Source organism: Paenibacillus terrae (assembly GCF_005217525.1).
GTDB classification, from domain to species: Bacteria; Bacillota; Bacilli; order Paenibacillales; family Paenibacillaceae; genus Paenibacillus; species Paenibacillus terrae_C.
Window position 1 is genome coordinate 103,039 of the sequence record NZ_PNXQ01000005.1, and the last position, 57,671, is coordinate 160,709.

The 57,671-nt window shown below is 44.7% G+C and carries 46 protein-coding genes; 3 read left to right on the top strand and 43 right to left on the bottom strand.

Annotated features, from left to right (window positions below; genetic code table 11):
• The 21 genes from C1I60_RS25155 to C1I60_RS03775 all read right to left on the bottom strand — a co-directional run.
• The coding region (locus C1I60_RS25155) for an SDR family NAD(P)-dependent oxidoreductase (RefSeq protein WP_252361547.1) at nt 1–234 on the bottom strand (234 nt) is incomplete at its 3' end.
• A gap of 29 nt (nt 235–263) precedes the next feature.
• Nucleotides 264–2,000, bottom strand: coding sequence for a motility associated factor glycosyltransferase family protein (locus C1I60_RS03675; RefSeq protein ID WP_252361548.1), 1,737 nt, complete (start codon nt 1,998–2,000; stop codon nt 264–266).
• 198 nt (nt 2,001–2,198) lie between these two features.
• Nucleotides 2,199–2,528: a hypothetical protein gene (locus C1I60_RS03680; protein ID WP_252361549.1), complete on the bottom strand. Its 330-nt coding sequence runs from the start codon at nt 2,526–2,528 to the stop codon at nt 2,199–2,201.
• Between the two features lie 14 nt (nt 2,529–2,542).
• Complete coding sequence (fliS, locus tag C1I60_RS03685) at nt 2,543–2,926, bottom strand: flagellar export chaperone FliS (RefSeq protein WP_053326240.1); 384 nt, start codon at nt 2,924–2,926, stop codon at nt 2,543–2,545.
• Nucleotides 2,927–2,940: 14 nt separating this feature from the next.
• Entirely contained in the window at nt 2,941–4,413 is a 1,473-nt protein-coding gene (gene fliD, locus C1I60_RS03690; RefSeq protein ID WP_137060538.1) for a flagellar filament capping protein FliD, read from the bottom strand.
• Nucleotides 4,414–4,427: 14 nt separating this feature from the next.
• A complete protein-coding gene (locus C1I60_RS03695; protein ID WP_137060539.1) occupies nt 4,428–4,811 on the bottom strand; it encodes a flagellar protein FlaG in 384 nt (127 codons plus the stop codon).
• Between the two features lie 175 nt (nt 4,812–4,986).
• Nucleotides 4,987–5,757 carry a flagellin N-terminal helical domain-containing protein gene (locus C1I60_RS03700; protein ID WP_053326243.1) on the bottom strand — a complete coding sequence of 257 codons (771 nt, stop codon included), beginning with the start codon at nt 5,755–5,757 and terminating at the stop codon, nt 4,987–4,989.
• 400 nt (nt 5,758–6,157) lie between these two features.
• The gene (csrA, locus tag C1I60_RS03705) at nt 6,158–6,391 is read right to left on the bottom strand and encodes a carbon storage regulator CsrA (protein ID WP_137060540.1); all 234 of its coding nucleotides are present in this window, start codon (nt 6,389–6,391) and stop codon (nt 6,158–6,160) included.
• A complete protein-coding gene (locus C1I60_RS03710; protein ID WP_137060541.1) occupies nt 6,391–6,837 on the bottom strand; it encodes a flagellar assembly protein FliW in 447 nt (148 codons plus the stop codon). Before C1I60_RS03710 ends, csrA begins: the two co-directional genes overlap by 1 nt.
• A gap of 82 nt (nt 6,838–6,919) precedes the next feature.
• On the bottom strand, nt 6,920–7,828 hold the full coding sequence (flgL, locus tag C1I60_RS03715) for a flagellar hook-associated protein FlgL (protein WP_137060542.1): 909 nt from the start codon (nt 7,826–7,828) through the stop codon (nt 6,920–6,922).
• 24 nt (nt 7,829–7,852) lie between these two features.
• Complete coding sequence (gene flgK / locus C1I60_RS03720; RefSeq protein ID WP_137060543.1) at nt 7,853–9,433, bottom strand: flagellar hook-associated protein FlgK; 1,581 nt, start codon at nt 9,431–9,433, stop codon at nt 7,853–7,855.
• 15 nt (nt 9,434–9,448) lie between these two features.
• On the bottom strand, nt 9,449–9,949 hold the full coding sequence (locus C1I60_RS03725; RefSeq protein WP_137060544.1) for a flagellar protein FlgN: 501 nt from the start codon (nt 9,947–9,949) through the stop codon (nt 9,449–9,451).
• A 9-nt stretch (nt 9,950–9,958) separates the two neighbouring features.
• Nucleotides 9,959–10,234: a flagellar biosynthesis anti-sigma factor FlgM gene (gene flgM / locus C1I60_RS03730; protein WP_014278436.1), complete on the bottom strand. Its 276-nt coding sequence runs from the start codon at nt 10,232–10,234 to the stop codon at nt 9,959–9,961.
• A 196-nt stretch (nt 10,235–10,430) separates the two neighbouring features.
• Nucleotides 10,431–10,841 (bottom strand): TIGR03826 family flagellar region protein, encoded by a 411-nt coding sequence (locus C1I60_RS03735; protein ID WP_137060545.1) that lies wholly within the window; start codon nt 10,839–10,841, stop codon nt 10,431–10,433.
• Between the two features lie 792 nt (nt 10,842–11,633).
• Entirely contained in the window at nt 11,634–12,089 is a 456-nt protein-coding gene (locus C1I60_RS03745; RefSeq protein ID WP_137060547.1) for a LysM peptidoglycan-binding domain-containing protein, read from the bottom strand.
• Nucleotides 12,090–12,474: 385 nt separating this feature from the next.
• A complete protein-coding gene (locus tag C1I60_RS03750; protein ID WP_252361550.1) occupies nt 12,475–13,038 on the bottom strand; it encodes a ComF family protein in 564 nt (187 codons plus the stop codon).
• A 350-nt stretch (nt 13,039–13,388) separates the two neighbouring features.
• Nucleotides 13,389–15,566, bottom strand: coding sequence for a helicase-related protein (locus tag C1I60_RS03755; protein ID WP_137060548.1), 2,178 nt, complete (start codon nt 15,564–15,566; stop codon nt 13,389–13,391).
• Nucleotides 15,567–15,770: 204 nt separating this feature from the next.
• Entirely contained in the window at nt 15,771–16,208 is a 438-nt protein-coding gene (locus C1I60_RS03760) for a hypothetical protein (RefSeq protein ID WP_252361601.1), read from the bottom strand.
• Between the two features lie 92 nt (nt 16,209–16,300).
• Nucleotides 16,301–17,023 carry a response regulator gene (locus C1I60_RS03765; protein ID WP_137060550.1) on the bottom strand — a complete coding sequence of 241 codons (723 nt, stop codon included), beginning with the start codon at nt 17,021–17,023 and terminating at the stop codon, nt 16,301–16,303.
• A 4-nt stretch (nt 17,024–17,027) separates the two neighbouring features.
• On the bottom strand, nt 17,028–18,188 hold the full coding sequence (locus tag C1I60_RS03770; RefSeq protein ID WP_137060551.1) for a sensor histidine kinase: 1,161 nt from the start codon (nt 18,186–18,188) through the stop codon (nt 17,028–17,030).
• A 47-nt stretch (nt 18,189–18,235) separates the two neighbouring features.
• The gene (locus tag C1I60_RS03775; RefSeq protein WP_137060552.1) at nt 18,236–20,953 is read right to left on the bottom strand and encodes a stalk domain-containing protein; all 2,718 of its coding nucleotides are present in this window, start codon (nt 20,951–20,953) and stop codon (nt 18,236–18,238) included.
• A 273-nt stretch (nt 20,954–21,226) separates the two neighbouring features.
• Between C1I60_RS03775 and C1I60_RS03780 the strand changes: the two genes are divergently transcribed.
• The 3 genes from C1I60_RS03780 to C1I60_RS03790 are packed head-to-tail and all read left to right on the top strand — an operon-like array spanning nt 21,227 to nt 26,701.
• Nucleotides 21,227–22,636 (top strand): efflux RND transporter periplasmic adaptor subunit, encoded by a 1,410-nt coding sequence (locus C1I60_RS03780; protein ID WP_137060553.1) that lies wholly within the window; start codon nt 21,227–21,229, stop codon nt 22,634–22,636.
• The gene (locus tag C1I60_RS03785; RefSeq protein WP_137060554.1) at nt 22,633–25,749 is read left to right on the top strand and encodes an efflux RND transporter permease subunit; all 3,117 of its coding nucleotides are present in this window, start codon (nt 22,633–22,635) and stop codon (nt 25,747–25,749) included. The genes C1I60_RS03780 and C1I60_RS03785 overlap by 4 nt, the downstream gene beginning before the upstream one ends.
• 52 nt (nt 25,750–25,801) lie before the next feature.
• A complete protein-coding gene (locus C1I60_RS03790) occupies nt 25,802–26,701 on the top strand; it encodes a TetR/AcrR family transcriptional regulator (RefSeq protein WP_137060555.1) in 900 nt (299 codons plus the stop codon).
• A 125-nt stretch (nt 26,702–26,826) separates the two neighbouring features.
• Here the strand turns inward: C1I60_RS03790 and metK are convergent, their stop codons facing one another.
• The 22 genes from metK to spoIID all read right to left on the bottom strand — a co-directional run bounded on the left by metK (nt 26,827) and on the right by spoIID (nt 57,598).
• A complete protein-coding gene (gene metK, locus C1I60_RS03795; protein ID WP_137060556.1) occupies nt 26,827–28,029 on the bottom strand; it encodes a methionine adenosyltransferase in 1,203 nt (400 codons plus the stop codon).
• A gap of 332 nt (nt 28,030–28,361) precedes the next feature.
• Complete coding sequence (locus C1I60_RS03800; RefSeq protein WP_137060557.1) at nt 28,362–28,652, bottom strand: alpha/beta-type small acid-soluble spore protein; 291 nt, start codon at nt 28,650–28,652, stop codon at nt 28,362–28,364.
• 126 nt (nt 28,653–28,778) lie between these two features.
• Nucleotides 28,779–29,360 (bottom strand): hypothetical protein, encoded by a 582-nt coding sequence (locus C1I60_RS03805; protein ID WP_137060558.1) that lies wholly within the window; start codon nt 29,358–29,360, stop codon nt 28,779–28,781.
• Between the two features lie 57 nt (nt 29,361–29,417).
• Entirely contained in the window at nt 29,418–30,956 is a 1,539-nt protein-coding gene (locus C1I60_RS03810) for a stalk domain-containing protein (protein WP_137060559.1), read from the bottom strand.
• 99 nt (nt 30,957–31,055) lie between these two features.
• Nucleotides 31,056–33,428 carry a copper amine oxidase N-terminal domain-containing protein gene (locus C1I60_RS03815; RefSeq protein WP_137060560.1) on the bottom strand — a complete coding sequence of 791 codons (2,373 nt, stop codon included), beginning with the start codon at nt 33,426–33,428 and terminating at the stop codon, nt 31,056–31,058.
• Nucleotides 33,429–33,965: 537 nt separating this feature from the next.
• Nucleotides 33,966–35,312 (bottom strand): efflux RND transporter periplasmic adaptor subunit, encoded by a 1,347-nt coding sequence (locus C1I60_RS03820; RefSeq protein ID WP_137060561.1) that lies wholly within the window; start codon nt 35,310–35,312, stop codon nt 33,966–33,968.
• Nucleotides 35,313–35,332: 20 nt separating this feature from the next.
• On the bottom strand, nt 35,333–38,467 hold the full coding sequence (locus C1I60_RS03825) for an efflux RND transporter permease subunit (RefSeq protein WP_137060562.1): 3,135 nt from the start codon (nt 38,465–38,467) through the stop codon (nt 35,333–35,335).
• A 349-nt stretch (nt 38,468–38,816) separates the two neighbouring features.
• A complete protein-coding gene (locus tag C1I60_RS03830; protein WP_137060563.1) occupies nt 38,817–42,836 on the bottom strand; it encodes an S-layer homology domain-containing protein in 4,020 nt (1,339 codons plus the stop codon).
• A 193-nt stretch (nt 42,837–43,029) separates the two neighbouring features.
• Complete coding sequence (locus tag C1I60_RS03835) at nt 43,030–44,160, bottom strand: glycosyltransferase family 4 protein (protein ID WP_044648751.1); 1,131 nt, start codon at nt 44,158–44,160, stop codon at nt 43,030–43,032.
• A 137-nt stretch (nt 44,161–44,297) separates the two neighbouring features.
• Complete coding sequence (locus C1I60_RS03840) at nt 44,298–45,059, bottom strand: WecB/TagA/CpsF family glycosyltransferase (protein WP_137060564.1); 762 nt, start codon at nt 45,057–45,059, stop codon at nt 44,298–44,300.
• 8 nt (nt 45,060–45,067) lie between these two features.
• Nucleotides 45,068–46,204 carry a polysaccharide pyruvyl transferase CsaB gene (gene csaB, locus C1I60_RS03845; protein ID WP_137060565.1) on the bottom strand — a complete coding sequence of 379 codons (1,137 nt, stop codon included), beginning with the start codon at nt 46,202–46,204 and terminating at the stop codon, nt 45,068–45,070.
• Nucleotides 46,180–48,195, bottom strand: a complete 2,016-nt coding sequence (locus tag C1I60_RS03850; RefSeq protein WP_137060566.1) for a DUF5693 family protein — start codon at nt 48,193–48,195, stop codon at nt 46,180–46,182. The genes csaB and C1I60_RS03850 overlap by 25 nt, the downstream gene beginning before the upstream one ends.
• A 261-nt stretch (nt 48,196–48,456) precedes the next feature.
• Nucleotides 48,457–50,175 (bottom strand): phospho-sugar mutase, encoded by a 1,719-nt coding sequence (locus C1I60_RS03855; RefSeq protein ID WP_137060567.1) that lies wholly within the window; start codon nt 50,173–50,175, stop codon nt 48,457–48,459.
• 96 nt (nt 50,176–50,271) lie between these two features.
• On the bottom strand, nt 50,272–50,718 hold the full coding sequence (fabZ, locus tag C1I60_RS03860; RefSeq protein ID WP_137060568.1) for a 3-hydroxyacyl-ACP dehydratase FabZ: 447 nt from the start codon (nt 50,716–50,718) through the stop codon (nt 50,272–50,274).
• Nucleotides 50,719–51,070: 352 nt separating this feature from the next.
• The gene (locus C1I60_RS24700) at nt 51,071–51,301 is read right to left on the bottom strand and encodes a hypothetical protein (protein ID WP_212734433.1); all 231 of its coding nucleotides are present in this window, start codon (nt 51,299–51,301) and stop codon (nt 51,071–51,073) included.
• Between the two features lie 317 nt (nt 51,302–51,618).
• The gene (locus C1I60_RS03865) at nt 51,619–51,831 is read right to left on the bottom strand and encodes a DNA-directed RNA polymerase subunit beta (protein ID WP_137060569.1); all 213 of its coding nucleotides are present in this window, start codon (nt 51,829–51,831) and stop codon (nt 51,619–51,621) included.
• A gap of 10 nt (nt 51,832–51,841) precedes the next feature.
• A complete protein-coding gene (locus C1I60_RS03870; protein ID WP_137060570.1) occupies nt 51,842–52,669 on the bottom strand; it encodes a flagellar hook-basal body protein in 828 nt (275 codons plus the stop codon).
• A 13-nt stretch (nt 52,670–52,682) separates the two neighbouring features.
• The gene (locus C1I60_RS03875; RefSeq protein WP_137060571.1) at nt 52,683–53,567 is read right to left on the bottom strand and encodes a flagellar hook-basal body protein; all 885 of its coding nucleotides are present in this window, start codon (nt 53,565–53,567) and stop codon (nt 52,683–52,685) included.
• 122 nt (nt 53,568–53,689) lie between these two features.
• Entirely contained in the window at nt 53,690–54,688 is a 999-nt protein-coding gene (locus C1I60_RS03880) for a rod shape-determining protein (protein WP_044646231.1), read from the bottom strand.
• Between the two features lie 172 nt (nt 54,689–54,860).
• Nucleotides 54,861–55,148, bottom strand: a complete 288-nt coding sequence (gene spoIIID, locus C1I60_RS03885; protein ID WP_007432737.1) for a sporulation transcriptional regulator SpoIIID — start codon at nt 55,146–55,148, stop codon at nt 54,861–54,863.
• Nucleotides 55,149–55,350: 202 nt separating this feature from the next.
• The gene (spoIIQ, locus tag C1I60_RS03890; RefSeq protein ID WP_137060572.1) at nt 55,351–56,091 is read right to left on the bottom strand and encodes a stage II sporulation protein SpoIIQ; all 741 of its coding nucleotides are present in this window, start codon (nt 56,089–56,091) and stop codon (nt 55,351–55,353) included.
• 70 nt (nt 56,092–56,161) lie between these two features.
• Complete coding sequence (gene spoIID, locus C1I60_RS03895) at nt 56,162–57,598, bottom strand: stage II sporulation protein D (protein WP_137060573.1); 1,437 nt, start codon at nt 57,596–57,598, stop codon at nt 56,162–56,164.
• Nucleotides 57,599–57,671 lie beyond the last annotated feature (73 nt).

Here is a 57,671-nt window from a genome sequence, read left to right on the forward strand (position 1 = left end):
AATGTAATCTACATCCTCCATGGCATAGCTGAGCCTCTGCTTGTCCCTGATATCACCGATCAGATAACGTACATTCGTATATTCTTTTAATTCCTGCTGCAGATCAAACTGCTTGCTCTCATCCCGGCTAAAAATCCGCAGAGCTTTGGGATTATAGGATAAAATATTACGCACAATTTCACTTCCAATCGAGCCTGTGCCGCCCGTAACCAGTACAATCTTGTTGGTAAACATAATGACCTCCGGAGTGTAAAACGATTAATTTATATATCTTTATAGACCACTGGCTCGCTATCTGTTTTTTTATCTAAACGGCGAATCGATTCTGAAAACATTTCTTCAAGTATTGGGATTTGTGCTGTGATATCCTGTAGCAGCTTACCCAGATACTCATAGATTAGATCAGACTTACGCGTCAACTGATGTTCTGTCACAATCACAGGGAGCACCTGATCAAAACGCGCAATTTCGATAGGCATAATGGACTCAAATATAGGTGAGAACCAATCCCTGTTGGCAATCAATCCCCACATCTGCTCTATAGACTCCACCATACTTTGAGCCTTTGCTGGTTTAGTCCGGCTAAATTCGCGTATTTTTTTCATCAGCTTATGAATTGCTGCAATCTCAGAACGTACATTGGAAAGATCTCCGAGTGTTGCTATCAGCTTATCTCTGACATCCTGCACCTTATTCATATCAGCAGCAATATTTATTTTGTTTATCAAATCGGCAATTGCATCATGATCAACAGATTCTGATGCTAACAATTTATACATCTCTTCCATCGGTTCGTATGGAGCTCCCTCAATCACTGCACCATTGCGAGTTGAATTGATAAATTCAATCCTTGGAAGTGCCTTAATCAGATTTTCGAGTCCATTCTTCATCAGGGAGAAACTTTCGTCTGTAGTATTGTATGTCCCCTTTACATTAAGCACTTTTTTAGGTGCTTCCTGCACTATCTTATCTGTAGTTTCGGCTGCAAAATGTTCAATTCCATCTGCGTAGAATTTGTTATCAGGGAACGACAAATCCTGACCTGCAAGTATGATCCGTTTAGCCCCTAGATATGCCGCTGTTTGAATAGCCGTTCCTGCAACCGTTTCTGTAGGGGATATAAAGAGTTCCTCTTTACTGAGTCCAAAGAAATATTGTGATACAGCATCACTTTTCATAATACTATGGATTTTCCCTGCACAGTTCTGATCAGAGATTTCATAATAGGAGGAGGAAGTAAACAATAAAGGCTGCTCTCTCGTTTCAGAGGAAGCAAAGATCTTCTTATTGACTGAATGGCCATCCATTATTACAGCAAGGTGAGGCTGTATTCCATGCTTTATTAATGCCTGAATGCTGGAGCCTGCTGAAATAATCAGTGCGTGAGGACGTAATTTTTTCAGCCATTCGATATCTTCCTGTAAAGATGGGCCTGATGATACAACAATCACCGTCACACCCTCAAAAGCGTGAAAAAGCCGTTCAATGGAAGGAGTGTATAGTACATCAGATAGATGATATAGAAAATTTCGAGTCCATTCTTCCCGAAAACGATGCTCTGTATGTTTATCTATCATAAAGCTCTGACGGTACTCCTCAAATTTCCCCTTTACTTCACGTAGCATACTCATATCATCGGTTAGATACTTACGCAGCGCAATAAACACTAAATCTTCCATCATGTAACTACTCAGCATATGAAACATCATATCGAGCTGAGAATCACCAACGGATAGCCAGTACAAATTGGGATGCCCCAGCAAAAGACTGAGGTCATACTCCGTCACAGCCTTCCGAAAAAGCCGCTCATCCGGCTCGTATACAAACAGCCAGTGATTCGGGTACAATTCGAGGAGATCAACAATGCTGAGTCCCCTTTCAAATCCATATACAAAAAGAATCTTTCCGTTTCCAATCGCTCCTTGAACAGCATTAAGCCAAGCCGTGTCCCTTTCAAAGGGCTCAGTAAACAAAGGTATAGATAAATCATCATTCGGCAAACTATTGATTTGGGTTGCAACATGAGGAAACCTCTGCTCTAGAATTGTATGGTTTATTTGTAGTTGAGACAAGGTAATACCACCGTTTCGCATTAATATTTGTTAATTAGTATATCGGATTTACTCTTAATGGAATGAAGCTTTTCACAGAAAATACCCCATTCTTAAATCGAATGGGGTACGCTCCAAAATGCATTTTTATTTGCGATGATCAATAAACAAACTGTCTACAGAATAAGCTTGCTGGTATGCATGCTGCTGCACACGAATGGCTCCACGTTTCTCCATCCAGTGACCTGCTTCATCCTTAAGTGCATGCATACGTTGTAAAATTACCGAATCGTGACTTAGTATATCACGAATTTTCTGCTTATTATTTTCCGTTATCGACGGCTGAAAGGACTGCATCTGTTCTACAATGCGCTGCCTTTGATCTGCAAACTGTTCAAACTCTTCCTCACTTAAATTCATAAGGTTAGATAACACTGCTTCTGTCCTATGTTGCAGTTCTTCAAGGAGTACTTGCATATTAGGATCCGCCATTACACACTACCAACTACACCAGGCATTTTCATGGCTTCCAACCAAGCTTCCCGTAGGTCAGTCAAATGTTCCAGCACCTCTTGTGCCGGAGCGGCTATTTTATGAACATTCGCCTCGATCAGCTCATGCAGCATATATTCATACACTCGCAATAAGTCATGGGATATTGGATACTCAAAATTCAACGCAGATATCAACTCGTGTACAATAGCTTGTGCTTTACACAAATTATTATTTGCTTTCTCGTTATCCCTATTCTCTATCCCCTCAATCCCCGCACGAACGAAACGAATAGCCCCATCGTACAGCATAATCAGCAGTTTAGGCTTGGATGCAGTTTGCGCTTGAGTCTGCCGGTATTTCTGATAGGGTGTATTGATCAATTGTAAAACCTCCTTTATGACGACATGCCTGTAAGACTAGAAGAAGTATTATTATACTTGCTTATTGCCGTTTCCATGGCGGTGAATTTTTTGTAATAGTTAGTTTCAATCATCGTTAGACGGCTGGTCATGTCACTAATTCGACGGTCCAGACTCGTTAATTGTTCTCCCATTGTGCTCGTAGAAAGAAATGAAGCAGTTAGATCCTTACTAACTTTTGAAGTACCAGCTGTATCGGCCATTCTTTGCAGTGAAGTATTCGAAATCTTTTTAAGTTTAGCAATAACACCATCTTGCTGTGTGTATTTATTAGTTAGCGCGGTACTTGGATCCTGTTTCCCAAAAAAATTCGTGATAATATCCGGGTCTTTTTCAACCGCTGCACGCAATTTGTCTGCATCCAAAATTAGCTTGCCTTTCGTATCATACGTCCCTGTAGTGATCCCAAGCTCAGACATCATTAATGGCTTATTCTTACCATTTGCATCAACTCTGCCGATATCTACACCTTGAATCATGGCATTACGCATTTCAGATAATGTATCCTGCAGGATCGGATCGTTTCTAAGCATGCCACTCTTGGCCTTGGTTGTCCAGAGCTTTACTTCATCATCGCTCATACCGGCTTTTTGTTCCGTCGTAAGCGGAGCGTATTTTTTATATCTATCCTCACTAACCTTGCTGTTGAGTGTCGCAAGAACATCATTATAAGCATCAACAAAGCTTTGAATATTTTCGACAATCTTATCGGTATCTTTGGTAGCCTCTATTCTTGTCGCAGCGCCACCTGCTGTCTTAAGCGTAATATCAACGCCATTTATTGTGAAGTTATTGGAAGACTTCGTTACGTCTAACCCATTTACCTTTAATACAGCATCGGTTCCGTTCGTTGAGGATAGTTTAAACTCGCTACTAATTTGAGAATCAATATTGAATGCTTGCGAGCCGGTAGTTTTACTTGTTAATGACAAACCGGATTTAGCATCATATAGGGCGGTCACTCCTGTCTTACTGTTCTCATTAATTTTTTTGACAAACGATTCAATCGTTTCGTTGGCATCCACATCAATGGTGGCTCCACCAACCTGAACCGTACGAGCTGCCCCATCGGCAAATGCAAGCTCAGTGCTTGCCTTTTCTGACCATGAGCTGTCTGAGACAGATTTTGCGGCAGTAGCGAGATTTATTACCGAGATATCCAATACTCCACTGGCAGACGATGAAGCCGTTGCAGTCAACGCGTCACTATTTCCCGTTACGGTTACTTTCTGCGGATTCATTGAAGCAGTACGATTTAATGTACCTAGTTTATCTTGTAGAAATGAAACAACTTTAGTACTGGACTCGCGATAGTTTTCTCGTTTCCATTCCATCAGTTGTTTTTGTTGATTCAGCTTATCGAGCGGTACACGCTCAGCAGTCATCAACTTTTTGACCATTGCATCAATATCCATCCCAGAGGCAAGGCCACTTATTCTGGTTACCATAATTATATGTCCCCCTATACTTTTTTATCGATAATTATTCCAGTAATTTCCATCATCATAGCTGCTATATCCAGAATTTTCTCAGGAGGTACCTCACGAATCAAATCTCCCGTTTCCTTGTTCATCACTTTGATCATGATTGCATGTGTCTTTTCATGTACCGATATTTCAAACGTCTTCTGCGGGCCTTGAATAGCGTCAATTGCTTTCTGTAGCTCCAAAACTGCTTCCTCATGTGTCTGCTGTTTCTGCGCGGTACCACTTCTATTGGCTGTCTGGACAGCATCTTGTACAGCAGAATAATTTGTTTCGGCATCTGAAGGGGCTTCACGTTGTATTCCTGTTGATGATTGAATCGGCAACAAACTCCCAGTGCTAGGGGGTATCATCGAGTCCATTCAATAACCTCCATTAATAATATTAGACACAATAAAACCGTTCTGTATTTGAAATGCCAATACATTATATATCGGTAAATGAGTGCAAATATTTATGAAAAAAATAAAATAAAAAAACAAAAAAAGATCCTGCGATACACAGGATCTTTTTTTTGTAAACTTATGTCGTTTAAAATTAACGCAACAACGACAATACGCCTTGTGGCGCGGAGTTTGCTTGTGAAAGCATGGATTGGGAAGCTTGCAGCAAGATGTTGTTTTTGGACAGAGTAACCATTTCTTTTGCCATGTCAGTATCACGAATACGGGATTCGGAAGCTGTCAGGTTTTCTACAGTTGTGCCCAAGTTGTTGGAAGTATATTCCATACGGTTTTGCATAGCACCCAGGTTCGCACGTTGCTTAGCAACTTTTTCAATTGCTTTAGTTGTAGCAGACAAACTTACTGCAGAAGTAAGACCACGGATATCAGTGGAATCGATACCTTTAATAGTAAGAACGAACGCGTTATCATCAGCTTGGATTTTAACGCTTCCACCGGAAATCGCAATACCGTTGAATTTAGTGTTGGACAGGATTGCATCAATTTGACCGCCCAATTGACCAAGTTCTGCTTTGATGTTGGATTTATCGCCAGCGCTGTAAGTATCATTGAGTTGTTGAACGCTCAGCTCTTTCATACGAGTCAACATGGAGGATACTTCGTTCATTGCACCCTCAGCTGTTTGTGCGAAAGAGATACCATCTTGAACGTTGCGTTGTGCTTGTTCCAGACCACGGATTTGACCGCGCATTTTTTCGGAAATGGAGAGACCAGCAGCATCGTCAGCTGCACGGTTGATACGCAGACCTGAAGACAATTTTTCCATGTTTTTACTTGCTGCTGAGTTGTTCAATTGCATGTTACGGTGTGTATTTACTGCTGGTAAGTTGTGATTGATAATCATTTTATATTTCCTCCCTGAAATGGTTTAATTCCCACGTCCTTGTGGTATAAGCGTCTTCACAGGTCGGCCGCCCTGAAGAATTACCGCTCTAAAATATATATCGACCCTATGATGAGAATTGTTTATAGCATTTCGATTTTTTTTGAAATATTTCTTAGTAGTTTACGACCTGGTTATTTCGATTTAAAACCAACATTGATGACTTTATCCAAGTCCGACCTGTCCACACCTATCCTTAAGCCATCAAACTTCCGAAATCACCTGATTAGAGATTTTCGATATTACGATAAACAGTTGAGTGTATGGATATATCAATTTACTGTTCCAGATAATTAAGCATAAAATCTAGTCAATCAAAGGCCGACACTTTACTTGTGTCGGCCTTTGATTGACTAGCGAATCAGGACTTTCTCTCTTTCATATCCAACATAGCACTTTGAATGGCATTGGAATCCATAACTGCACATTGATTATTTTGCTGAATAGCCTCAAAAACTTCTTTTCGATAGATATCAATATCCTTAGGAGCAGAAATACCAATTTTCACAGTATCCCCTTCGACGGAAAGGACAGTGACAACAATATCATTCTGAATTACAATGGATTCGCCCTTTTTACGTGTTAATACCAGCATCAGGACTCACCGCCTTTGCTTAACTCTGTTCCATTCCATAATGGATGCTTAATTGTATAGTCTGTATTCTGCAAAACGATTTGCTTTCCTGTATGCTGTTCCACGTTAAAAATTAAAGGTGCAAGCAAATTAACCGTTGTTTTGGATTGATCACTGTTCCATGTGCAGATACATCGCACTGCTATCTGTTCTTGACTGGTAATTCCAATATCCTCAAGAGCATCATCAGACAACTCAAATTCATAATTATCAAAGAAATCAAATGGATTTACAGTAATGAAAATTGTAGCAGGCTGTTCCACCGCACTGAAAAGACTAAATAATTCATTATGCTCCCGTAGTTGAAATTCCCGAAGTTGTTCAAAGCCTGGTATTCCTTTTGGAAACACATAAAGAACGGTGTTGGTATCTTTGTTTTCTTCTTCAATTTTCTGTTTTGGGGTCATTAGTAACTCCTCCTATAAATAGTAACAAAAAAGCTACGGACCACTCGTCCATAGCTTCAAGTAACAATGTCAAAGATAAAAATCAACTCATAAAGTCCATCAAAGATGGCTGCATAATCTTGGCAGATGATTTCAAGGCAGCCTCATAGATAGTTTGGGCAGACGTAGCTTGAATCATCAGACTAGCAACATCTGCATCCTCTGTCTTGGCTTGAAGTGTCGTCAAATTCAAATTACGATCATCTAAACGGGCTTGTACCAATTCAACCCGGTTCGTGCGTGCACCTACTTCAGACAAACTTGTTTGCATTTTGGTAAAACGGGATTCAATGCTTGAAAGTTGACTTGATATTGCTGTACTATTCCCACTGGTTAATGCGGTGGATAATGCATCCATGACCTTAAAAACATTATCTGCATCTGTCGATTTCCCGAAAAAATCGCTGCCTGACGTATTTACCCGAAATGCATCTTGATCCCCGATCGCATAACTTACTGCACCTTGATCCGGATTAATCTGATCATAACTCGTGACCGTAGCTGATAGCTGATACGGTGCCTGATCATAATTTTGCCCATTGAAAACATACTTCCCACGAAGCTGGCTGTTACCAATATTCATCATTTGCTCTTTTAGTTGGTCAACTTCCAGCTTAATCGAATCCAAGGCGGATTGAGGAAGTGTTTCACTTGAAGCCTGAACTGTCAGCTCTTTGAGACGCTTCATTACATCACTGCTCTGTTGCATGGTAGTATCAGTAAAATTCAACCAGCTAACTGCTGCGTCTGAATTGGTTTTGTATTGCTCATTAGAAGCTAGCTCAGCTCTGTAACGTAGTGCATAGGTTACTCCTACAGGGTCATCTGAAGGCTTATTCAGCTTACGACCTGTAGAAATCTGGTTCTCCATTTTGCCCATATTACTGTTATTCCGATTCAGGTTACTGAGCAGTTGCATATTGGTCATCCCTGAGGTTACACGAATTGGCATACCTTACTCCACCTTCTTATTATACTAGAGACCTACGCGGCCTGTACCATTAATCAGCTTATCCAACAGTTGGTCAAATGTAGTCATGAACCGAGAGGCTGCACTGTAGGCATGCTGAAATTTAATCATGCTCGACATTTCTTCATCCAGTGACACCCCGCTGACCGACTGACGGTTCATATCCACTTGCTCGGTCAACAGCTGTGCATTTTGCGATTGGCGCTCTGCTTCCTTGGTTTGGACGCCCAATTGTCCTACGATTGAACTGAAAAAGTCATCTACCGTGGTAGTCTGGGCTTGAGTGGTATTAAAGCCAAACTTCACATTTTTCAGGTTCGCCATAGCCAATGCCAAAGCATTGTTACCTACGGTTACCTTCTCATTCGCCGTACCCGTTCCATCTACTCGCAAAGAGCTGGAAATTTTATTGGGATCATCTTGAATATCCTTATTCAGCGTAATATTACCTGCTGTAATGGCAGCCCCATCTTTGGAGGTAAAGAATGCCTCACCTTTTTGCGGTGTCGTGCCACTAAGCGTGTATCCTAGCTGGTGAAGGCCATTAATCCCTTGTACAGTTACTTTTAAATCAGCCGTCAAGGTTCTATTGTTATTCGCATTCGAGTAAGTGACTGCTGTGTTATTGGCACCCGAATTCAGTACCGTTCCCTCGGGTAGAACTGTACCTGCGGGTAAAGTAATTTCAATGTTGCCATTCGCCAGCGTATTAGCCAACTGGTCCATCTGACTCTTATAATCTGCTACATATTTATCCCGGGATAGAATCATACCGTATACTTCTCCGCCGGTTAAGGTCCCCCCCTGATATGCAGCCTCAAGACCAGCCGCTGTAATAGCAGTTACCTCTGTACCCGCAACAGCTATTTGTCCGGCCACCGTTACCTGATAGCCGTTATCCAACTGAGTTACCTGCACATTCGCAAGTTTGGACAACTGATCAATCGCATAATCCCGCTGATCCCGCAAATCATTCGGGTTATCTCCAATTTGTTCCAACTTATAAATATTACCGTTCAAATCCGCTACAGACTGCAATAATGAGTTCATTTCAGTTGTTTTTAGTGTAACGTTACTAGTTAAATCAGAACTAAGTGCATCCAGCTGTTTGCTGGCCTGATTCATAGCATCTGTCAGAGCAAGCGTAGTCTCTTTTACAATTTTGCGATTCGTGACATCCTGAGGGTCTTGACTCAGATCGGACCATGCATCCCAAAAGTTATCCATGACCTTGCGGATCCCCGTATCCGAGGGCTCGTTCATAATGGTCTCAAGCTTGTTCAGCGTATCATAACGGATATCCCAGCCACCTTGAGAAGAACTTTCGTTACGGTACTGGTCATCCAGAAACGTCTGGCGAACACGCTCAATAGCGGTAAATTCAACCCCTGTACCCATCTGACCTCTTACAACAGAACGGTTCAAACCATATGCCTCCATAGATTCAGAGGCTTTCATACTGACCACTTGTCTGGAATAACCGGCTGTGTTGGCATTTGAGATATTGTGTCCGGTTGTATTTAATGCTGCCGTTTGTGTGTTTAAGCTTCTTTTCGCTGTTTCTATACCATGAAATGTTGAGACCATGTCTTCCTCCTTTAATTAGGCGCGTGTATCAAATAGTCCCGCTCGTACAGCTGATGCACTTTTATCAGCCGGGCGCTGGTAAGTCGCCTCCGATTCCGCATAATAGGACATACTCTCAATGGAAAAATCGATATAGGAAATCGCCTGCTGTATAAGCTGTTGATTCAACTCATTTAGTTTCTTCAATTCCTGAAGGGTATCCGCCAATTTTTTTTGAATATGAAGGAGCCGCTGCTTGTCTTCTGGATCAAAAACGAGACGGGATAATTCAGTAATATTGAGGTTCAACCTGGACTTAATGCCACGTTCCTGCAAAAATGCATATGCAGCCTGCATACGCTGTTCATCCAACTGCTCAATATATCTGGAAAGCTTCGATTCCTGATTCATGACAGCGATAAGCTGTTCCACACGATTGGAGATCAGCGCATCTTTTTTTTGCTCTCCCAATGAAATTAATTGCTGATGTGACACCCTGAGTTCCTCCAACACATCAATCAGGCGCACTAAAGGCATATCCTTCACCTAGCTTTCGGAAGACTGCTTGAAGTAAGGCAACAGCTTCTCTGCAATTTTGTCAGCATCCACACGGTAAGTTCCAGAAGCTACTTGCTGCTTAAGCTCCTGAATCTTTTTAACGCGGTCTGCGTCACTGCTACGGTTCAGCATTTCCATCGCTTCCGGGGAAATCGAGACCTCGTCCTTGCGACGGGATTTCTTTTGTTCCTCTTGGCGTCCTGCTTCAATATTTCGTTGATATGGGTTAATGGCTCCGATGCGGTTGGTCTCGTTAATTTTCATAACTTCCACCTTCCTTATTTATTTGAAATGGTCAGAATGTATCAGACGACATAGCGTCGAACATGGTTCGTATTATGTCTTACTTCTTTATTTTGTGCATGTTTGCTGAAAATAAAAAAACCGATAAGCTCTATAAAGATTATCGGCGGTATTTGAACCTTTTTGAATAGCTAAATTCGTTTTTAATTCCCTTGTACTACTTTCCGCGAAGTTTATCAATCGCACTGTAGGTACCTGAACCCATACCATTACTCTGATCCTGCTTGCTGCTTTCGCTGACGGCCTGATGCAGGTCTTTGGTCAGGCGTGTTCGACAAGAATCGCACATATGCCCTTCCCGAATCGGTGTCCCGCATACCTCGCAAGGATACGTCATATTAGGGGCATTAGCAATGGAAATACGTCCCTCACGTATAAAGGTTGTAATTTGCTTAACGGATATCCCGGTAGCCTCCGAAAGCTCATGCATATGAATCCCCTTATTTTCACGTATATATTTGACGCATTGCTCGTATTCAAGCTCAATTTCTTTAATACAGTTTTGGCAGATTCCCCTAACATTCATAATAAACAGCTTTCCACAGCGAGGACAGTTATCCAAGTTCATCCTCTACAGCGCCCCTTTCCTGTTTCCGATCTTGTATTGGTGTATCCTTACATTACCTTATACCTAAGAGCCTCGTCTAGCGAATATTTTAAAAAAAGAGGGATAGATTTTACACAATTGCACATTTTGTACGATATCATAATAAAGGTACAAAATACTTACGGACTCTGATTAGGTAGTGCAACGAAAAATCTAAGCATTTAAATACCAACCAACTAACGGGGCCATAATCTAACATCAAATCTTTCCTCATATATATAATGATATGCAAATGGCATGTAACCTAAGGGGACAAAAGATTACTCCCTTGCATGTGTCTGTTTATTGTCATACAACGCTCAGGTTTTTAGATTAAAATAAAATAAGCGCCATTCCTGTTATTTCGGGAATAGCGCTTCACTATAGTTAAAATAGCTGTATATGATATAAATGGGTGTATATATGCAAATCAAAATGAGGGAAAAACCGGGCGAAACAATCTTCAGAAGAATTCAAGTTCACCTGTGCCCCGAATACTACTAAATAACTGCTATAAATCCGGGGGAACGGTGCCCATACGAATGCTCCGCACATGGAGTGTGGGTATTCATTATATCAATGCGACTAACATCATTCCTGGTAAAAATCTATCTGAAGATACGTGTAGACGCACCATTGAAAATTTGCAGCCAAAAAAACATACTATTTCACAAATAATTATTCAAAAAAGCATTGTTTTAATAGATGCCTTCCCGTATACTGTAGTCAAACACTTGGTTTAATAAAAAACATTTATTATGAATTTATAATGAATTATTTATTAGTGTTTGCTTGCGGAACTTGCAGTTCTTGGCCTACTTTAATCAGGTTGTTAATTTTAATCAGTTCTTCAACAGTTACACCATATTTTTCAGCAATGGAAGTCAGCGTATCGCCATTTTGAACACTTACTGTGATTGTTTTTACAGTAGCTGGTGTTACAGTTGTAGTAGCTGGTGTTGTAGTTGTTGTTTGATTATTGTTCTCGGTAGCTGGTTGAGCCGGTGTTGTAGTCGTAGCATTTTCTGTTCCAAAGAGTCTAGCTTCCAGTGCTTTCTGTGCTGCTTCTTGTTGTTCAATAATCAGTTGTAGTTCTGTCTGATCCTTGTTGTAATCTGAGTTAGACTTTGCGGATACTTGACCTGCAGCAAGTGGACTCAACAGAGATACTGCACCTAAACTAACTGCCAACATGCTAGATACTGCTACCTTTTTCATTACGTTTTTCATGATTTTTTCTCTCCTCTTTTTAAGTTGAATTTTAATTAACTGCTTTACTACTGAGCGAGACACTCCCAATGTCCGCTCTCTTGTCGTTAGCTAGTCATTTATTACCAATCCATGTTAGCTATCAACAGATAGAAATTGTACTCCTATTTTCCAAATAAATCAACCTCTAAATTGAAATATTCTATTTTCACCCCTCACTACCTTACTTTTTGTGCGTGTCTATATTTTTATTATATACCTCTCTCTATCTCGTTGTCAAATCTTGCTTATTGTGCGGTTTTAAAAGGCTTCTCTGCTCTAGCATTTGGGCTTTTCTCGGAACGGTAAGAACTTTGTTCCCTGGCTCCAAACCAAAACTCTCGTAAAGGGGACATGAAATTCAGGCTTATGACCTAGCCAAAGTCAGGCAAAAAATGGCCATATGTATCCCCTCTTCAGATGCCTTTTCCCCTAAAACACGCGCACACGCTTGTAAAGTACTGCCAGTTGTATAAATATCATCCACAAGCAAAACAGTAACATATTTATGATTCTCCATTTTGCGTTGATACTCAGCGTTTAAAACAAAATACTTAATTAACTCCGTCATACCTGGCACAACAGAGAACGCATTATACATCGTGTCTGTGCGTTCTTTTTTTGTTTTGAAGCTTTGTTTTCCAGTATCTTGCGGACGAGCAAGTAAAGGTAAAAAAGGCAGCTTATTTCGCCTGGCAAGCTCCTCTGCCAAGATCTGAGCCTGATTGAAACCTCGCTCTGCCAGTCGTGTCTCACTTACAGGAACACATGTCACCAAACTCACGCTCCGCAGAGACTGATTGAAACGAGAATATTCCTGACCAGTAAACTCATGCCTCATAGCCTGATAAGCCCGATGCATCATCTCGCCGAGCAGAGGACCATACTTTTCATTTCCGCGATACTTAAACTGCCCAATCCATTCTCTCATGATAGGCGTATAGCTAGTCGCACTCCGATTACACACGTAGTAACGTGCTGCCCGGTCAGGCCTTACACAATCAGGACAACATGTCGGGCGTCCACAATGAACACATCGAATGTTGTGGATCCAGGGAATTTGAGAGGAACAAAAAGTACAAATCCCGGGAAACTCGGAAAAATTTTCAGTGTGAATTCCACAAGCGATACATGTTTCCGACTGACGCTGAAGTAGCCAGTTCAAAAAAAGTTGGGTTCTGCGCATCATTTTCATACAGAATCCACCTTTCCTGGTAGTCTACGTGTCAACATTGCATCAGGTTTCACATTTTCAAAAAAACTTTTTTTTATTTTGCGCATTTAATGTTTTACCTCCTGTAGATAGCCCTTTTTTCGCGCTAGTGCATTCATGCGCTTAATTTGTCTAATCGCCCTCTTTTGGCCACGAGTCCATTGGGAAGATGTGAAAACGACGACGCCACATGGGTCATCCTTCGACCTTCCTGCTCGACCAGCCATTTGTACCAGAGAGGCTTCATCAAAAAGGCTGCTATTCGCATCCAGTACATACACATCACTCCGTGGAACCGTCACACCGCGCTCCAAAATAGTGGTTGTGACCAGTACACGTATTTCAGTTGCCCGAAAGGAACGTACCTTAGCGCTTCGTTCTTCATCCTGGGATGAAGTGCCGGCAATTGGGATATCAGGCAGACGTTTGATCAACAATTCTACTAGAGATTGAATTTGTGAGATTCGTGTTACAAACACGAAGACCTGAGCGCCGCGGTGTATGGATACGAACAAGCGCTGAATCAGGGATTCAGGAAGCCGCCCTTTTTGCAGCCAATGCTTCACAGGAGTAGTCTCCAAACGGAAGGGGACAGGCAGTGGATGACGATGAAAACGAACGGGAACCTTGGCGTGCGGTAATAGACCGCGTGCAGCCTCTTTTTGCAATAGTAGCGGTGGAGTAGCAGACAAATAAATGAACTTCCCCTCCCGCTTACACACAGCCTGTGCGGCAAAAGCGAGCATAGGATCATTGTGATAAGGAAACGCGTCAATTTCGTCAATGACAACCAGATCAAAGGCCTGACGATATCGCAGAAGCTGATGAGTCGTCGCAAGTGTCAGTTGTCCCCTTTGCCAGCGTTCATCACTGCCTCCATAGAGCGTCACCATACTTACTTGGGGAAAGGCAATTGCCAAACGGGGCGCCAATTCCAGTACCACATCCCGACGCGGTGTCGCTACAAGCGCCGTCCCTCCAAGCTCCAGCACATGTTGCAGGAGTGGAAACATCATTTCAGTCTTGCCTGCGCCAGTCACGGCCCAGAGTAAAAACCGCTCTGCCTCAACATCAGCCTTGCCGCCGAAGCCAGGCAAGTGCCATACACCTTCGCCAGTTGTTGGCGAAGAATGCCCGCTGCTGCTGTCGCGGGCAAGAACATTGCCCTGCGGCGCAGCAGCAGGGCTTGGCCCCCGACGTGTAGCCATGCCACGCCGCAGCAGTTCGCCCGCCCGGAGCCAAAGGCTTTCTGGGCGGGCGCGCCCCCGCACCCCACCGGGTGGTGCGGCCAAAAAGCGCAGCGCCGCTTCGGCGGCGGCGCGTTGCGCAGGGCTCAGCCCCCAGCGCTCAAGCTCCGCGACCGGGGCTGCGTCCGCCGTGCGCGACACGGCGGGTTTCGCTGCACCGCGCAGCAGCAGCGAGCACTCACGGCTGCGCCCCAGTGCGAGACACGTCTCGCAGTAGGCGCACGCCTTGCGTCCGCACGATGCACAGCCCGTGCGGTACATCGCCCCGCTGCCGCAACGATTGCAGCGGAGATCACGCGCGGCGGACCGACGCGTATATGATGCAAGGCCAGCAGCAAAGCTGAGCCGACCTTGCAGATACGCGAGCTGCGCAGCTGAGCGCCAAACGTTCTCCAGACCCGGCGCCGCCTCAGCCAGCAGTGCTTCAGCTTCTGGAACGAGCAACTGGCGTCCTGACAGCACATCAGCCAGCACATCCGCTTGTCGTGCCACACACTCCATATCCAGCTTTTCAATTTCACTGTTGGAATGCCTTCTTTGCTCAAGGTACAGTACCCCTGTCGATTTTCGTTCCTCGCTCTCTCTCCCACACATCATGTTGCTTGCATGGAACCGTTGTTCCTCCAAATTGCGTTCACTCTCCATGTCGGAAGTCCAGCCCTGTACCTCATCCCAAATGCTTATAGCATCGATTCCTCCGCTCAGATACTGATTTGCGTCAACAGGCTCTGCATTTAGCTCGTCCTTTAGCAGTACGAGAACGTATTGCCGCCATTGCTCCATTGTCCATCGCTTCATGTTCGTTGATCCCTTGAACACTTCACACAGCTTTACGCCCCAAGGCAATGGGAGCTCTCTCCCTAGCATCACCCATTTTTCGACAGCATCCTCCTGTCCATCGCTCCCTTTCAGCCACCATGTCATATCTACTCGAATATCCACGGATAGGCGGATATCCCATTTCCCCTTATACTTGACTGCATATACCGTAATTTTCATTTGGCATTCCTCCCAACCCTCAAATGTTTGTTTTTCTCCCTGTCTATATAACAAATAAACAAAAAAAACACACTTCCATGGCTCATAGCCTGAAGTGTGCTTCACATCATTCGGATTTCAGTGAAATCCATTTTATCTTGCATATGCAATTCCGTGTAAACATTTATATCCGGTTTTGACCGTAATGTACACAATACTTTGTCATTAACGAACAAGGGGAGCATCCACCCACGGGTTGACTGTTCTGAGGTCAATAACAATCTGCTTTTCACCGCCTGACCTCGGTAAAACCGGGTTTCCCGGTGAAAAACGATATGAAATGACCGAAACATCCATATGGCTGTAACCTATCATCCGTGTAAGGATCGGCAACGTATCGTCCACGGATTCGTCATCCAGTACCGTCACATGCAGCGGCCTCCAACGTAACCAGGCAAGTATGCTCAATGAACGCATCACCCACTCCACACGTTCTCCGTCATTAGAAGTAATGACAATATAACGGGTCGGCCGTTGATCCGAAGATAACGCACGTACATCGTCATCATTGCGATAAGCTTGAACCGCCTGCCGTATAAACATAAGATGCACGACTGCGGCTCCCAGACCATATATAAGCAATATCCAAACCAAATGAGCCATCACGAAGGTTCCACCTCCTCCTATAGCGACAATATATGCCGTATAGCAGGAAGAGGTGTCACGGTTATGTACTGGGGTTCAAAGACTACACCTTACAGCGTAACCCATCCGTATTTGATGGAGTTAATAACCGCTTGTGTCCGGTCATCAACCTCCATTTTTTGCAAAATACTGCTGACATGGTTTTTGACCGTTTTTTCACTAATGAATAAATATTCACCGATCATCTTGTTGCTCTTGCCTTCTGCCATTAAGCGCAGCACTTCAGCCTCACGACGGGTCAGCGGGTTATTTTCACCTGCGACGAACTTCACGCCAGCTTCCTTGGTATGACCTTCAGCCATAGCCCCGGTTTCATTCAGGTACGTCATCCGACGGAGCTGCTGAATTAGTTTACCCGTTACCTTCGGATGAATAAACGCATACCCTTCATGTACAGAGCGAATCGCGTTAATGAGAGACTCGGCCTCCATATCTTTTAACAGGTAGCCATTAGCTCCCTTGCGCAACGTCTCAAATACATAGCTTTCATCATCATGAATGGACAGAATGATCACTTTGACATCCGGGAACATCTCACGCAGTTTTTCCGTTGCCTCGACACCATTTTCAATAGGCATATTAATGTCCATCAGAACGATATCCGGCTTCTCTACATTACAGAACTCCAACACCTGGATACCATCGCCACATTCGCCGATGACCTCAATGTCGTCCTCCATATTCAAAATACGTTTAAGTCCTTCACGGAACAACTGATGATCGTCCGCCAAGAGTACTTTAATGGGTGCGTTACCAATTTCCTGATTTTCCATGTTGTTACTCCTTTCCCTTTTCCACGTTGGTTGGGATATGAATCACTATCTTGGTGCCTTGATTCTCAGCTGATTCGATCTCCATTCTCCCCTCGAGCAGTTCAACCCTTTCCCGCATACCAATCAGACCAAAATGTCCATGATCTTTGCTTTTCTGCTGAAAAAGCTCAGGCTTAAAGCCCAGACCGTTATCCTGCACCACGATTTTTACAAGCTGCGCCTGATAAGTAATCTCAACAAGCACATAGGTAGGATAAGCATGCTTGGCAGCGTTGGTCAAAGCTTCTTGGATCAGGCGGTAAATGGCTGCTTCCATCGCGGAAGAGAGACGGTGTTCCTTGCCCCTTGTTTCAAAAAGCGATCTAATCTTTGTTTTCTCTTCAAAATCCTGCACATATTTCCGGAGCGTCGGAATAAGTCCCAAGTCATCCAGGGCCATAGGACGCAGATTGAAAATAACCTTTCGCATTTCCTCAAGACTGGAGCGAACCTGTTTCTTCAAGTCTACTATTTCGTCCTGAACCATCTTAAATTCCTGCTTGGCGATCATTCTTTCCACAATTTCCGTCCTAAGCACTAGATGCGCAAGAAGCTGTGCAGGTCCATCGTGAATTTCACGGGATATCCGCTTGCGCTCCTCTTCCTGGGCTAAAATAATTTTCAGACCAATAAACTGTCGGTTTTTGGCCGATTCGATGATCCGCGTTACTTGTCCCAACTCACCCGACAAGTATTCCAGCACGACGCCCATCTGCGAACCGATGGTTTCGGCCCGCTCGACAGAGGCCTCGACACTTTTAGCCCGCTTTTGAAGATCATCTCTTCTGGCCTTGAGGTACATTTCCTTCTCGCGAAAGATCATCACATCGAGCTGAAGCTGTGTTGCTTTCTCATAAGCCTGCTTGATATCCTCTTCCGAATAGCGGACAAAGTCACGGCTGACCTCAGTCAGCCGAATACGGGACCGCCGATAGTTCATTTCCAGCTGATCCACCTTTTCAATCGTTTCTGCCGTTTCCTTTAGGACGCTCTGGAGTTCCTGATTTAATGTGATCAGCTCGGTCCGGGCCGTGTCCAAAATTTCGAACATCTGATATTTGCTGTTCTCCATCACCTGGATGGCATTCTTAATGACTCGGTCTATGATATCGGCTTGAAAGTCCACAAATGTTCTACTCCAATCCTAGCAATTCAAGTATATATCATACCATATCATGACTGGAGGGTAATGGTCTTCGTTTCTTGTTCCCATTTTACAGTGATTCCTAACTGCTCAGACACGAGTCTTAATGGGACTAAAGTCCTACCACCTAACACAATGGGTGCTACATCCGTGCTCTGACGCTTGCCGTTCAGGACGACTTCTTTCTTGCCTACTGTTAAATCCATCAGCACACCGCCACGCATAATCGTAATCCGCTGATCGCCTGCGTTCCACTTGGCTTGCCCGCCAAAAGCGTCCAACACGTACTTGATCGGCACATACGTTGAGCCATTACGGGTCATCGGAGCCGCATCGATTGTTGTGGGCGTCCCGTTCAGGGTCATTGACTTTTGTCCGATAGTCATTTGAGCCGTTCCTTTTTTGAGTCCTTCGGTTCCGACCGTTCCCGGTGTATTAAAAGAAATATTATCAAAAGCGACATTGCCCGTTTTAGCACGCTCATCCTGACCTTCGGCCACATTGACTACATACAGGCGCTTGAGCTTCGCCGGATATGAAATATTCAAACCGCTCATATCTGCGTTAATGGTTTTCCAGCCGTTCCAGTCGATCGCTTTGGCCAGGTCTATATATGCTGTTTTGCCTTGGGCATCTTCCAGTTCCGCACGCAACCAGTTCAGGCTCTTATCCCCTCTAACATCAATCGAGATGGATGTAGCCGCTTGTTCAAGCGTTTTGCCAGTTGTACCATTCAGTTGGGCGTAAGCATACATTTTACCACTGCCGTTCGTCATGTCGTAGTTCAGCTCAAGCACTTTGGAATTGGCATGGTCGCCATCTCCTTGTACAACAGCCGCTGTGCCGGTAACGCCTTCCACATTCGAAGTAAAATCAACCGGATACGAAACATTTTCGAAGTTCTCCCAGTTGCTTGTGCTCGTCCCGCCGGCAGACAAGAAGACGACTGCGCTAAAACCATCGTAGCGACCGATAGCATAACCCGTTTTTACACCTGCATCCACCGTATTTACTGTAAGCTGATTATCCTTAACGCTTCCCTTAAAGCCGATAAACTCCCATTTGAGCGCATCTGACGAAATGCTGACGCTCTGGCCGTCTTTCGTCTTTGCAGTTACTGGAACCGCAATTTTAGCTCCTGCTGTAAGCGATCCTGTCCCACTGCCTGCGATAAGTGATGAAATTTCATCTGCTCCCAGCACAGTAACCTTGGTTGTAGTACTGGCTGAGCCACTGGACGCCGTCAACGTAGCTGTTCCTGGTTTTGCTCCCTTCACAACACCGCCACTCACCGACACCACGGACGGATTGCTCGATTTCCACGTCACTTGTACATTCGAGGTATCGAATGGATTGTAGTAGGTGTCATAGCCTTTAAAAGAATAGCTTCCGGTCTGGCCGATAAGCAGCGTTTTATTGCCTTTAATCGTGAAGCCTTTAAGCGTCCCTTTAGGCGCACTGGTATACACCCCCACACCGTTTACAACGCTGCGTTGCTCCGTACCGTATTCCGTATTGAACGTAAGCCCTGCTGTCGTATCTCCCAAATCGCGGGTTACCATCGTGGTGGAGCCGCCGCCATCCAGGTTCATACCCTTCCAGACACCAATATCTTTCATCAGCGTTTGCAGCTCACTCAGGGATACACCCACGCTGTTCTCGTTCTTCTCAACGGCAATGACGTAAGCGTAACGCTTGTCACGGGAATATCCCAAAGCCGTCCGCGCCCGCGTCCCGCCTATACTCGTTGTACTGCGGGAAAACGAAGTTTTCTGACCGTCATTCACCAATATGGTGTGTCCGCCAATCATCATCTGGAGATTGGAAGGATCCACCTCACTCCCTGTCGATTTGACACGAAGGTGATAGCTGGTTTCTACCGTTTGTCCCACTGTCAGATGATCTTTGACATAATCGGCTGCTTTGCCATGGGTACGTAAAATATATCCGTCCTGCGGCACAGTCATATTCAATGTAGCATTATTGGAAATTTGCGTAACCACACCATTTTGCACCAACACCTCGGTAGGCGTTGTTGAGCTGTTTTTCGGCCGCTCAATTGCTTTCCAGGCAGATGTATAAATATACATAGCGTTGGAATGGCTGTAGCTGCTTCCACTCGTTTCAGGCGAATATGAAGCCTTATTCATCCCCGCTAAAGGGAAGGTTGACCCGTCCCCGGCTTTTACTGTGCCTTCAAAGGTAAACTGCTCTACCATTGGGGAACCGTCTTTGGTTACTGCAAAAGCATACATCCCCGTTAAATCGGACGGAGTAGACATCAATACTCCCTTCGATACTTGTCCACCAATCGGGGCCCCCTCGCTGGAGGTATTAAAATAATCTCCGTTCACACCAGCGACTGCTCCAGTCTCTTTTGCCATACCACCTGTGCTTTGACGGGTTGTAAACTGTCCATTTTTCCCGGTCATAACATCCAGCTTGACGTATGGATTTTGCAAATCCACCCGGACGATATCAGCTAACGCTGTTCCTTTGGAGCCTTTAAAACGATATTTCATCAATGTTGCACCTGAAGTAATTATTTCTTCTCCCAGCTTTACAGTTGAAGCGGAAGCTGCACTCGCAATCGGCGCAGATATCCAGCCGTTTAACGGAATTAGAGCGCCTGTTCCGGCTACGGGTCCAACCCATAATACTCCCGCCAGCGTCAAAACAGCCCATCTTTTAGCGATCCCTCTGCCATCTACCTTCTCATTGCCTTGTCTCCTATTACCTAAAACCATATGGATGATAGCTCTCCCATCTTCATTGTATTCAAACGGACTTTTCCGATCATGTACTCTAAACTCTATCAAATAAACAAAAAAAGCCTCTTATGTTAATAGACTTATTATAAAGGCAAAAGTTACGAAAATCCCGTTAACTTTTCATAAAACAAAAACTATAAATTGACGAATGCATAATCAGCACACTATAATACACATGAACTCATTGGTTCAAATAATACTAATCAGTTCAAATCTAATTTTTGCAACCTATCGTGGAGGTTTGAAATCATGAATAAACAACGGGCACTCATCGTACTTACTTTATCCCTGAGCATTGTCATCGCTGGATGTTCCAGCGCGGAGAAAGATGCTAAATCAGGCTCAACTGCACAGCCAACCGTTGTGCGTACTGCAGTTGTCAAATCCTCTCCGCTCCTTACTGCCTATAACTTGTCAGGCACTCTTCAGGCTTATGAGGAAAACACACTGGCTTTTCAAAATGGAGGCACCGTAGCCAGTGCGTATCTCACTGTCGGCACCGCTGTACAGAAAGGCACCGTAATTGCTAGTTTGGATGATGCTGACTACAAGCTTCAGGTGGCACAAGCGACAGCTTCCATCCTGGAGGCACAGGCTGGTATTGATAACGCGCAGGCTAATCTACAGGCTGCTACCTCTGCGATTCAATCCGCCGATGCCGGCATTACAGGAGCCAGTGCGAATGTTAATAAGATCAATAAAGGTGCACGTGCTCAAGAGAAGCAGCAAGCGCAAGCCGCTGTAGATAAGGCGCAAAGCGCTTATAACAAGGCCAAGACGGATAGCGAGCGTACACAGAAGCTGTTTGAGGCAGGCGCTGCTTCCGCGTCGGATAACGAGAATGCCCGCGTGAATGCTACGGCAGCCCAGAAAGATCTTGAGCAAGCCAAGGAATCCCTGTCCCTTTTGCTGGAAGGGGCTACAGCCGAAGATCATCAATCCGCCCAGGCTTCCTTTCAAGATGCGCTTGCAGGTAAAAGCAAAGCTCTCGCTGCCAGTGAACAAGCTGCGGCTTCCAAAAAGCAAGCTCATGCCAACTACGAAAAAGCCCTTGTCGCCAAGGGGCAGGCAGAACTTGCACTTTCACGCACCCGTCTAATTTCTCCTGCGAACGGCATTATTTTAGGCAAGAGTGTGAATACAGGTGACTTGGTCGCTTCAGGCCAAGCCGTCTATCGCATAGGCTCCATTGACCGTCTCAAGGTACTGCTTCCAGTACCGGACAGTGAGATCAGAGATTGGAAAAAGGGGCAATCGGTGAATGTGATGTTATATGAAGAAAGCCGTCAAGGTACGGTTTCCAACATCTATCCTTCAACCAGTACCAATACGGGAATAGTTAACGTAGAGATCGTTATAAACAATCCACAGCGAGACTGGTTACCTGGTCAGGTCATTAAAGCTGCTCGACAGGTGACAGACAAGAACGGCATTCTCGTTCCCGCTGAAGCGGTCATTAACACGGGGAGCGAGCCTTTTATTTTCAAAGATATTAAAGGAAAAGCTGTTAAAACACCTGTAGAACTTGGCGATCAGGTTATAGACAATCAATTGCATATCGTATCCGGCCTTCGTGAAGGCGACCGCATTGTCATTAAAGGGGCAGAAAATCTGTTTGATGGAAATCCGGTTAAAGCGGAAGAAGGCGGCCGCCCATGATTGAATATTTCGTGAAAAAGCGAAAAATTACGCTACTGTTTTTTGTTATGCTTGTTTTAGTCGGAGCTTTTGGATTTTTCCAATTACCGAAGCAGGAAATGCCAGATGTCACCATACAGAATGCTATGGTAACAACAGTCTATCCCGGTGCTACACCACAAAAAGTAGAACAAACTGTAACCAAAGAACTGGAAAAGCGCATTAAGGAAGTTGAAGGTGTTAAAACGATTAGTTCGACTTCTGGCAACGGATTCTCCTCTATTTTAATCGAATCCAAAAATGGAGTTGATCCTCAAACCGTCTGGGATAATATGCGTAAAAAAGTACAGGATGCGCAAGCTGATCTTCCCCAAGGTGCTGAAACACCCGTTGTGAATGACAAGCTAACCAGCTCGTTTATCGGCTCCTATGCCCTGGTCGCTGATTCTCCTGCACCATTGTATAAACTAAATGATTTGACCACAACGTGGAAGGATCAGCTCAATACCTTATCAGGTGTATCAAGTGTCAAGTTCAATGGGCTTCCTGACCAGGAAGTACGCGTCCAAATCGACAATCAAAAGCTTCAGCAGTACCATCTGTCGTGGGGGCAGGTCGCACAAGCGGTCCAGTCACAAATGGATCGGGTTCCTACTGGTGATATTGAATACAACGGGCGTACCTATCAACTCATAGTCCGGGAAACCCAAAAAGCCGAAGAATTAAATCAGGCCATTCTGACACGTACAGAGGCAGGGGCTCCTGTTTATCTGCGAGATGTCGCTACAACGGAACTGTCACATCCCCAAGCAGAATATTTTTCCTATGTAGGGGGGAAGCCAGCCATTACGCTAAGCATTGGAGCAGAAAAGGGCACAGACGTCCCGCCTATGAGCGAAAAGGTCAATGTCAAGCTCAAAGAGCTGGAAAAAACACTTCCCGAAGGGGTTCGTCTTGAAACTCTTTTTGCACAAAAAGATCAGGTAGATCATATCTTCGAGGATTTAAAGCGTGAAACGATTCTTGCAATTGTTGCTGTTATTCTCGTTTGTATGCTGGGTTTGAATTTGCTTACCTCTGCTTTTGTCGCATTGGCGATTCCGATTTCGGTTGCGATTGCCATTATCTTTTTGCCCATGTTCGGTATTACACTCAATCAAATTTCCGTTGTCGGTCTGATCATTGTACTTGGCATACTCGTCGATGACGCCGTAGTGGTCAATGATAATATTGAGCGGAGACTTACGGAATTAGGAGAATCGCCTACAGATGCAGCTATAAAAGGAACCAAAGAGGTGATGCTTTCTATTTTGGTTGCCACACTGGCTACCATCTCGGCCTTTGCTCCACTGTTGTTTCTACCCGGAAATGTAGGGGCATTCATCAAGCCTATTCCCGCCATTGTTTCTCTGACCATGCTTGCCTCCATGATTATGTCACTTACCATCATCCCTATTTTCCGAGAATGGTATGAGAAACGCAGGCAGACTCGTCAACCCAAGGGTAAAACTAAACCGGCAGGCTTGTTGGGCCAACAGATTCAGTCTTTAAACAAGCTGTATTCACAAAAGTTGATGCCCAAAGTCATTAAGCGTCCCTTGCTGACTGCAATGGCAGGACTCATGTTTGGAACAGCCGCTTATGGATTGGTTCCTTTTACATCAGTTGAACTCTTTCCTAAATCAGAGGACCCTCATGTCGCATTAAAAATAAAAATGCCTGTAGGCACCTCCGTGATAGAAACAGACAAGGTCGTTAAAGACATTGCAGGCTGGATAAAGAAGCAATCCGAAACCTCCAAGGTCGTCTACAGTGCCGGAGGAACTGCACCGCAACTATTTAGTGACATTAATAGTTCGGGTGGAGATATTAGATATGATGAGACCGTAGGACAAGTTGCTGTCGTCGGTAAAAAAGATATTTTTGATCTCGATACAACGGTTGATGCTTGGGAAAAGCATGTTAAAAAGTCATATCCTGAAGCTACAGTGTCGACGTATATTCCCCGTCTGGGAGTCCCAGTGGGCAAGCCCGTCGCTATTCGGATTTCAGGTCAGAACCTGAATCAATTGCAAAGCCTTGCCCAAAAAGTAAAAGAGCAGATCGCCACAGTAGAGGGTACAACCGGCATCATGGATGATATAGGGATCGAAAGATATGCACTGGATTTGCAGGTCAACAAACAAGCCATGGATCAATACCTGGTAAGCTACACAGATCTGACTCGTACCCTGCTTCTGTTAAAAGAAGGGGCTAAAGTTAGCCAATTTGATACAGGAAACGATCTGGTGGATATTAAATTGTATTTGAATCATAGCAACGAGGAGCCCAGCACGCTTTTCCAACAATTAAGCGTAGTCAATTCAGCCGGTGTGCAGATTCCGTTAAACCAGCTCGTACAGATAAAGCCATCGTTTGCTATTCAGCAAATCAAGCATTACAATATGGAGCGAACGATTACGGTAGAAGCCGACTTGAACGGGCGAACTGCAAGCGAAGCGATGGTGGATGTAGAAAGTAAACTGGCACAAATGAAGTTCCCCGAAGGCTATAAATGGGAAGTGGGCGGTGAAACCTCCGATCAGTCCACCATATTCGGGGATTTAGGGAAGCTGGCAATTGTTGTAGTCTTGCTCATTTTACTCTTAATCACCATGCAGTTTTATTCGCTGTCCATTCCTATTATCATTATGACGACAGTGTACTTGGCAGCAGCCGGTGGAATTATCGGTATTTTCCTGACAGGTATGCCTATTGGATTTATGAGCATCATGGGAATTATCGCGCTGGCGGGAATTGTAGTGCGAAACGGAATTGTGTTAATTGAGTTCATCGAAGATGCCCGACATGAGGGAATGGAACTGAAAGAAGCTGTGATAAAAGCAGCCGCTGCCCGTTTTAGACCCATTTTATTGACTTCTCTGGCTGCAATAGTAGGTATGATTCCGTTAGCCCTATTGGGAAGCCTGCTCTTTAAACCTCTGGCGTTTACCGTCATTTTCGGATTGTTATTCTCGACTTTGTTAACCCTGTTTGTAGTGCCATCATTATATATGATCATGGCCAAGTTCAAGATGCGACGTCAGCTCAAAAAACAGCAACACACGGCTATCACACACGATCAACCTTTGTAGTTGCATGTAGTGAAGTATACACAGTCGGATTGAACCCTAGGGGGAAGTAAGTATGGAAAGCAAAAAAAATGATATATTACAGGCGGCCATTCGGCTGTTTTCCAGAAAAGGCTACTATTCAACATCTGTTGAAGAGATCGCCAAAGAAAGTGGGATGGCCAAGGCATCCTTTTATAAATATTTTCAGGGAAAAGAAGAACTGCCTCTGGAAATGTGTATTATCCTAGAGAAAAATATTGAACAGGATATCCGGGCACTTTACAGTAAACCTGATCTCACTAATCATGATAAACTGCACGGGTTTATTGTACTCTATTTAAAAAATCTTGTTGAAAACAAGGTATATCTTATGATAGATATGCCTGAACCATCCATGCTCATTTTTCAGAATGAACAACTCAATGACGTCTTCGAGCAACATGAATACAAGCTGTACAAATGGGTATGCGACTGCTTGATTGATGTTTTCGGACCCGACATTGAAGATTCTGCATGGGATATAACCTTTGTACTCAAAAGCGTTGTATTTGAATACATTCGCTTCTTTGCGGATCGGATGAACGATGAAACGGTTGAAAATCTTACTCAATTCATTATTTTCCTATCCAATTCCTTGGTTGCCAGCCTGAAGAGTACCGATTCGGCCCCTCATTTGTGGAGCAATCAGGGCTGGTTGCCTGAAAGCATTCTAAGCAATCCCTTTGGTCAGGGCCGCCAGATTAACGGCCTTCTCTACTCTCTGGAGGACAGCATTCTGCTGTCTTCTTGGAGTTCGAGTGAAAAGCAAGAATACCAGCAAATTGCTGCTCTATTAAAGGAAGAAGCTTTGAAAGCGAATCCTCAGATGGGTCTTTTAAAAGCACTCTTTTCATATTTGGAGCAGCGGAAGGAACTAAAAAAAGTTTGTCATTTGCTCCAAAAACTGTTGAATCTTACATCCCCAACGGAGTAGGCGCTTAGAAATTCATCACAGCAATTCACAACTTAGCTTGTAGAATACATCAAAAAAGACTGCTCATGTAAATCATGAGACAGTCTTTTTTTGGTTATTGCTTATATTTGATAGCATATGGGAAATTACAGACCGGCTTGCACTCTCAGAGCGTCAGCTTTGTCTACACTCTCCCATGGCACATCCAGATCTGTACGACCAAAGTGACCGTAAGCAGCCGTTTGCTTGTAAATTGGACGACGCAGATTTAGCATTCGAATGATACCTGTGGGGCGAAGATCAAAATTGTTACGAATCAGTTCAACGAGCTTCTCGTCGCTTACTTTCCCAGTACCGTATGTATCGACACTAATGGAAACTGGTGTAGCTACACCAATGGCATAGGCAAGCTGAATTTCTACCTTATCTGCCAATCCGGCTGCAACAAGGTTTTTCGCTACATAACGGGCAGCGTAAGCAGCGGAACGGTCCACTTTGGTCGGATCCTTACCGGAGAATGCTCCCCCACCATGACGCGCATAACCACCATACGTATCTACGATAATTTTGCGGCCTGTTAGACCTGCATCCCCTTGAGGCCCGCCAATAACAAAGCGACCTGTTGGATTGATGTAATACTTGGTTTGCTCGTCCAGCAATTCCGCAGGAACAACTGGCAAAATAACCTTTTCCTTGATGTCTGCCTGAATTTGCTCTAATGTAGTATCTTCTGCATGCTGTGTAGAAACTACAATGGCATCAATACGAACTGGTTTGCCATTTTCATACTCTACCGTTACTTGCGTTTTACCATCCGGGCGAAGGTACTTTAATGTTCCATCCTTGCGCACTTCGGCCAAGCGGCGTGCAATACGATGAGACATGGCGATAGGCAACGGCATCAACTCAGGTGTTTCATTCGTAGCAAAACCGAACATCAACCCTTGATCTCCTGCTCCAATGTTCTCCGTTTCTTTATCTACCTCAGCAGGATCACGGCTTTCCAGAGCAGCGTTAACCCCTTGAGCGATGTCCGGCGATTGTTCATTCAAAGAAGTCAATACAGCGCAAGTATTATAATCAAAGCCATATTTCGCACGTGTATAGCCAATTTCCTTAATCGTATTGCGTACAATGGATGGAATATCCACGTATTCCGATTTGGAGCTGATTTCACCAATGACAAGAACGAGACCAGTAGCTACTGATACTTCACACGCTACCCGTGCATTAGGGTCATTAGCCAAAAAGGCGTCCAATACGGCATCGGAAATCTGATCACAGATTTTATCCGGATGACCTTCTGTTACAGATTCAGACGTAAACAAATGACGGCCTTTTACAGACATGAATTTCAACCTCCCACAATTAAAATACATGAGGATTTGTATAAAATCCTGACATGGCAATGGCATTAGCCAGACACTCTCACGCCAACATGTGGCCGGAAAATGACTTCTATACCTGATTAACAAAAAATGAACCTTTTCCGGTAGGAAAAGGTTGCGTACAAGCCTCAAATGCCATGATATCCTATTTAAAACAAGGTGTCAATTCATATCACCCAATTACAAAGGGCAACACTAAGACAAATTGACAAGAAATAAATTTCTCATCCACATGAGGATAGCCTTATTTAAAAAACGATTGCACGTCAAAATCAGTTAAAAATTATTGCAACTTACAAGGTACCAAATTCAGATAAGCTGCGTTCGGCAGATTGTACCAATCGCTTGGTAATTTCACCACCTACAGAGCCATTCTGTCTTGAAGTCAAATAGCGCCACTCCACATTTGCGCTTCCTTTAAACTCGCCCAACTCCGCAGCAAACTCACTGTCGACACTCGGATGTATATGCGCATATTGGGGATTATAAACAGGAAGACCAAACTCAGCAGCAATTTCATACTTCAAATCATTTAATCTGGCACGGCTTTCGGGAATCAATCGTCTTTGACCTTTTGACGCCATCGTACACACCTCCATCAATTGTATTTTCTTTCATGAAGTTAGTGTGCAGCGTTTGGAGTCAGCTTAGCCAAGAACAATTTGCTATCCCAAGCAGTATTTACGAAAAAGAACATTCCAACATACAATCTATTGGAGAGTATAACCGCCACGTACCATGACGACCAGGCCAAACTTCTGTCCTTCTTTTACCTGAATACCTCTTCCTTCTCTAGGAAAAGATAGTAAATGATTTTTCTCAACCGCCTGATTATGGACAATTTCTGTTCCGGAAGTGATATCAATAGCTCCACTGGCATCCATACTATAAACAACAGCATACCCGTTACGTAAAATAAATTCCGCCCCAACTTTGGCAATCAACTTTTGACCAGGCTTTACATCAACAACCTTCAATTCCTCGGTCTGTTCCACAGCTGCGGAAGCTTTGCCTGTACTAGGCGCTCCCGAAGTTGTTACGTTAGAAGTAGCGTTGGTGGTGGGAACTGCTGAACCAGTCGTTTTACTATTAGTGCTACTTGCTGATACTCCACCTTTGATTGCCTGAGCGATTTTCTGGTCAACATAGCTTTTGGTTACAACTGGATCATCAGCTGTACCTGGTTGTCCAGAGCTGGAGGCTCCATTAACTGAGTTGTTCATTAAGGAGCCTGCAACTATCCCTCCTCCAAGTAAAACCGCAGCCAGCGTTACTTTGTAGCGTGGTTTCATAAAAATCCTCCTACAGCAGGTTAATGCATTGTGAAAAATAATTTTATATTAGCATTATTATTGGCTTGCTCCAGAAGAAGCACCTTGCAGCACCCATGGTTTATTATAAGCCATCTTCAATGTATCAATGCTCGTAACTATATCTTCTGCTTGCTGTTCAGCCGTGGTCACTTTCAGATTAGCCTCATAAACCTGAAGTTCAGTAGCTAAACCCACATCAAATTGCTTTTTAGCCATATCGGCCGCACTTCTAGCGCTCACCAAACCAGCTTGAATTTGAGAATACTGGCTTTCCAAGCCTTTAATGTTGTTATAAAGGGTTCTCACAGCTTCTTCAAGAGTTCTCTTTGTACCCTCTGTAGCATACTGAGCTTTCTCAACATCAAGTTGTTGAGCTTCGTATGGCGTATTTCCTTGAGTATTAAAATTGTAGAGCTTCAAGCTCAGTTCAGCTAAATCCACTTTTTGTTCACTTAACCAAATAGCCGTGCTGCTGGTAAGCACTTGGCTTACCTTAGTTTCCACATTATCTTTGAATTCAGAATAAACAGGTTTATCTTTCAATTCGTAACGCTGTTCTGGCTTGTAACCAATCATTTGATTCAAAGATACATATGCGCTATCCAGATCTTTTTTTGCCTTGTCTAAAGCAGCTTGATTTTGAGTCAACTGGTTCGTTGCTTGAGTCACCTCATAATCACTCGACATTTGATTATCTCTTTTAATTTGTGCAACTTTCAGCTTGCGCTCAGCATCTTCAATATTCAAAGCAGCCAATTTAACGGCATTTTGCTTTTGAAGAAGCTTGTTATAAAGATCCTTTACATTGTATTCAATACCTTCTTTGGTCATATCCAGGTTCTTTTTGGTAGCCTCATAATTAAGGTTAGTTTGAGCATAACCTTTGAAAGCTTTATCTTGTCCTTCATCACCTGCTTCGGCAGGAACAAAGTCAATATTTTTGCCTGCTTCTTTCATGATTTTCCCGGCTTGATCAATACTAGCTTCTCCTGTTTTAACTGAGGTACTATCAGCTATAGCCAGTTTAACTGCATCATCATAGGCTAAAGAATCATTATAGTAGGTATCATAAGTAACTTTAGTCACAGGAGCTGTGAAAGGCTTACTGGATAAGCTGTTGGTTTGACCATCAGTAGTGCTTCCATCAGCTTGATTTGAAATAGTTACTGTCCGTGTAGTCTTATCCCAATTTACTTTGGCGCCTAATGATTGGCTCACAAAGCGCAGAGGAACGAGCACTTGACCCTTTTGAATTTGAGTAGCTGCATCGAGTTGTACAGGAGCACTATTCTTATAAGCAAGTTTAGAACCCACATTTAAAGTTAACGTATCATCATTTTTGGATGCAATTACTTTTTTAGCTTTGCTATCCCACTCCACTTGTGCTCCCAGGCTTTCAAAAACGCCGCGAAGAGGCACTAAGGTTGTATTTTGGCTAATCACTGGTGACTGTGTATATTGCTGGGCTACACCGTTAATAATAACTTTTATATCACCTGTTTGAGCCCCTGCAAGATTGGCAAATGCAGAAGAAAGAACCAATGTGGAAAGTACCGCCACTCCAAAACGTTTCATAATTTCTCTCCTTTGTCAATAAGGCTAATAAAAGAAAAGGGCTCCAAAAGGAACCCTCTTCTCATCTAATTCAGTTAACTCAAAAGAGTTGCTCTTAAATTAGTTTTTGTTTTCAACAGTAACTGTTTTTGCAGTTGCATCATAAGTGATGGATGCATCCAGCGCTCTGCTCACCCAAGCGATTGGCAGTACAGTACGGTTTTTGTTAGTTACAGCTTTAACGTCCATACGAATCACAGAACCGTTAACAGTCAACAGGTTTGTGTTCAGTTTGATTTGAGCAACAGTGCTACCTTTAATCAGGGTAACTGTGGAAGTTGCTTTGTCAAACAGGATGTTTTGTTGGGATACACCCAGAGCTTCAGCTGCATAACGTACTGGCAAGTAAGTGCGTCCGTTTTCAGCATAAGGAGCTACTTCTGCTGTTTTACTTTGACCATCTACAGTGTAAGAAGTGCTTCCCAGTGTGAAGACAGCTTTAGTACTAGTAGCACCTGGAGCTGGAGTTCCAACAGTTGCGATTGCTACTTCAGCAGCTGCAGTGTTGTTGTCTTTCCAGTTTTGAGTGTTGTCAGTTGCGCCTTTGTATGCAGTGTAAGAAACAGCGCTACCTTTCAGCTTAGCAACGATGTCGCCTTGAGCTACAGTACGGTCAACAGTCAGCTTAGGAGCCGAGATTGTGATTGTACTTGGAGTAGCACTTTCGCTATCGATGTAGAAGCTCAGACGGCCTTTGTTGCTTTCGCCGTAAGTATCAGTAGATACGCTCTTCACTTTAACGTCACCAGCTGTAACTTTCACTTCTGGAGTAGCAGCAAAGCGTACGCCTGTTGGCAATTCCAAGATTACTTCACGGCTACCATCTTTCTTAACGAAAGCTTCTTTAGCTGCTTCAGTAATTGTGATGTCGCCAACTTGTTGGTCGCCCAGACCGATTGTCAGAACTGGTTTGGATGCAGCAGCCAAAGTGACAGCTTGCTTCACAGTTGCAACCTTAACAGTACCGCTCAGACCTTGGCTACCAGCAACATCAACGTTCAGATCGCCGGAGAAACCTGGTTGTGTAGCAACTTCAACGTTTTTCAGTTTCAAAGTACCAGCATCAGTAGTGCTGTTAGCGTTATTGAAAGTCAATTTCAAAGTACGTTTGTCAGAGTCAGTATAGGAAACCTCTGCTCCACCCAAACCGTTAGTGTTCTCCATAGAACCGGAGAAGTTGCTTCCAGGGTTGTTGCTTTCAAAAGTTGACTGCCAACGAGCACCTTCAGGCAGACGCAAAGTTACAGTACGTCCTTTTACGAAAGAACCAGCAACAGTTTCTTTAATTGAAACATCACCAATTTTTTGCTCATCATGACCAGCAAGAATTGTTGTTGGAGTAGCAACGGAAACGCCACCACCGATTTGACCATAGCTACCAACTACAAGGGAGCTAACGTCAGTTGTTGCGTTACCAGAGATACTTACAGTAACATCGCCCTCTTTAGCACTGTTTTCATCATCAACATAGAATCCTACAGGCAATTGGAAAGATGTTTGAGCATCACTTACTTTTTTCAAAGACAAAGTAAGTGTATCACCATCACTAGAATACTTCACATCATCTGGCTTAATTGCTTTGTCTGTATTGGAAGTAAACAAAATAGTGGCTGGATTTTTAGGAGCGGAGTCCCATTTGAAACCGCTAGGCAATTTCAATTTAATATTGCTGTTACCCAAAGAACCAGCAGTTTCTTCTTTAACTTTCAAAGTTGCAGTAAAGTTTTCTTCACTGGAAACTGTATCAGCAGCAGACAAAGATACTTGACCAGAAGAAACTACGTTTGCAATTGTAGCTTCGCCGCTAGTAAAGCCACTTGCAGAAGCTGCATCAATAGTAGCCTTTACAGGTCCATTGCTAGGTCCGTTAACATTGATTTTACCAAAGTTCAGATAAAGATCAACGCTATCTTTAGAGTTAGTAAAGTTAAAAGTCACTCTTGCAGAGTTATTAGTGAGCTTCTCTACAGTCAAACCCTTACCCTTAACATATCCAGTTTCTGCACGAGCAGCATCATTATCATCGTTATCGCCTGGATCAATGTAAACGCCCAAACCATAAGTAGAATCAATAGCAGTAGGAACAACTCCAGGGTTGGTAGCAAATTCAAAGCCTTTAGGCAATGTAACAGTGAAGGATTCACCTTTACCAACAGAAGCTTGGCTTACGTTAACTTTCACTCTACCCAGAGTAGTGTTTGTAGTTTGACTTGAACCAATGCTAGGAGTATTAACAGAAGTATAGCTAGAAGCTGCATGAACTGCAGTTGGGGAAGTCAGTGCTGCGATTGGAGCTGCAACACCAGCAACCAATGTTGCTGTTGCCAGCACGTTGATCATTTTTTTATTAAACTTTGTCATAACCTTTTTTTCTCCTCCTTGAATATAACCAGAAATATTATTTTTGTCTTTTTGTCGGATCTTGTCACTCATCAGTCGTTACACCTCCTTTCCGAGCTTTATGAGAACCCTTATAAAATGATATCTGTGACAATATCACAGAAGCTTGGAATCTAGTTGAAAGAAAGCGTCCATTTATGACGTACTCCAGTATTATACAATGTGATAACAATGTCGTAAAGAATTTTTTTAGCGAATTATGTCTTTACGCTTTTGTACCCCTTGTTTCATACTCACCCAATTAGACGTAGCATGGGTTCGAAAAGTTGCGTCCGTTTCAAAAAAAATTTTTATTTTTTTTGAATATGTATTCCGCTTTCCTACAGTCATAATTATACTATTGAACCTGTTCCTCCGTCATCCTACAACTTTTACCTGTTCAACCTTAATGTACAAGAGTTCTCTTGCGCATTTATGGTAGTCCCTTAATGAGTATATTCACTGTACATTATCCATAGAATATAAAGGATACATAAATCCCAAAGGTACGCCCAGATTGAACACTTAAAGTAGCAGGTAATGACGGAGTATCAGCAATTTTTATAGCCTGCACACCCAGAACAAAACAAATTACTTCACTATATTAACCTTAGCACCGTCAGTAAGCAGGCTTATTCCCTTAACGGCAATGGTCTGGCCCTCGGTAAGCCCCTTGGTTATTTCAACCTCCTTGGCGCTTTCCTGGCCTGTTTGCACTTCTACCCGTTTAGCAGTAGCACCCTCAACCACATAAGCATACTTTTTCCCAGCTTGCTCTGTAACGGCGTCTTGTGATACTAGAATGTTTTGTGCAGCTTCCGATTTCATATAAACATACACAACCATACCGGATTTGAACTCGCCAGATGGATTGGGGACTGAAATTTCGACAGGATATGCCTTGAGATCATTATCCATAACCGGATTGACCGCTGTCACTTTAGCCTCTATTCGTTTGCCCAGTGAGTCTACTCCTAGAGTTACAGTGGAGCCTACATTTAGCTTAAGCAGATCCTCCTCAGAAACGTTCACCTTGGCAAGGATAGGATTTGTATTTGCAATCGTAACAACGGTCGCCTGAGGACTGACCATTTGTCCTGTTGTACCAGTCACGACTGAAATGGTGCCCGACATAGGTGCTCTGACTACAGCGTCGACAAGCTGACTACGTGCAGTATCCAAAGCAGCCTTGGCCTGATTAGCCGAAGCACGTGCTACATCAATACCCGTTTTCTGTTGTGCAAGACGCAATGACTTCTGGGCATTAGTATATGTTGTCTGGGCACTTTCCTTGGATGTTTGCGCATTATGAAGTGAGAGCTGGGCGTTTTCCAACGCAGTTTGAGCTCTTCTATGCGCTATTTGAGACTGTTCCAGGTCAGATTGCGAAACAGCACCAGCACTAAACAACTGCTGGTTACGATTTAGCGTATTCTGAGCATCACGCACGGAACTTTGGGCATCTATCACAGCAGTCTGCGCTTGGGTAATGGCATTGTCTTGCTGTACCAATGCGCTCTTAGCCTGGTCCACAGCAGACTCTCCCTGCTGAACAGATTGCGCTGCTCCGCTTTCAGCTTGCTTCAAATTAGCAAGTGCAACCTGGTAAGATTCCTGAGACTGTGTAATCGTGTCCTGAAGGTCTTTCTGATCAATCGTAAACAAAATATCGCCTTTGTTTACCCTTTGTCCCACTGTCAAATTAATGTTCAGTATTTTTCCGCTAATTTTCGGGGAAACCTGAGCCGTGTCTTTGGGCGCAAAGCTACCTACAATACCTGATGAATCCTCAATACTGCCTTTAGTCACTTTTGCTACCTGGATCGGAATCGTTTTCTGTACCGCAGCCGGAGAGGCTGGGGCTTCCCCCCCACCGCAACCTGCCAATGCAACTGACAAAAGCAATGTCGTGGCAATCAGAGCACTTTTTTTATTCATTATATCTCTTCACCTCATTATTAAATGTGAACACTCTTTTGTTGCAGCTTTGCTTCTTTTTTGAGCTGTCTTTTCAATTTCCGTTCTTTACGCTTTTGTATACTATTATCCATGATAACGTAGATTACCGGAATAAGAATTAATGTAATAAGAGCTGAGAAAGACAACCCGAACACGACGACAACAGCCATCGGTGCTTGTGTTTCGTTACCGTTTCCTGTAGCGAATGCCATTGGAAGCAAAGCAAGTACAGTAGCAAGCGTGGTCATTAAAATTGGACGTAACCGTTCAGATGCTCCATGAATAATGGCTTCATCCCGATCCTGACCTTCTTCTCGGAGCTGAATAATGAAATCAATCATGACGATGGCATTATTCACGACCAAGCCGACAAGCATAATATAACCGGTTAGAGCCGATACACTAAGGCTAGCTCCTGTTACAACCAAACCAATAAGCACACCTATTAACGTAGGTGGAACCGAGAACATAATTACAAACGGCGTAAGCAAGGATTCAAACTGCCCTGCCATAACCATATAAATCAGCACCACGGATAGCAATATAGCTACTGCCAGATTTGTAAAGGACTCCATCATTTGCTCATTTTGTCCGCCACCCGTATCGGCACTATATCCCTCAGGGAAATGGGTACCTTTCAGAAGAGCATCTATTTTTTGGTTAACTGTAAGGATGTCCCCTGTGCCATCTATGTCAGCAGTAATCTGTACTTGACGTGTTTGGTTCTCGCGTGTAATAGTCTCGGGAACCTCACGCTTATCGATACTGGACACTGATGACAGAGGCACATCGATCCCTTGTGCAGTTGTAATCCGCAATGTTTGCAGATAAGCCAGATCATGACGATACTCATTCGGCAACGATATTTTCACATCAATCTGGTCTTCTCCGGTACGATAGCTTGTAGCAACCGAACCGTTAAAGGAGGTGCTCACAGCAGACAAAACTTGAGATGCTGACAAACCATATCGGCTGGCAAGCTCTCGATTAATCGTAATCTCATATTCCTCACGAGTAGAATTCAACGTACTCTTAGCATTGACCACTCCCGGTATATTTTTAACCTCAGCTAAGAGATTATCCGAAAGCTCGCGCAATACTTCTACATCATCACCCTTCAGGTTGATGTTTACGGCCGATCCACTTGATATCCCGCTTGAGGATTGAATAATAATTTCCGCATCGGGGATATTTTCCACTTTTTTGCGGAGCTCATTGACCACGGCATCAGTAGGTCGTGTATGCCCATCCTTCAGCGTAACATTAACCTGGGCAGCATTAGCAGATGTTGAACCGGATATACTTGACACACCGCCTCCAGAACCTACAGTTACTGACATTTTATCAAGTTCAGGAATCTTTAAAATTTCCTTTTCAATTCCTTGAACAACCTTCTCTGTTTCTTCCAACATGGTTCCATTAGGCATCGTTACCGAGACCGAAAACTCCCCTTCGTCGGTTTCAGGAAAAAATTCCGTTTTAACCATAGGAATCAAAGCTGTTGCAGCTACAAACATAAGTAAAGTAATAGCCAAAACACTTTTTCGGTGGTTTATCCCCCACTTGAGAACACGGCGGTATCCGCCTTTAAATTTCTCAAAGGCGATATTAAACCAGATAATCGGGTTAATTCCTTTATAGGTACCCGAAGAATATATTGACTCATCTGGTACAGTAGGCAACCAACGTGAACTAAGCATAGGTACAATTAAAAGCGATACTAGCAAAGCCGCGATATGAGAGAAAATTACGGTCAAGGCTAACGGCTTAAACAGCACGCCTGCAATTCCATCTACAAATACAACTGGTAAAAACACTACTATCTGTGCAAGTGCAGATGCCATTACCGCATTACCCACTTGCTTGGAGCCATCAATAGCGCCCTGCAGCATGCTTTTGCCTTCATGTCGTTGTCTGAAAATATTCTCGATAATAACGACAGCAAAGTCAACAAAGGACCCTAGCCCCAGTAGCAATCCACTTAATGAAATAATGTTAATGGTTTGTCCAGTGAAATACATCATCATAAACGTTGCTACAAAAGAAATTGGAATAACGATAGTTGCAATAATTGTAGAACGTGCGCTATTTAGAAATAGCAGTAACACAATAGCTGCAATGATAAGTCCCAATACAGCATGCTCTATTAGTGAATGTACAGAATCGCTAATAGGTTTGGAAGCGTCTGTGACCATCTCAAGCTGAGTCCCCGTAGGCAAGTTCTTACGAATTGAATCCAGACTTTCCTTCACAGAATTAGCAATGGCAAGTGTATTCCCTCCGGTAGCCTTTGTGACTGAAATATTAATACTTGGCTTACCATTGTATGTGGAAATGGTGGTGACATCATCCAAGGAATCTTCAATGGTTGCGACATCCTTTAATTTCACACTGCCTTTGCCCACAGTGATCGGAGTCTCTCCCATTTCCGAAACAGCTTGATATTCACCTTGAACCCTGATTTGGATCTCTGTATTACCACGATCAACAGAACCTGCAGAGCCGGCCACATTATTAGCTGCTAATGCCTGACTGATCTGATCTAACGTAATACCATAACTTTGCAGTTTGGCCTGATCTACAGTAATTCGAACCAACCGCTCTTGTCCCCCAGACAAACCGACTGAAGCGACCCCTGAAATTCTTTCGAGCTGTGGTTCGATGATATCCTTTGCAATAGACTTCAGTTTGTTAACATCCTGATCACCAGTAAAGGCCAAATTAATTACAGGTGTAGCATTGAGATCCAGTTTCAAAACACGCGGCGAATTGGCAGCTTTGGGAAGTGAACCCCGAACACCATCCAATTTATCTCGCATATCCAATGTAGCCTGATTTAGATCTACTCCCCAGTTAAACTGAATCATGACCATAGAGGTCCCCTCAGAAGACTGAGAGCTAATCGTATCCACATCCTGAATGGACGATAGACCTTTTTCAATAGGCTTGGTAACCAATTCCTCAACTTCTGTCGGTGTCGAGTTTGGAATACTGGTCACTACCATAGCAATAGGCAGCTTCATATCCGGCATCTGCTCGACAGGAAGCCTTAACGAAAAAATACCGCCCCCGATTAACAAAGCAACAATTAACATAAATACTGTTACAGGACGGCGTATTGAAAACTGAGACATCTCATCACTCCCCACTCACTTCTTTATGTAGCATTTAAGCACACTAATCCTCTACTACGATGAAATAGGCGTAAAGTTTCAGATAAATGCGCAAAAAAACATATAAGCAAATAATAAACACATTTTGAGATAAATACTTAAAAAAAGTAGTTAATTTAAATGCATTTATGGTATTTCAAGAACAAAAACGGTGTAAACTTACCCATCAGTTATCTGCTCATTGTTATTATGGCATAGGCCCTTAATCCCAGTCAAATAGCTGATTTTAAAAAACATCCCTCTCATGTATATGAAAGGGAATTCCAATTTCGCATGGAGGGATGTTCAATAAATTCAGTTTTTTAAGGGTCTAGATTTTAGGAAGCAACTTTTTATCAGCCATAACTTTAGCTATGATAACGGCCGCATCTCCACGCAAGGTCAGAGATGTAGGATTAAACATATATCCTTTTTTCAGATCACTAGCATCAACAGGTGAACCCGTGATAAAGCCCTTCTTGGAAATCGCAAGCACAGATGCTTGTGCATAGTAATCAATCTTGTCTGCATCTTTAAAGGTTTTAGACAAGTTCTTCATGATCTTGTCATGATCTGTTTCCAGCTTCAAATTCAATGCCTTGGCGATCATGACTGCTGCATCTTGGCGCGTGATTACATCTTCCGGCATAAAGATTCTTGGTTGCGAACCTTTTACAATACCGGCACGTGCGGCTGTTTCAATATAACGATAATCATAGAGAGCATCTGCTGATATCGTATTTGGAATAGAGACGTCATCAAAATGCTTCGCCCCGCTGAAATTAAGAGGAATTTGCAGACCTTTGACAATCATAGACGTGAATTCGCCTCTTTTAATGTAGCTGTCAGGTCCAAAACTATTAATTGGATCCATTGGGTTCATGACACCCTTAGCCAGAATGGCCTCAATGTAATCTCTGGCGTACTTGTGCTTAATGACATCACTATACGTTTCTCCAACCTTAGCTACAACATAGTAGCCGAAACGATCAAACGGTACTTTAATGGTATGTTTCTTCGGATCCACCACACCACCAATGTTCTGCCAATCTTTAAGATCCGAATCAAAATAGAACACTGTCATTTGTTTCCCTGCATCCTGCGCGATACTGCTATCATACGTCAAGGTTAATGTTGCACGCTTGGATGGTACTAATTCATTAGAAGGATCACGCCAGTAGAAGTTTTTGACCTTACTACTATCATTTTGTGACTTGTTAGCCAGTTGATAAGGATCGGCACCATAAGTTACCGGATCGTAAGCATCTGTTTTGATATCATCTGCTGTACCTGGGTCAATCCAGAATACAGGACTTGACTTGGTAAAACGAGTCGGAAAGTCTCTGCTGAAGTATCTGCTTCCATCTGCAATCAAGCTCTGCATATCCGACAATGCTTTTTCAGTTTCAAATTCATGACGGTCCACCACACCATCTTCGCTATTTGCTATCGCAAAGTACAATGTATGACCGGAGAAAACCTGATTTTTGAATTGCTGCGGTTGATCATAATCCCGACGAATCAGACTAGTTCCCTTAGCAAAAGCAAGTGTAAGATTACCATCAAACACTTTGTGCGATGTTTTCATCGCTTCCATGTATTGCTCACCAGGAATATTAGTAGGCACATATTTAACCGTAATGGTCTGTTTCAGTTTATCTTTACCTTTTGTAACCACTACGTCAATTTTATTATCTTTGTTGGCCTTTAGACCTGTGACGATGGCTTTGTAGGTTGAAGGGTAATCAACAGTGCCATCATAATCAGAATCGAATCCCTCTTGAACTGCTGTTTCCTTACCTACCATAACACTATCTGCATTACTTGCATTCACAACCACTTGCACAAAGTTTTGATTCACGATTCTCTTTTCAGGAAGCGGACGCAAAATATCAAAAGATGTGGATTGGCCAGATACTTGCAGTCGGAACGTTGCAAATGGTCCGCTCTTGCCACTGTTGTACAAGGTAATGTTATAGGCTACTGGTGTTCCATCTTGCGGAACAGTTTGGTTTTTCAACACAAAGCTGAAATACTTTTTGTCCGGATGATAGTACACGAGCAGGTCTTTTAAATCTTTATTCGTAAATTTATCTGTAGTAGAACCAGAGTTGTATGCTGTCTTAGCATCCTCGGCTGAATAAAACTCATTATTCAGTGTCCAGTTAACCTCGCTATCATCCGATCCCTTAATTTCCAAAATATATTGGTCCTTATTGGAAATATCACTTAGGGAACCATTGACCTGATCCGCTTTACCCAAATCAGCAATACTGAATGTACCAAACACATTGATATTTTTCAGGGATGTATTGTAATTGGTATCATCCACTTTAGTGAAATTAGCATCTTTTGTTTTCGGTGCAATTTCGCTATATTTCGGAGTACTGCTCAAGCCACTAACAGGCGTAAAAGGAATAATCCCCTGTGTGTTTGGAACGGGAATCACTGGAATATTGGTCTGTGTAAAGTTTACTTTTACCGTATTGCTATATTCAATACCTGGCTTGTACACAAACTTGATTTCATTATTCCCGCTTGCCAGTGCGTTGGCTGCGGCTGTTTCCGAGGAAGAAGCAAGTTTAAAGTCTGCCCCTGAGCCATCCAAATCAACCAATACATTATTAATGTACAGGAATACATTTCGGTTACTTCCAGTGTAATGAATATCTGCTATGTTGCTCACATCAAGCAATTTACCTTTAAAGTAGCCCAATTGAGTCAGTTTATAGGTATTCAAGTTTGAACTGGAGGTATTCAACGGAATTTGTTGTCCGTCATAAATCGTATCATACTTCATAAATGGACCCTGCAACAGATTCACTGTAGCTTTAATTAATTTGGTCGAGTCACCATTCAGGTAAAAATTCAGTACGTTCTGTCCTTCTTTAGGCAAAGTGTCTACATAGGCAACGATTTTCTTCACTTGTGTTGGCTTACCATTGATTGTCCGAATCACATCTTGAGGTGACCCTACAGTATGAACCGATACCCCAGAAAGCTCACTGATTGAAGTAGGTGCACCGTTAACAACGATGAACTCCATACCTACAGGAACAGATGGAGCATCTGTAGTCTTGTTCTTCATAGAGCTACCAGTTAACTTCATAGCTTCATCTATGGCAGCTGCCTGATCAGACCCGCTTCCATTAATTCTACTCAATAATTGATTGTTAAAATCAGGAAGATAGTTCACGTCATCAATATACGGCTGAGTGCTGCTGCGCAATGTAAATTGGACAGCCGATGGAGCAGGCGGGGTACTGCTATCGCTATAAGTCAGACCCAAGGATACTCTGGTCAAATGATCCACCACTACCTCTGAAGGTACAGTCACCTGAAATGGATATACCTTATAACCATTGGATGTAACCACATTAGCAGTATCAATCGTGGCATCAATCCCACTAGCACTACCCACAGCACTGCCATTGTTACTCACATCTGTAAACCGTGCATTAATTGTAGCCACTCCCGGATCAGATGCACCGCCTGGAACCAAAACCTTACCCTTCAAAACAACTCCATTCGTAGACGATACGGTAAAGTCAGGCGATGTGGTCAGATCGGCCGACACATTCCCGTCCATGTTCAGGTTCAAATCGGAAAATTCAGGCTTGCCCGTATAGATCGTGATTTCACGTGTAACCGTAAGAGCCTGAGTTCCGTTACCCACTTTAAGAGTCACTATATTTTTACCTGGACTGAGTACAACACTTCCTGTTAGTTTGTAGCCAGTATAAGAGTTAACAGTATACGTATTACTGCTTTTTGCAGACGTGAGTGTCACACTGTCAGCATTAGGCGCTATACCTTGAATGACCACTTTAACGTCATCCGAACCGCTATTACCAGCGTCTGTCAGCACAGCAGTCTGGTTCTCTACTAACTGCTCGGTTTTACCGTTCAACGTAGCAGACAGATCATAAACCTTTGGTCCATCCTGGTACTCTACGTAAATAGAATCCTTCATATCCGCCGAGTTTTGGCTGCTTTGGAATGTGATTCGATTCAAACCAGGAAACAGTTTAATGTCTGTAACTTTAAGCGTGGAGCCAGCGACTGTAATTCCGCCCTTTTGGCTCTCATTTTTATTTACTACGTTAAGAGTCGTTCCATTTTTGGAGAGCTGGAATACACTATATGATATCGTGCTTCCGTTCACACCGTTAATCGTTCCGTTAACTGTAATACGGTCCGTGTTTACCGACCTGGCTGAATCCACGTCATATTTTTCATTTGGAAAAATAAAATAAGTTCCCGTCGCAGCATGAGCCGTACCTACCAGGGCCGCCGGCACCAAGCCAATGATGAGACCAACCGTCAGCAAAATAGATAGCAATCGTTTCAAATCATTGTCCTCCTTAGATTCTGTCGCACCTTGGGGCACGTAATCATTCAATACCTTTTTTATCGGTAGCGAACATACAAAAAATTAGTAAATACGCAAAAAAGGAGGGAGTTTTTTCGTAGCGAAGAACAAAAAAGCCCTCAAACCCGCGGTATACCGCCAAGCTTGAAGGCTTACTTTTAAAATAAAAAAATTATAATTTCGAACGAGTCTGAGAATCTGGCTTAGCCAGCAACCGAATCAAGGTGTTAATCACCGGACGTTTGGTTTTACCGACAAGACCAATAACCTCGGCTCCGATCTGCAAGAAGAACATCATAATACATATCACGACAAAGATAACCCAGTTCGCTTCATTAAGCGCGGCATATGATTGAATCACCGCTAATACACCGAAAAATGCAGCAATAGCGTAAATGATCAATACGGTCTGTCTGTGGCTAAAGCCCAATTCACGCAGACAGTGATGTAAATGACCTTTGTCTGGTGAGAAAATCGGTTTTTTCTGCAACTTGCGACGAATGATTGCAAAGAATGTATCTGATAAAGGTACGCCGATAATGATCAATGGCGTAATAAACGATACAATAGCGATTTGTTTAAATCCAAGCATTGACAGCATTGCCAGGCAGAAGCCCAAAAATAGAGATCCTGTATCACCCATAAATATTTTTGCTGGATGAAAGTTGAAAAACAGAAATCCGATAATGCTGCCCAGCAGAACCAGACAAAGCATAGCAACCATATAGTTGCCCATCAGAAGAGACATTACAAAAATCGTTCCGATTGCGATTCCCGAAACACCAGCAGCCAGTCCATCCAGACCGTCAATCAAATTGATGGCATTCGTTACACCTACAATCCAGAAAATCGTAAGCGGGATGGAGATCCAGCTTTCCAAAGAAGAGTATGCATCCTGAAAAGGCACATTCACAAAATCAACACGAATATCAAAAGCAAATACAACCATACACGCAACGGCAATTTGAGCCAAAAATTTCAATTTTGCATTAAGATCAAAACGATCATCGAGAGCACCAATCAGTGTAATCAGCGTTCCGCCAATCAGAAAGGCTGCGATAAAATTAATATCCCGTGAGGACAGCATTCCTTCAGGCACAAAAGGTAAAATCGCCAATAAGGACAAAAGAAATGCCAGGAAAATCCCCAGACCGCCAAGACGCGGCATAATTCGGGTATGTACCTTTCGGGCATTCGGCACATCAACGGCTCCAACCTTCACAGCAAATTTCTTGACGAGCGGTGTCAATAACAGCGCAAGTCCCAGTGCCATGATGAAACCAATAATATAGATCAATAGCATTTGATCATTCGACCCCCAATTTTAAAGCAATCCCTTTTCAGATGTAACCGCATTGAATTATACTCTGATCGAAAATAAATACCAAGCTTCATATTCTGGCAAATTAGCGGGTTTTGAAGGCAGATTCAAGCTATTTATCACACTTTTGTGACGTTTTCTTTTTCACGCATCACTTTCACGGCGAATTTCGGCAGCGCAAGCATTCTTTTGTAGCGACTTGGCTCTTTCAATAGCCTATACAACCACTCAGATCTGAGCTTTTGGAACAATTTAGGAGCGCGTTTGGCTTTACCGGATATAATATCGAAGCTGCCGCCCACCCCCATCATCACAGGAACACCCAATTGTTCTTTAAATTTACCAATCCAGGGCTCCTGCGTGTCAGCTCCACGTGCTACAAACAGCAAGTCAGGATTTGCTTCACGAATAGCTGCAATCACCGCTTCATCCTCTTCCGGTCCGAAAAATCCGTCACGCTTGCCGCAAACCGTAATTCCGGGATAAAGCTCATGTACCCGTTGTGCAGTCGCTTGAATCACCTCAGATGTTGATCCGAGTAAATAAACTTTCCAATGATAGTTTTCTCCAGCTCCAAGTAATTCATGTAACAAGTCAAAACCCGCCACACGTTCTGGTACTGGATGCCCTACATAATTTGCGGCCCAAACCACGCCAGTCCCATCCGGGACGATGAGCTCCGCCTGCTTCATCACTGACATGTACATAGGGTCTTCCAACGCTGCCATAACCATAATCGGATTAGCAGTGATCACTTGATGGGGTCGACGAGACTCCACCGCTTGAATTAATACATTTAATGTATCTTTCATATTAAGCCTTGATACCGGAACACCGAAAATCGGGACGGTAGGCACATTCGTAACCTTATCAACTGTCACTGTATCCATCATCCTTTGCGACACAAGTAATTAACGATATGCTGTGCCGGTAAGCGAGCCTCGCTTTTTAACAAAGCAATTGCCGCTCCCTGGCTCTCGATCCATTGACTTCGCTGATCCAGCAGTCGTACAGCCTCAGCAGCCAGCTTTTGACCATTCAGCGCTTCTGTAGTGCCTACAGGCTGGCTACCGACGCGGCCGAGAAAATGGTCAATTTTAGGGTCATAGGATATCCCCAACGGGGGCACTTGATGGGACGCTGCATAAATCAGGCTGTGTAATCTCATCCCAATCATCAAACTGCAACGACTGACTTCCAGCAGCATCTGTTGAGGATCGATAACCTGCTCACACATGCTGACACGGCTGCCCGTTTCCCTAATATCCCCTAACAAATCCATTACCATCCTAGAAGCCTGCTCGTCGTCTGGCAGATGGAAAGGGAAAAAGCGCAAATGCACGCGGCGCCCGGCAGCTAATTTCTTCAAACCATCTGCAATCGCGGTTAATTCACGACGCTCCTTGTCCCAATAACGTACGGACACACCAACGATCGGAAGTTCATCCTCCCCTTCAGCAGCCACTCTGTTCAAACCTTCGGAATTGGAGGGCAATGGAAGCCCCATCACGGGATCAGGAACGACCTCAACAACAGGGCGTTGTAATTTCATGGTGTCCAGTAGCGCCGCAGACTGTTCATCTCTTACAGATACATATTCGCAGCGTTGAAACACAGACCGGATCATAGGGTAGAATATCTTCCGTTGCACCGGACCAATGCCTTGAGCATACACAAACGTCGGCTTTCCGGCCCACTGAGCCAGTTTGAGAATCGCCAGATAATAAGGAATGCTTTTGGCACTTGTTGCGTCCTGAAGCAAACTTCCACCGCCGCTGATTAACCCGTCACTGTTTTTAATCGCTCTCCGAACTTCTCCCAGACTCATACGCGGTACGGCTTCTACTCCGTACATCTTCTGCGTCCAATCGGGGTCCGAAGATAGCACAACAGGCTTAACCGTAATACCTGCCTGACGGCTTTCCTCCTCTAATGCTGTCAAAATCGACTTGAGCACTGCCTCGTCTCCACTATTGCGAAAGCCATAATAACCCGAGATTATTATCGTTTGAACGGTGGTGACCATTTTTTCCAACATCCTTCCAGCACTTGCCACACGACAATTGCAATAATTCCCAAAATCAGACCAAATCCCAATCCTAGCAGCCCACGACTAAGCGAGAGTGCCGCTGGAGAATGAATGTGTGCAAAGGTATCGACCATAGAGGCTTGACCAATAACAGCTATAATCAGCAAATAGATCGCATTGCGATATTTCAACGCAAGGAATGCACCTGCAATAAACAGTGGGTGTGCCATCAAGAATTCCTTATTACGCGGACGCACACCAAATGCATTCTCAAGGAAATTTCGGAAAACTAGTTCCGTGTTAGACACGGTACCCGCATTCCCGGTACGGCTCAAATAGTACACTCCTGCGGCTCCGATCACAGCCAGTGCGATGACCCATAATACAGTAATCGGCGTGCGCAGCAGCTTTGAGATTTCTTCGCGTATAGAAACGCCCCGGTAAAAGAAAATGTATATTGCCGCCAAAAAAATCGGCAAAATGTGAAGCAAGCTTACGCCTCTAAATTGGTTCAGCACTAGACTGTATGCAATACTGTTCAACAGCGCAATAACAAACGGTACAGCTGCCAGCGACAAAACTGCTGTCTGAACGTACAATACAAGTGTTTGAACAAGACGACGACCTATTGAAAGCTCAGGCTCCTGTTCGCGTTTGATTCTAATCGTACGCACAGCAATGACCATTGCAACCGTGGGTCCACTAATCGCTGCGAGCAGTGCCAAGCCTTGCTCCATCAAGCTGGAGTTCAGAACGTAAAGGCCTGCTGAGCCAACCAATCCCAATCCAAACGCTAACAAGGTCAACGCTGGGACAAAATACGACACCATAATGGAGAAGAAAGCCAGCGCACCCAGTACAACCACCAATTTCAGGTAACGTTGGTAGGATGAATCAACCACTTGAAATGGTTCAGCCTGTCCAAGCTCAAATCCCTTTTTCTCCATCCGTTGAACAGCATTGCCCGGGTTGTCCAAACTGTGGATCAAGTTGTCTACAGAATCCTTCACTTTGGCCTCAGCCACACTGCGGGTTGGAGCAGTATTAAGATACAACATGCGAATGTTGCGGTCCTTGGTCGCCAATGCAAAACGATCAGCCAACGTCTCCACATCAAGCATTGAATCTTTGTCGCTCAGTGAGTACAAGCGCACAACGTTATATTTTATAGCGTAAGCCAGCTTGTTGAAGCCTGCCTGCGGTTTTTTCAAGTTTTCAATAGCGGCCAGGCCAATATTGTATTTGTTCAGCAATTGAGCAAATGCCGCCAGGCTGTGTTCCTTCTCATTATCTGTAAACCCTTTGACAGAATCTCCTTCAAACAAAATGCGTTTTACGCCATTCTCCTGAAAAGAAGCCAACGTCTCTTCCGTCAATTCCTGATTGTAAGGAAGACTGTCGCTCATCCGAGGAACGATAAAAAATCCTTTACTCCGAAGCTGTTTCATGGCAATCGGATCAGGCTGCATAGGCTTGAGATACGCATCCTCTGGAGAAGTTTCTACAACGAGCCCTTCATGGCCCTGATAAGTCCATGGTTTGACGTTAATGTCCAGACTGTTAAAAGTACGTTCAATTAACGGCTTCAATGCCGCAGCGCTTTCCTGATCAGTGAAAACAACGTACGTAAAATTCTCATTGGCGGGGGATACCCGTTTTTCCATATCAGCAATATTCTGAGTTGTATAGGTTACAATATGGCCTGCTTTACGGAAATCATCCAGCGTGCTCTCATACATTGCCATACTGTTCACACCGGCCTGCTTTAAGCGATCAAGCTGCTCATTCAAGTAATCCTGCGGGTGAGCCTGATACGAAGCTGCCTCCGTCAAATCCCGATAATCGAATACGATCTCTACTTTTTTACTAGATGATTCTGTCTGCACACGATCGACAATTACAGGAATGGAAGCCAGCAAGCCAAGTGCAACCAGAATCCATAACCATTTTCGAGAAGCCGTATTCCAATACTGCCATTTCTGATACACCAAAGAACCTCCTTAATATTCGGGATTTTGCAAAATTCAATGCTGCCCACCTTGCCCTTACTCAGCTGTTGATAGGCCACTCATTGAATTTTGCAAAATCCTCCGTTACCGGAATAAGCCTATTTTCCCAAGGCCTCTTCCAGTTTATTCTGCAATACAGAAATGACCTCCACGGCGTACTGCCCTTTGCCGTGAGAGGTCACCGATTTCTTAGTTCGTATCCAATTACCTTAACCCTATTCTATTATAAATGGATTTGTCTCAAGCGTCTACGCGTGCCATAACAGCTTCCACCAGACGGCTGATTTTTTGCTCAGCATCCGCCAGAGAGGAACCTCTTACCGCAAAGTATACTTTAATCTTCGGCTCGGTACCAGAAGGACGCAAGCAGAACCACGAACCGTCTTGCAGTAAGAACTTAAGCACATTCTCTTGCGGTAGTCCGTCCAAACCCTGTGAGTAATCCAGCACTTTTTCCACCTTCACACCTGCAATTTCCAGAGGCGGGGTAGTGCGCCAATCCGTCATTTTGCCTTGAATCTGCGCCACTCCATCCTTGCCCTTGAGTGTGCGGGACTCCAGCTTCTCCAGAAAGTAACCAAACTGCTCGTACAGTTCCTGTAAAACATCATACAGCGTCTTGCCTTGAGTGCTGTAATAAGCAGCAGCTTCAGCGATCAGCATAGCCGCCAAGACCGCATCCTTGTCACGGGCATAATTACCTGCCAAATAGCCGTAGCTCTCCTCATAGCCAAACAGGTAGGTATAATCGCCTGTTTGGTCAAACTGATTCATTTTCTCACCAATATACTTAAAACCTGTAAGCGTATTAAATACGGTTGCTCCAAAATACTCAGCAATCACTGCACCCATTTCACTCGTTACGATGGTTTTGATGACCGCTCCGTTACTTGGAAGCTTACCCGTTTCTTTTAGCTGGTTCAACAAATAGTAGGCCATGATCGCGCCAGACTGATTTCCGGACAATACTACATACTCGCCGTCACGGTTTTTCACAACCGCTCCCATGCGATCCGCATCCGGGTCTGTACCGATCAACAAGTCCGCCCCAATCTTTTCCCCCAGCGCAATCGCCAGCTTGAAGGCATCGCGTTCTTCCGGGTTTGGTGATTTGACAGTAGAAAATTCAGCATCCGGCTGTTCCTGTTCAGGCACAACATGCACCTGCTCAAAACCGATTTTCTCCAACACGCGGCGAATCGGTACGTTGCCTGAGCCATGGAGAGGTGTAAACACAACTTTGAAGTTTTTGCCCGGTCCGGCTGCAATCAGCTCACGATTAACACTCACACTGGCTACCGTATCCACAAACGCTTCATCTTCTTGCTCTCCAAGCCAAACCAGCAAGCCCTGAGCCTCTGCTTCTTCACGTGTCAGACGGTGAATATCGGCAAAAGAAGGAACCTCATGGATGTAACCAATTACCTGCTCAGCCTGATCAGGAACAAGCTGGCCACCTTCATCGTTGTATACCTTGTATCCATTATATTCAGGAGGGTTATGGCTTGCTGTTACTACAATCCCACCGCTGGCTCCCAAATGACGTACGCTAAAAGAAAGCTGTGGCGTTGGACGCAAGGACGGGAACAGCTTGGCAACGATACCGTTGCCTGCCAGCACCAAAGCCGCATCCAAAGCAAACTCTGGCGAGAAATGACGCGAGTCATGAGCAATTACAACCGAAGGCTTCCCTTCTTTCCCCGCATGCTGCTCCAAAATATAACGAGCCAGGCCCTGAGTCGCACGTCCAATGACGTAACGATTCATCCGGTTGCTACCCGCCCCGATCACTCCGCGCAGACCACCTGTGCCGAATTCCAGCTCTTTGTAAAAGCGATCCTCCAACTCCTGCTCATTGCCTTCCAATGCGCGCAACTCCTGTTTGGTTTCTTCATCAATATAAGGATCATGCAGCCAGCTCTCAATGCTTTCCAATGCTTTTTTACTCAACTGCGTCATGCCAATTTCCCCTCTCCGTTTTTGGTTGGCCAATACAGGATTTCTATGTACACATGCACTCGGTTCAGACGTCGTGCTTATGTCAGCAGACCTTGCTTATTGGGGAGGATCGGACAATGCAAACATAATCTCGCCCTCAGCTACTACCGCATCGCCTACCTTAGCCGTAGCCTTCCCTTTACCGAATGCTCCTTTGGAACGGGTTATTTCCACTTCAAGCGTCAGCGTATCCCCAGGAACGACCTGTCCGCGAAAACGGAACCCATCCAGCCCTGCCAAGAAACCAATTTTGCCGCGATTGCTTTCCAGATGCAACAGTGCGAATGCCCCTACCTGAGCCAAGGCTTCGGTAATCAGCACACCGGGCATAACAGGATAACCCGGAAAATGTCCAATGAAATGAGGTTCACTCATCGTTACATTTTTAATGCCTACTGCTCTTTTCCCTTCCTCCAGCTCAATAATGCGGTCCACCAACAAAAACGGCGGCCGATGCGGGATAATCTCCTGAATTTGATTAACATCGATTTGCACTTTGTCCATTTACTTTAATAACTCCTCCCGCTTGCAGGCTCAGGCTCTCAACAAAATAGAACCGCTGCAAGCATAATATTACCCCGCCTGCGCTGCATAAAAGCAGTTCAAAGCGGTAACAATGTTAGATATCCTTCACCTACTGCAGAAGTGAAGGTTGAGATAAGGGGCTTTTTCCGCCGGTTATGCAACCAGAGGCGCGAAGAGGCCCTTTTGCCCGTGCTTGGTCTTACCCCGCAGTGTTTAAACTTCCCCATCATTATACAGTTATCAGATGTAAAAAGAAAATTACGCGGAAGTACCATATTGATTGCTCGTTTTAGGGGGAAGCGGAGCTTCAATTTGAGTCAAGGGGGACTGGCTACGTGGATGGATCATTCTTCCGATCGCTGTTAACCCCGGATTTTTTCATTGTAATGGGAATTTTAAAAGGGGAAAATCCGGGATTAAAGGCGAACGCTATCGCTTCTTCAGAACGATTCCATCCCCTCCGCCGAGTTACCTTGGGCTCAAAAATAAAGCCTCGCTTCAATAATACTCGCTTGGCGTGAAGAGCAGATAAACAACCGAAGGCCTCTGCGATGGCCTTCATGAGTGCTTGATGACGTGCTGCATTATGGCACGTTTTGCACAACAAAACCCTGTGCCAGCGGCGCAGGGTTTTGTTGTTTTTATATACTACCCACACAAATTGCGGGTTGATTTACCTTAACAAGAGTGGGCTCGATGGCGGGTAGCCAGCGGAGCGAAGGATTTGAATCTGGAGAAGCGTCAGCGTTCGCCTTTGCAACGGGATTTTTACATCTGGATAACACTTATACAATAAGAAAATCCCGTTGCAACAGCGATCGTAAGATCAAATCATTCGCGGAGCGGTCTTTTCCCACCGCCCACTCTTTTAAAGTAAACTTAAGGCGCAAATACAAGATCAATGACATGCTGCCAGGTTTTCCATTCAAATACGCCTGTCAGCCCTTGCTTGCCTACGATCACATATCCTGCAATCAAACCACCCAGCAGCGAAAATAGGAACAGCAACGGGATTACGAAATAACGGGCAGTACGCCAGCGAGACTTCGCCTTTTTAGGCACCGGACGGGAATCGGATTGTTCTTCTTTCATTACCAAATCCCTATGCCCTCAAATTGTTAGCAAGGTTCAACATTGTATCGCTAGAAGTCAGCGCCCGTGCCGCCAATTGATACATTCGCTGAACTTGCATCATGTCCGTCATTTCACCTGCTAAATCCACATTAGACTGTTCCAAATAGCCGGAACGTACAGATACGTCCGCTGGAACAGCGCCCGCTACACCTGCTGCACCAAATACATTCGCTTCTGTCACACCATATGCTAACACGAACAGATTATCGTCCCGCTGTTCCAATCCTTCTGGACGTTGCACATCCATCAGCTTGATCCGCTGACCAACTATTGGATTTCCCGTTCCGTCTGGGCGAATGAGCAATTCACCGTCCGGGTTAATCGCTACCTTGGAGCCAGACGGAGCAGTTACAGGAACATCATTGTTATCCAGCACTTGATAGCCTTCAGCAGTTGTCAGCAACATCGTTTTGCCGTCATTCGGATCTGGAACAAAATGAAAGCTGCCATCACGCGTCCAAGCCTTCTGTCCATTTCCCTGAACTTCGAACATGGCATTGCCCTGGATCGCCAGATCGGTAGGAAGCCCCGTCTCTTTAAGCGGTCCCTGCTCCATATTTTTCATAGCCGAGGCTATTTTTACACCGTAGCCCAAATTATAGCCAAGCGGCATAGCCCGTCCATTTTGGAGATACGTCGAAGGCTGCTGCTGCACATTGGCCAACACATCTTCAAAAGAACCCTGTTTACTCTTATAACCAACCGTATTGACATTGGCAATATTATCGGCAATCAAATCCAAACGCTGCTGCACACTGGCCATAGATACCATTGCGCCGATCATGGAGTTGTTCATCACTTACCCCCTGTTATACACGGCCTACTTCATTAACGGCCTTGTCCAAGCTTTTATCATAAAATTGAATGACCTTCTGATTCGCTTCATACGCTCTTAACGCAGCCATCATATCCACCATCGACTGGGAAGCGTCCACATTGGATACTTCCAGATAGCCTTGACGAACAGATACCACATCATTCGCAGTCATCGTTCTGGCCGTAGCACCGTCCGTATCATTCAGACGAAAATTCCCGTTACCTTCACGAACGAGCTGGTATGGACGGTCAATGACACTGATTCCAAGCGTCGTTCCCAACGTCTGATTAGAGGCTTTGTCCACCAATTCGCCCCGCTCATTTACTTTAAGCGCTGAAACAGCCCCCGTCAATTGAATCGGCTTGCCATTCGTATCCAGCACTGCTGAACCAGTCGAAGAGAGCAACGCCCCAGTTCCATTTACCTGAAAATGCCCGTCTCGCGTATAGCGTACATTACCGTTGCTGTCCCGAACCGTAAAAAACGCTTCCGGACGATAGGTGACTTCACCGTTAGCATTGATAAATTTCCCCGCTCGATCAAAAGCCATAGGCCGACCGGTTGCCGGGTCGTTCACGTTAATATTGGACTGTATTGCGAAATCCGTGGCTTGTCCGCTATCCTTCAATGCCGCCTGAATGTAAGGGGAGAGGCTTTCCTCAGCAAAAACGCCAGTATTGAGCTTACCGACCTTACGATCCGGGTTATCCGGATTGCCTCCCGTCATCGAAATAAGCATTTCCGGAAAAGAACGCTGAACACTGTTTTCCTGCTTGTATCCAGTCGTGTTCATATTAGCAATATTTTGCGTAACGGTGTCATGGCGTCGTTGTTGTGTTGTCATTCCGGCAGCCGCAGTATATAAGCCTCTTAACATGTATCGTGCACCCCAATCCTGTACTCTCCTGATCAAATATCTACTCGTACGGAGGTATGAAAGCCAACATCCAGGTAGCCTGCCTGACCGCACACGAGTCTCATATAATCACTATCGGCAGATTAGAACTTTTTCTTAACGACATGATCCAAATTATCCAGCATAATTCCTGTGCCCTTGACGACACAATGCATCGGATCTTCAGCAACCAGCACCGGAACACGCAGTTCTTCCGCAAGCAGCTCGTCCAATCCGCTCAGCAACGCGCCGCCGCCAGTCAAAATAACACCACGGTCAATAATGTCGGCTGACAGCTCCGGCGGGGTCTGCTCCAATACAAATTTTGCCGCAGCAACAATCGCTGATACAGGATCTCTAAGCGCATCCTGTACTTCAGCCGCAGAAATACTTAACGTTTTAGGCAACCCGGATACCATATCACGTCCCCGAATGTCCATCTCGGCTTGTCGTCCGCTCGGATGCACGGTACCGATGGCGATTTTAATATCTTCCGCCGTACGCTCCCCGATCAAAAGCTTGTACTTTGTCTTCACATATTTCATAATGGCGGAATCGAACTTGTCTCCTGCCATTTTAATGGAAGAAGCCGTTACTACATCCCCCATCGAGAGGACAGCAACGTCTGTTGTTCCACCACCAATATCCACAACCATGTTGCCACTAGGCTCAAAAATATCCATTCCTGCCCCGATGGCAGCTGCTTTCGGCTCTTCCTCCAAAAATACTTCTTTGGCCCCGCTACGCTCCGCCGCTTCACGAATCGCTTTTTGTTCCACTGAGGTAATGTTTGTCGGTGCACAGATCAGAATACGAGGGTGGCTGTACCAGCTTTTTCCCCCCACACGATTGATAAAATATTTTAGCATGGCTTCGGTCACTTCAAAATCGGCGATGACACCGTCGCGCAGTGGACGGATGGCTATGATATTACCGGGAGTACGTCCAACCATACGGCGTGCTTCCTCTCCGACAGCCAGAACTCTTTTTGTATCGCTTTCTATTGCAACAACGGAAGGTTCGTCAAGAACAACCCCCTTCCCTTTGACGTGGATAAGCACGTTGGCCGTACCGAGGTCGATACCGATATCATTACTGAACATATTAAAAAGGCCCCCAAAGTGATATTTTAAAAAGCTAAGATTCGACAAGAAGCGGCAAATATATGTATAAACCTATGGTTACATGTCATTTTTCGATCTTGTACCATCTTTTAACATATCATACTTCAGGGGGTTGATTCAATGGCTTTGCCAGCCAATTCACTATATATTTTTAAGACTTGCCTGAAACGAGGATCTCCCTTCTTTTTCCGCTCGTTTTTTTGTACTTGATTTTCGTCGCTTCCCCTCCCCGCAGATGACGGATGGATTTATGGTATTCGAGAATGTGCTTCACCTGATCTGCAAGGTCCGGGTTGATTTCAGGCAGCCGTTCGGTCAGATCTTTATGCACCGTGCTCTTGGAGACACCAAATTCCTTGGCAATCGTACGGACCGTATTCCTTGTTTCCACGATACAGCGACCGATTTTGATGGTCCGTTCCTTGATGTAATCGTGCACGCTCCCGCCTCCCTACTGTGGATTGTTTGGTACATTATATGAGGAGCGTGCCTATATATTCGCGGTTTGGCGGGAAGACATGCTTCGGAAGGCCTATTTATTTGACAAAAGCAACTTATGGTTTACCCCATGAACTACAAAAGCACAAGAAAAAGCGAGGGATGATGATCCCCCGCTTTGCATGAAAAGCTATATATCGAATTTATTTTTTAGGAAGCAGACCGGTTGGATTCACTGGCTTGTCATCCTGATACACTTCAAAATGCAGATGTGTTTTCAAATCCTTTTCAAGTTCATTACGACCCGCCGAAGCGATGACATCGTTCTGTTTTACTTGATCGCCTTCTTTTACTTTCAGATCGTTCAAGCTTTGGTAGACGGTTCTGAGATTGTTATCATGTGTAATTTCCACAACATTGCCTACCAGCGGGTGCTGTTCCACACGAGTCACCTTACCACTGAGGGCGGCTCTCACTTCGAATGTTTGATCATCGGAGCGAGAAAGATCAATGCCAGTGTTGGCGGTAAAGGTTTTATCGTACTCTACCATCGCAGCCGCCTGTTCGTCAGCTGTCGCGTTTTCGTCAAAAAATGGCTTTACGACCTGTACTGCGGCAGCATCCGCCACCGGCCATGCGAGATTTTCCGACTGGGCAACGACTTCCATACTTTCAGGCTGTTGTCCGGTGACATCGGTATTGACCGTTGATGTATTCTGTACCGATGAATTAGCTGGGTCAGGTTTGAAAGACTTCTGGCTGGCATCCTGATAGACCCACACTAAGGTTAGTATAATGGCTGCTGCGGCAATGTAGGCTGCCGGGTATGCCCACCTTTTGGACAACAGCTTTTTCCACGAAGACGGCCGTGAAGCCCTTCCACCCTGAAAGGTTTTGGGTGTTTCTTCATGATTTTGGTTCTGGTTTTTATTTTGTTCACTCATTTGCTCATCACCTCAGTAACCAGTGTTACCGGGTGCAACTCTTTTATACTTCAAAGTTTTGAAAAATTTACTAACTTAGAATACGAGAGGCTGGGGCAAAAGAAACGCCTGTGTAATAGTGAAGGAGAATTTGAGTGGCGGTATGTCCTTCCCTGGCCATTCCGTTAGCTCCCCACTGGCTCATACCGACACCATGTCCGTAGCCGTAGGTTGTAATGGCGATCCGATCTCCTTCGGCCTTCCACGTAAATTCAGCAGAACGCAGGCCCAACTTGTTTCGGATTTCCGGTCCTGTAAAAACGGTGCCTCCTACCTCGATCTGCTTGATCCGATGCCCCTTTGTCTTGGAAAGCACCCGAATTTCCGGCATACTCCCTCCTCCAGTAGAAGCGGCTATCGCCGTACGGCTCAATCCTAATCTATCAAGCACATTCTGGAGGCTCAGCGTGACGGTTTCTGCATAACGGGGTGCCAGCTGCTTGTCCCATGGACTTGACACACTCCGTAAATAAGGAACTGCCTTGGCCCATACATCCTCTGAATTTTCAGTATAACCGTTACTGGTAGAAAAAAAGGAAGCGGTAATCGGTTTACCCTCATATACCATGATCGTATCCTTGGTATCACGTACAGCCTGCCGAATTTTGGCCAGTTCTGCTGACTTGCCAGAAGTCCCCCACTCTCGATCAAGTTTGGCTTTGGAAATGTAGGCTTGGTGCTTAACTGTATCAGTCACATCCGCCCCTGCCGGAGCGCCGCTGGTGTCATCAGCCAGCAAACGCCGGGCAATGAAGGTACGCGCGGCAATGGCCTGCGCCTTCAATGCCTCGCCCTCGAAGCTGGGCGGCATTTCGGCGGCTACTACGCCGACAATGTATTGCTCCATCGGCAGCGTCTCCGTGCGACCAGCGGATGTAACGTACACGCGCACGTCCGGCTCTGCCGCCGCTGGTACACTGCGCGCTGGCGCAGCGGGCACCGCAGGTATGGGCGGGACGCCCGGCAGGCGTGTAACAGGCGCCTCGCCCTTAGCAACCGCAGGCGTGGCCGTGCGGTTGCCAGGCGGCAGCGGCTGCGCCGTGTGGCGAGGCCATGCCAGCAGTGCGGGCACGGCCATCGCTAGCGCCAGCAGGCCCGCCATAGCCACAGCGGGCAGCCAGGGGCGGCGGCTACCCCAACGTGGGGCACGCCCAGCGGCAGGCCGCAGATACGGCACTGGCGCGGGCGGCAGGCTGCTGCTGGCGTCGCGGATCGTGGCTGCCCCGGGAGCGAGCGACGACGCCGGGATAGGGCGCTGCACGGGAGTGACCCTCACCGCCGCCGCACGCCCGGCGGTGAGGGTCACTCTGTTAGGAGCTGACACGCCCGGCGGAACGGTCTGCTGTTGCACAGGACGCCCTGCCTGTGCAACAGCTATAGAGCCGTGGCTGTCTCCCGCAGGTGCGGCCCGGCGATGTTCCTTGGGATGATGAATAGGTATACGAATGCGAACCTGTGAATCTTTCATAAGCTGAAACCTCCATCAAAGGGCTAGAGTCATGCTGGAAGCAGTGATGTGCTCCACCAGATATTTTCAATCA

Excerpts from the sequence above, each read along its gene's own strand:
- C1I60_RS03680 (WP_252361549.1), bottom strand. The coding sequence starts at position 2,528 with ATGCAAGTACTCCTTGAAGAACTGCAACATAGGACAGAAGCAGTGTTA.
- fliD (WP_137060538.1), bottom strand. The coding sequence starts at position 4,413 with ATGGTAACCAGAATAAGTGGCCTTGCCTCTGGGATGGATATTGATGCA.
- C1I60_RS03695 (WP_137060539.1), bottom strand. The coding sequence starts at position 4,811 with ATGGACTCGATGATACCCCCTAGCACTGGGAGTTTGTTGCCGATTCAA.
- C1I60_RS03700 (WP_053326243.1), bottom strand. The coding sequence starts at position 5,757 with ATGATTATCAATCACAACTTACCAGCAGTAAATACACACCGTAACATG.
- csrA (WP_137060540.1), bottom strand. The coding sequence starts at position 6,391 with ATGCTGGTATTAACACGTAAAAAGGGCGAATCCATTGTAATTCAGAAT.
- C1I60_RS03710 (WP_137060541.1), bottom strand. The coding sequence starts at position 6,837 with ATGACCCCAAAACAGAAAATTGAAGAAGAAAACAAAGATACCAACACC.
- flgL (WP_137060542.1), bottom strand. The coding sequence starts at position 7,828 with ATGCCAATTCGTGTAACCTCAGGGATGACCAATATGCAACTGCTCAGT.
- flgK (WP_137060543.1), bottom strand. The coding sequence starts at position 9,433 with ATGGTCTCAACATTTCATGGTATAGAAACAGCGAAAAGAAGCTTAAAC.
- C1I60_RS03725 (WP_137060544.1), bottom strand. The coding sequence starts at position 9,949 with ATGCCTTTAGTGCGCCTGATTGATGTGTTGGAGGAACTCAGGGTGTCA.
- flgM (WP_014278436.1), bottom strand. The coding sequence starts at position 10,234 with ATGAAAATTAACGAGACCAACCGCATCGGAGCCATTAACCCATATCAA.
- C1I60_RS03735 (WP_137060545.1), bottom strand. The coding sequence starts at position 10,841 with ATGAACTTGGATAACTGTCCTCGCTGTGGAAAGCTGTTTATTATGAAT.
- C1I60_RS03745 (WP_137060547.1), bottom strand. The coding sequence starts at position 12,089 with ATGAAAAACGTAATGAAAAAGGTAGCAGTATCTAGCATGTTGGCAGTT.
- C1I60_RS03750 (WP_252361550.1), bottom strand. The coding sequence starts at position 13,038 with ATGAGAGAATGGATTGGGCAGTTTAAGTATCGCGGAAATGAAAAGTAT.
- C1I60_RS03755 (WP_137060548.1), bottom strand. The coding sequence starts at position 15,566 with ATGAAAATTACGGTATATGCAGTCAAGTATAAGGGGAAATGGGATATC.
- C1I60_RS03760 (WP_252361601.1), bottom strand. The coding sequence starts at position 16,208 with ATGGCTCATTTGGTTTGGATATTGCTTATATATGGTCTGGGAGCCGCA.
- C1I60_RS03765 (WP_137060550.1), bottom strand. The coding sequence starts at position 17,023 with ATGGAAAATCAGGAAATTGGTAACGCACCCATTAAAGTACTCTTGGCG.
- C1I60_RS03775 (WP_137060552.1), bottom strand. The coding sequence starts at position 20,953 with ATGGTTTTAGGTAATAGGAGACAAGGCAATGAGAAGGTAGATGGCAGA.
- C1I60_RS03780 (WP_137060553.1), top strand. The coding sequence starts at position 21,227 with ATGAATAAACAACGGGCACTCATCGTACTTACTTTATCCCTGAGCATT.
- C1I60_RS03785 (WP_137060554.1), top strand. The coding sequence starts at position 22,633 with ATGATTGAATATTTCGTGAAAAAGCGAAAAATTACGCTACTGTTTTTT.
- C1I60_RS03790 (WP_137060555.1), top strand. The coding sequence starts at position 25,802 with ATGGAAAGCAAAAAAAATGATATATTACAGGCGGCCATTCGGCTGTTT.
- metK (WP_137060556.1), bottom strand. The coding sequence starts at position 28,029 with ATGTCTGTAAAAGGCCGTCATTTGTTTACGTCTGAATCTGTAACAGAA.
- C1I60_RS03800 (WP_137060557.1), bottom strand. The coding sequence starts at position 28,652 with ATGGCGTCAAAAGGTCAAAGACGATTGATTCCCGAAAGCCGTGCCAGA.
- C1I60_RS03805 (WP_137060558.1), bottom strand. The coding sequence starts at position 29,360 with ATGAAACCACGCTACAAAGTAACGCTGGCTGCGGTTTTACTTGGAGGA.
- C1I60_RS03810 (WP_137060559.1), bottom strand. The coding sequence starts at position 30,956 with ATGAAACGTTTTGGAGTGGCGGTACTTTCCACATTGGTTCTTTCTTCT.
- C1I60_RS03815 (WP_137060560.1), bottom strand. The coding sequence starts at position 33,428 with ATGAGTGACAAGATCCGACAAAAAGACAAAAATAATATTTCTGGTTAT.
- C1I60_RS03820 (WP_137060561.1), bottom strand. The coding sequence starts at position 35,312 with ATGAATAAAAAAAGTGCTCTGATTGCCACGACATTGCTTTTGTCAGTT.
- C1I60_RS03825 (WP_137060562.1), bottom strand. The coding sequence starts at position 38,467 with ATGTCTCAGTTTTCAATACGCCGTCCTGTAACAGTATTTATGTTAATT.
- C1I60_RS03835 (WP_044648751.1), bottom strand. The coding sequence starts at position 44,160 with ATGCTATTGATCTATATTATTGGTTTCATCATGGCACTGGGACTTGCG.
- csaB (WP_137060565.1), bottom strand. The coding sequence starts at position 46,204 with ATGGTCACCACCGTTCAAACGATAATAATCTCGGGTTATTATGGCTTT.
- C1I60_RS03855 (WP_137060567.1), bottom strand. The coding sequence starts at position 50,175 with ATGACGCAGTTGAGTAAAAAAGCATTGGAAAGCATTGAGAGCTGGCTG.
- fabZ (WP_137060568.1), bottom strand. The coding sequence starts at position 50,718 with ATGGACAAAGTGCAAATCGATGTTAATCAAATTCAGGAGATTATCCCG.
- C1I60_RS24700 (WP_212734433.1), bottom strand. The coding sequence starts at position 51,301 with ATGAAGGCCATCGCAGAGGCCTTCGGTTGTTTATCTGCTCTTCACGCC.
- C1I60_RS03865 (WP_137060569.1), bottom strand. The coding sequence starts at position 51,831 with ATGAAAGAAGAACAATCCGATTCCCGTCCGGTGCCTAAAAAGGCGAAG.
- C1I60_RS03870 (WP_137060570.1), bottom strand. The coding sequence starts at position 52,669 with ATGAACAACTCCATGATCGGCGCAATGGTATCTATGGCCAGTGTGCAG.
- C1I60_RS03875 (WP_137060571.1), bottom strand. The coding sequence starts at position 53,567 with ATGTTAAGAGGCTTATATACTGCGGCTGCCGGAATGACAACACAACAA.
- C1I60_RS03880 (WP_044646231.1), bottom strand. The coding sequence starts at position 54,688 with ATGTTCAGTAATGATATCGGTATCGACCTCGGTACGGCCAACGTGCTT.
- spoIIQ (WP_137060572.1), bottom strand. The coding sequence starts at position 56,091 with ATGAGTGAACAAAATAAAAACCAGAACCAAAATCATGAAGAAACACCC.
- spoIID (WP_137060573.1), bottom strand. The coding sequence starts at position 57,598 with ATGAAAGATTCACAGGTTCGCATTCGTATACCTATTCATCATCCCAAG.